The following is a 57671-nucleotide window of genomic DNA, read 5'->3' as shown; positions in this document are numbered from 1 at the left end:
GGGCGGACGTTTCATGTCCTCCATGACACTCCGCGGACACCCGGTGCGGGCCCTGCGACTCCTTACGAAACGCGGACGCCGGGGCCGCCGGACGGCTGTCGGCCGCTCACCGCTGCGACGCTGGGTGGTGTGATCACCCCTCCCCCCGCCGGGCCCTGCACGCCCCGTTCCCGCATCGTCCTGGTCGGAGTCCTCCTGGCGGCCCTCACCGCCACCCTGGTGCTCACCATCGGCTACGACGGCTACTACGACGACCCGGCCGGCCTGTCCTGGTGGTACGCGGCATCCTGGCTGCTCTTCGCAGCCGCCGTAGGGGCTCTGCGCAACGTACCGGTGCGCCGGGCCGCCGTCCTCGTCCTCGTGGGTTCGGCCGCAGTGGCGGCGACGGGCCTCGTCTCCCCACCGCGCACCAGCACCGACGCCTACCGCTACGCCTGGGACGGCCGGGTGCAGGCCGCCGGGATCTCTCCGTACGACCACGCACCGCAGGACACCGCGCTGGCCGGTCTCCGGGACAGCTGGCTCTTCCCCACCGGCACGGCCTGCGGGGGCCCCGACCGCGCACCTGTCCCCTCACCCAGCGCCGTCCCGCACTGCACCCTCCTCAACCGCCCCGGCGTGCACACCATTTACCCCCCGGTCGCCGAGGCGTACTTCTACGGTGTCGAGCAGGCGTCGCCGGACGGCGCCCGGTTGAAGGTCTTCCAGATCGCCGGAGCGGCACTCTCCGTCGCCGTGACCGGAGCTCTCCTGCTGGTCCTGACGCGGCTGCGGCGCGGCGATCCACGATGGGTCGCGTACTGGGCCTGGTGTCCGGCCGTACCCATCGAGGCGGTGAACAACGCCCATGTCGACGTACTGGGCGTGCTGTTCACCGTCGCCGGACTCGGTCTCCTGGCGGCCGGGCGCCGGCTCTCCGGCAGCGCGCTGGTGGGCGCGGCGATCGCCACCAAGCTCATGCCCGCGGTGGTCCTGCCCGGCGCGCTCTCCGGGGTCCGCCGCGTGCGCGACGCCGCCACGGTGCTGGTGCCCGCCGCCGCCGTCACCGCGCTCTCCTACCTCCCGTACGCCCTCGCCTCCCACTCCTCCGTCTTCGGCTATCTGAGCGGCTACGTCGAGGAGGAGGGCTACGAGGACGCGGCAGCGCGCAACCGCTACGCGCTGCTCCGGCTGTTCCTGCCCGAGGCATGGATCGTCCCGGTCCTGGTCGTCGTCCTGGCCCTCGTGACCGGGTACGTGCTCCGGCGCGGCGATCCCGAACGCCCCTGGAGCGGCGCCCTGTTGGTCACCGGGACCGCGTTCCTCCTGCTCACCCCGGGCTACTCGTGGTACGCACTGCTCCTGATCGCCCTGGTGGCCCTCGACGGCCGCTGGGAATGGCTGGGCGTCGCCGTGGCGGGCGCGACCAGGTACGTCACCGGCCGCGCTTTCGACACCCCGGACGATGTCGGGACCACCGCGTACGCGATCGCCGCGGGCGCCGTGCTCATCGGCTGGGCGTGGCGGCGGCGGACGGCCACCCGGGCAGCCCGACTCGCCACCGCCGTCCCGCCCGACGCCGGAGCCGGTGGACCGGACGCGGGCGCGACCGCCTGACCCCTGTGCGTCTCCCTGGATCAGAGGGTGTCCGGCTGGATCAGAGGGTGTCCGGCTGGGTTCCGGACCAGCCCAGGGGGTACAGGGAAACGCTGTCCGTGGCGGCCGGTTCGCCCCCGGCCTCGGCGAACGCGGTCAGCGCTTCGATCAGGGCGGCTCGCTGTTCCGGTGCGAGCCGCTCGACGATGGTGGTGATTTCACCGCGGCGCCGGGCCGTGACGTCCTCCACCAACTGCCGCCCCGCGTCGGTGAGGCCGAGGAGCGTCTCGCGCCGGTTCTCCGGGTTGATCCGGCGGTCCGCGAGCCCTGCCGTGATGAGCCGGTCCAGCATGCGCATCGCGGTCGAGGGGTTGACCCCGAGCAACTCGGCGAGGACGACGAGTTTGGCGGTCCCGTGCGTCGAAAGGGCGACCAGCAACCGGAATTGGGCAAGGGTGACGCGGTCCTCGACCGCGGCGAGGGAGCGGGCCGAGACGGCTACCAGCAGACGGGACGAGGTCAGTACCGCGCGTGCCACGGCGTCGACGTCGACGCCGGGCGTGCCTGGCGCGGGCTGAGCGTCCTCGGTCATGGTTCCTTCTTCTACCGCGCGGCGTCCGGGCCCCGTTCGGGGCGGGCCCGCTGTGCTGTGCACGGTAGCGGAGCGGCAGTACGGCAGCGCCGTCATGCACCGGCAGCCGGCCCGGCGTCGAGCCGAGCGCCGGGCCGATCTGCGCGCTCCTTCGCGGGCCCTACCCCCGGTCCGCCACGGCTGCCGGCGAACGCTGTCCGCCCGTCGGCGGTCGCGGTCCGGCCGCCGGCTGGATCTGCCGGAACAGTGCCGGTGCGGCGGCGAGGCATGCCACGGCGGCGCCGGCCACCCACAGGGCGGGGGCGTAGACGGTCAGTGAGGCGACCGCCCAGGCCATCAGGGCCGGGGTGAAGCCCGCGAAGAGCGTCGCGGCGAGGTTGTAGCTCAGGGCCACGCCCGTGGAGCGCACCGCGACGGGGAAGAGCCGGGTCAGCGTGGACGGTGCGACACCGGCGAACGCGGCGACACCCGCACACAGCAGGCAGTGGACGAGGAGCAGGACGGGGAGAGCCGGTTGTGCGTGCAGCCATGCCAGCAGCGGGAACGGCAGCACGAGCAGGGCCAGCGCGCCGGCCACGATCACTCGTTGCGCACCCGCCCTGTCAGCGGCGCGTCCCGCGACCAGGCACCCCACGACGAGGACCGCATTGCCCACCAGGGAGGCGAGGAACGACTGCTGTGTGGTGAAGCCGAGTCCGGCCGCGTCGCTCTCGTAGTACGTGGGCGCGTAGATGACCAGGGTGTACACGCACACGGTCCACAGCACGGAGAACAGGAATCCGGTGACGACCCGTCCCCGGTACACGGTGAGCAACTGGACGAGGGGACCGCGCCCGGGGCTCTCCGCGGGCTTCGCGGGCTGGACCTTCTCGAATTCCTCGGTCTCCGGCAGATGCCGGCGGATGTACACGCCGACCGGAATGATGAGCAGGCCGAGGGCGAAGGGAATGCGCCAGGCCCAGGCGCTCATCGCTGATTCGGAGACGAAGGTCGTGAGGGTGACACCCACGGCGGCAGCCGCGAGATTGCAGATTCCCATGGATGCCTGGAGCCAGGCTGCGTACCGGGCCCTTCTGTCGGGTGGCGCGTGTTCCACCAGGAAGGCCGTGGCGCCGCCGATCTCGCCGCCCGCCGAGAATCCCTGCAGCAGCCGGCCGGCGAGCAGCAGGACCGGTGCGCCGATACCGATGACGGTCACCGGCGGTGCTACGACGAGCAGGAGTGTTCCCACGGCCATGGTGCTGAGGGAGAGCATCATCGCGGCCTTGCGGCCCTTGCGGTCGCCGTACAGTCCCATGACGACGGCCCCCAGCGGGCGGGCCACGAATCCCGTGCCGAAGACGACGAACGTGCTGATGAGCGCCGCCCCCGGGTCGTCGTCCCGGAAGAAGTTGTCGGAGATGTAGCCGGCGAAGAACGCGAAGACCGTGAAGTCGTACCACTCCATCGCGTTGCCGAAGGATGCCGCGACGACCGCGCGCCGGGCGACCCCGTTCGTGGCCGGTGCCGCCGCGCCGCTACTCACTGCGCACGACCGGGCGCTGGTCCAAGGCGGTCAGCGTGGCGGCGAGGACGTGCGCGCCCTGCTCGATGTCGGCGGGCGCGGTGAACTCCTCGGGGCAGTGGCTGAGCCCGCCCTCGGACGGCACGAAGATCATGCCCATGGGGCCGAGCCGGGCCAGGTGCGCGGCGTCGTGGCCCGCCCCGGACGGGACGGCCTGCCAGGACAGGCCGAGCCGGTCGGCCGACTGCCCGATGACGTCCTGCAACAACGCGTCCGTGGGCACCGGGTCCTGGTCGGTGAGGTACTCGACGTCGAACTCGACGCCCCGCTTCGCGGCTTCCCCGGCGACCTCGTCGACGATCTGCCGGCGCGCTCCCTGGAGCCAACTGCCGTCCACGCTGCGGATCTCCGCCCAGAGCCGCGCCCGGTCCGTGATGACGCCCATCGATTCGGGGCCCGACTCGATGCAGCCGGGTGTGGCCACCCCGTGCACCGGCGCTCCGCATCCGGCGCGTTCCACCGCGAGGACCGCCGCCGCAGCGGAGACCAGTGCGTCGTGCCGGTCCGCCATCCTGGTGGTTCCCGCGTGACCGGCCCGGCCCGCGAAGCGCATCAGGAGGCGGTCGATCCCGGCGATGGCGGTGACCACGCCGATGCTCGTGCCGGACGTTTCCAGGAGTGCGCCCTGCTCGACGTGCAGTTCCACGTAGGCGTGCACGTCGCCGGGGCTCCAGGCCTGGCGCAGCGCGGCCTGCGGGTCGAGTCCGAACCTCTCGATCGCGTCGCCGAGCCGGGTCCCCGTGCTGTCCACCCGGTCCAGGTGCTCGGGCCGCAGCACTCCGGCGACCGCGCGGGAGCCCAGGCACGAGATGCCGAAGTCGTTGGCCTCCTCGCCGAGGAAGTCCACGACCAGCAGGTCGTGTTCCAGCGTCACGCCTGTCTCACGGAACCGCTGGGCCACCTCGATTCCGGTCAGGACGCCGACGATGCCGTCGAACCTGCCGCCCTGGGCGACCGTGTCGGTGTGCGATCCGGTGACCAGCGCGGGGCCGCGCCCCCGGCGGCCGGGCAGCCGCCCGACGATGTTGCCGGCCGGGTCCACGACGGGGTCGAGCCCCGCGTCGGCCATCTGCCGGCGTATCCACTCGCGCGAGGCGCGGTACGGCTCGGAGAACACCTCACGGCTCCAGCCGGGGCGCGTGGAGTCGTGGAACTCCGCGAGCGAGGCGAGGCGCTCGGAGAGCCGTTCGGCTTGGGGCGTCAGGGCGTCCAGATCGATACTCATTACCTATCCTTCCGGCAGATACCGGACAGACCTGGCCGTGATCCGGCCAGGGTGAAGGGGGACTTCGTACGTCGGTGGTGCCTCCGGCGGCGACGGCACGGGGACCGCGGAATCCTCCGCGTCCGGTGCCGTGGCGCTCAGAGGTCCTCTCGGGTGCTCTCCTCGTCGGGCGACAGCCACACCTGGGACGCCGCCCGGGGCATGCTGAGCGTGATGTCCTCGACCGCGTCCCGCAACAGGCCCAACGGCCGGGTGACATCGGCGAGTTCGGCGTGCCGCCCCACCAGGGACACCGCGCAGAGGCACGAGCCTGCGACGAGAACGGGCATGCCGACGGCGCTCACGCCCGGGGTGAGCCAGCCGTGCGTCACATGGTGGCCGTCCCTGCGCGCTCCGGCGAGTTCGCGGCGCAGGGCCGCGGCGTCCGGGGTCGCCGCGGTGAACCGTTGCAGCCGCCCCCGCAGGACCTGACGGCGTACCGTCTCGGGCGCCGTCGCCAGCAGCGGGGTGGCGCTGGCCCCCGAGTACAGCGCCAGGACCTGACCCGGCCGCAGCGCCACCGTGCCTGATCCGCTGCGGCGGGTGTCCAGGCAGAGCGCGGCGGTGTGCGCCCGCACGGTCAGCGCCACATCGAGACCGCTGCGCCGCATCAGCCGGGTGAGCACCGGGCGCGCGAGGTCCACCAGGTGCCCGGTCCGGTCGATCGAACGGTCGGCGAGGCGGTCGGTGGGCAGCAGCGCGCCGTCGACCTCGGCGAGGTACCCGGCCTCCTTGAGCAGCCGTACGTAGCGGTAGGCCGACGACGACGGGATGCCGACGGCCGCGATGACCTCCGACACGTCGGCCTGGCCCCGGTCCTGGACGAACTCCAGGATCCGCAGCCCCCGGGTCAGGGAGGACAGTTCGCCCACGGTGGGCCGTTCGATGGTCATGCTCACCTCCGATGCACCTGCTCGCCGCGGCCGGGGGCGCCGGTCAGTCCCTTGCCCGCGTCCCAGACGACGGTGCCACGGCTGAGCGTCAGCGTGACACGGGCGCCGGGCGCGTACGCGTCGTAGGGGGTCCAGCCTGCGCGGGAGTGCAGGGCCGAGCCGTCGATCCGCCAGGTGTCGTCCGGGGTGAGCACCATGATGTCCGCGTCGTGGCCCGGGGCCAGCCTGCCCTTGCGGTGCCCGATGCCGTACCGGTCGGCGGGGTTGCTGGTCAGCGCGGCCACCGCCCGCGAGAACTCCGGCCCGACGCCGAAGCGGCGCAGGCAGGAGCCCAGGGTCGTCGCCACGAGGGTCTCGGTGCCCGGCACCCCCGAGTGGTTGTCCAGGATCCGCTCGTGGTCCTTGAACGCGGTGGGCCACGGGGCGTGATCGGAGGTGACGGCCGTGGCCAGACCCGTGCTGACGGCCTGCCACATGGCGTCGCGGTTCGCCCCGTCGCGCAGCGGAGGGTTGATCTTCAGCCGGCCGCGCGCGCCGCGCATGTCGTCCTCGGTGAAGGTCAGGTAGTGCGGGCACGTCTCGAAGGTGATGTCCACCCCCTGCTGCTGGTACCAGCGCACCAGCTCGGCCGACCGGCCCAGGGACAGATGGCACAGGTGCAGCGCGTTGCCCTGGTGGGCGGCGACCTCCATCGCGGTGAGCACACCGAGCGTCTCCGACACGGGCGGACGGGTCGCGGCGTGCACGGCCGGATCGGTCGACGTACGGTGCCGCTCGTCGGCCAGCAGCGCCTTGATGATCTCGTTGTTCTCCGCGTGTACGCACAGGGTCGAGCCCACGGCGCCGACGGCCTTCATCACGTCCAGCAGCTCGGCGTCGTCGATGCGCGGGAACCGGAACGGGTCGGTGTCGAAGAGCGACACCTTGAACCCCACCACTCCCGCGGCGGCCAGCGCCTCGGCCTCCCGCCACCCTCCGCCGGGCGCGAGGGTACCGAGCAGCGCGACGTCGACGACGGCCTCGTCGGCGACCTTCTCCCGCTTGGCCCCGAGCCGGTCGACCCGGTTGACGGGGCCCGCCTCGTCGAAGGGCATCTCCACGATCGTGGTCACACCTCCGGCGGCGGCGGCCGAGGTCGAGGCCCGCAGCCCCTCACCCGCGTGCGAGTAGGAATGCACGTGGGCGTCCACCGCGCCCGGCAGCACGAAGGCGTCCCCGACGTCGATCCGCCGAGCGGCGGAGGGTTCCGCGGCCGTCCCGGTTCCGACGCCGGCAATGACTCCGCCCGCGACGGCGACCCACCCACGCTCGAATTTCCCGTCCGCGACCGGCACGACCCCGGTAAGGACGATGTCGGCGCGTTCGTGACCCTGTGCCTTTTCCATGGGGTGCAAGGTAGACATCCTGATGGCCGGAGCAGAACACCATTCCCGCGGATCGGGAATCGCATGCGGGACGGCCCTTTCCGAACGCCGTGGCACCCCCCTGACCTGCCTTGCGTGACCTCGATGACTCATGCAGTATGGCGTGCCACCAGCGGTGGGACATCGCTCCCGTACGCCTTACGAATTGCCATTTCCCGGGAATGCGAGCACAGATGAACATGGGCGATCAGTCAATGCGGGAATTCCTCGGCGAGTTGGAACGCCGTGGTGAACTCGTCGATATCGACCGCCCCGTCGACCCTCGCTTCGAACTCGCCAGTGTGCTCGCGCTGTTCGATCGCGGGCCCGCCGTGCGGCTGAACGATGTCGTGGGTTCGGCGCTTCCCGTGGTCGGCAACGTCCTGTCGAGCCGCGCCCGTATCGCCGCCGCGCTGGGCGTGCCGGTCGCGGACGTCCTCGACACGCTGTCGGCCGCGGTCGCCTCCCGGCGCAAGCCCGAGGTGGTGGATGCCGCCCGGTGCCAGGAACGGCGGTTCGCCGCCGACGAGGTATGGGAGCGCGTCCTCGCGCCGACCTATTTCACCGAGGACTCCGGCGGGTACCTGACAGCGGGAATGATCGTCGCCCATGACCCGCGCACCGGCCACCGCAACGCCTCCTACGCCCGGATCAAACCGCTGGGCCCGACGACCGGGTTCGTCGGGATCGCCCCGAACCACCATCTGACCGCGCTCGCCCGCTCCACCGCGGGTGACGGCCTTCCCGTGGCCGTCACCCTGGGCACCCATCCCGCGATCCAGATGGCGGCCTGCTTCTATCTCGGCCTCGGCGACGACGAGTTGGAGCACGCGGCACATCTGCTGGGCGCTCCGGTCAAGGTGGTGCGCGCCACGACGAGCGAGGTGCTCGTGCCCGCCGACGCCGAAGTCGTCATCGAGGGCCTGCTGCACGCGGACCGCCCGGTGCACGAAGGGCTGGTCAGCGAGTACCACGGCATGTACGAGGACTACGGCGACGGGGTGACGCTGGAAGTCACCGCGCTCACCACACGCGCCGACCCTTCGGTCCAGGTGATCCTGCCGGGGCTCGCCGCCGAACACGCCTTCCTCGCCGCGCTGCCGATCGCCGCCGGACTGCGGCATGCGCTGCGCGTGGCCGGCTGCGGGGACACGGATGTCGCGGTGACGCTGTCCGGGGGCGGCCGGGTCGATGTGGTCGTCGCGCTCGCCGCGCACCAGGGCCGCCAGGCCAAGCGCGCGATCTTCGCCTGTTTCGCCTCCGTCAGCATGGTGAAACAGGTGACCGTCGTGGACTCCGACATCGACATCTGGGACGCCGAACACGTCCACTGGGCACGGACCAGCCGGATGCGCTGGGAGCGGGACCTCGTCCTCGTCCCCGACGTCCCGGCCGACCGGAACGTGCCGATGCAGCAGGGCGGCACCGTGACGAAGGTCGGCATGGACGCCACGGCCAAGCCCGGCGACCGCACGCCGGGACACACACTCGCCGTGCCTCCGCGGGAGACCGTGGACCGGGTGCGCCGCTGGCTCAGGAGCGACGGGCTGGAGGCCCGCATGGCCCCGACTCCGGTGCTGTGGAGCCTGCTCGACACCGAGGAGGAACCGCCGGCGGATCTCGGCCGCCGTCAGGACGCGTGATCCGGCCCGCCCTGCGGGCGGCAGCAACGTCGAGGACCGGGCCGGCGCGCCGCCACGGCCCGCGAGAACGGGCCCCGGTCGAGCGTCGGCCGCCCCGGACCTCAGTCGGCGATACCGGTCCGGGCGACCACACGGTCGATACGGCACCGCACGAGGATGGACGACCCGTTCCGCGAGGGAGTCCTGACCATCGCCCGAGCGACCTCGAAGGCCGAACTCAGCTGGCTCGAACGGACGTTGAAGGACCTGACCAGCGCGGCCCCGGCGGCTCCCACCCACTGACGCCCTCCACCCGCATCTGGCCGGAATCGCGCGTTCCGCGGCTGAATCGCCCCAGGTCCGGTAACAAAGACAACAATTAAACAATTATTCGGGATCCTCGCCGCGCGCTCCACGTCTCAGTTCATGGACACAGTCGTCCCACAGGACGAATTCTGAACAAGGAGCCCGCACCATGCGCAGATCACTGTTGCCGAAGAAGCGCCAGGCCGAGGCCGACGGCCGCCGGCGCCTCATCGACTATCCGCGCCGGGGCAGAGCGGGCCTGCGGCGGTGGCTGCCGTCGTGGCGGCTGCAGTTGGGGACCTTCCTGCTGTGCGCGGGCAGCCTGGCCGTGCTGTTCGCCGTCGTGTACGCGCGCATCGACATCCCGGACGAGAACGCGGCGGCCCGCCAGGAGGCCAACGTCTACTACTGGGCGGACGGCAGCCAGATGGTGGCCACGGGTGCGGTGGACCGGCAGCTCGTGCCGCTGGCGAAAATACCCCTGTCCGTACAGCACTCGGTGGTGGCGGCGGAGAACGCGAGCTTCTACAGCGATGCCGGGGTCTCGGTCACCGGCCAGGCGCGTGCGGTCGTCAACATGGTCAAGGGGCAGGACACCCAGGGCGGCTCGACGATCACCCAGCAGTACGTGAAGAACACCTACCTGTCGCGGCAGCAGACCTACACCCGCAAGTTCAAGGAATTCTTCATCGCGCTGAAGCTGAGCCGCCACAAATCCAAGGACGACATCCTGCAGGGGTATCTCAACACCAGCTGGTTCGGGCGCGGGGCGTACGGCATCCAGGCCGCCGCAGGCGCGTACTACGGCGTCCCCGCCAAGGATCTCGACCCCAGCCAGGCCGCGATGCTGGCGGCGCTGCTGAAGGGCTCGGAACAGTTCGATCCCACGCTCAGCGCGGCGAACCACAAGCGCGCCGTCGCGCGGTGGGGCTGGATCCTGGACCGGCAGGTCACGTTGGGCATGATGAGCCCGGCCGAGCGCGCCACGTACCGGACCTTCCCGGAGCCCAAGCGGGAGTCCCGGTCGACCAGCATGTCCGGCCAGACCGGCTACCTCGTCGGCGTGGCCAACGGCTACCTCAAGAAACGCATCGGTCTCGACGACAAGGCCCTCGCACTCGGCGGCTACCAGATCCACACCACGTTCGAGAAGGACAAGGTGGAGCGGTTGCGGCAGGCCGTCGAGGAGGTCACCGGCCACGGCCTGGCCCCCAAAAAACGTGCCGCCGACCGTTACGTAGAGGTGGGTGCGGCCTCCGTCCGGCCCGAGGACGGGGCCATCGTCGCCCTCTACGGTGGCGCCGACGCCACCCAGCACTTCACCGACAACGCCGACACCACCGGAGTCCCGGTCGGCTCGGCGTTCAAGCCCTTCGCCCTCGCCGCCTACTACCAGGGCATGCTGGCCGGCGGGCCGCACACCCTCCGCGTCTACCCGGCGATTCCCGACCCGAAGACCCTGGAGCACGCCCTGGTGACCTCGGCCCACGCGCCGTTCGTCCAGCTCGGCAAGTCCATAGGATGGAAGCAGGTCAGGGACACGGCCGTACAGACCGGGTTGCTCCGGAGCAGCATGGCTCCGCTGGAACAGACCTTCCCCACCGGCACCTCGACGCCCAGCGCCATCCGCATGGCCGACGCCTACGCGACCTTCGCCAACTACGGGACGCAGAGCGACCCGTACTCGGTGACCCGGGTCCTCAAGGGCCGGAAGACCCTCGACGGCCTCGACCGTCCCCGCTCCCGCCGCGTCCTCCAGCCGAAGACGGTGGCCGTCGTCAACCAGACACTCCAGGACGTGGCCCGCACCACCGGCGCCAAGAGCGTCGTCCCCGACGTGGCGTCCATCGCCACCGGCACGAGCGACCGCACCAAGTCGGCCTGGTTCGTCGGCTACACCAAGGAGCTGTCCACCGCCGTCACGCTCTTCCGCAACAAGCCCGGCCGGCCTCAACTCCTGCCCCTCCAGGGCGTGGGCGGCGCCGACTCCGAGCGGGGCAACGTCTTCCCGCCGCGGATCTGGGCCCGGTTCATGGGCGGCTCCGCCCACTTCACCCTGAACCGCACCGGGCACGGCGAGCGGGAACGGCCCGGCCGTCCCGGACCCACCGGATAGGCACCCGCAGCCGCACCCGTACCCGTACCCGTACCCCGCATCAAGGTTCGGTCCGGTGTTTGCCATGAGCATCCCAAGGATTCATCCCCAGGCAAAGCGTTCGATATCAATGAACGCCCGCTCTTGCTCTGCGCACGCCCCCCGGATGGGATCACGGCAACCGCTCCGCCCGGCTCCGCTCCATACAAGGAGAAGTCATGCGCATAGCCAGACCCCGGTCTCGCGCCGGAATCAGAACGGCCGGGGCCACCGCCCTCGTTGCCGCCGCGATGACAGTCGCCCCCCTGAGCAGCACCACCGTGTCCGCGCACGCGGCACCGCAGACCAGGGCGGTCCCGGCGGTAGCAGGTCACCGGCTGGTCAGCGGGGTGAGCAGCCCGCTGCCCATCGAGCAGTGCCAGGCGCAGTGGAAGATCGCCTGCTACAGCCCGGTCCAGTACCGCCAGGCGTACGACCTCGACGCGCTGTACAAGTCCGGCGTCACCGGCAAGGGCCGCACGATCGTCATCGTCGACTCGTTCGGCTCGCCGACCATCCAGCACGACCTGGACGTCTACAGCGGGCAGTTCGGGATGAAGAGCACCCAGGTGCAGGTCAAGAAGTGGGGCCACGTCCCCGCGTTCGACCCGACGAACGCCGACATGACCGGCTGGGCCGGCGAGACGACGCTCGACGTGGAGATGGCCCACGCCGTCGCCCCCGACGCCAAGATCGTGCTCGTCGAGACCGGGGTCGCGGAGACCGAGGGCGTCACCGGTCTGCCGGAGATGATGTCCGCCGAGAAGGACCTCATCGACCACGGCGTCGGCGATGTGATCACGCAGAGCTTCGGCGCCACGGAGAACACCTTCCCCGGCTTCGACAAGGGCGACTTCTCCAGCATCGGCAAGCTGCGTTACGCGTTCGAGGACGCGGCCGCGCACGGCGTGACCGTCCTGGCCTCGTCCGGTGACGGCGGCGCCACCGACAGCACGGCGGACGGCAACGGCTACTACACCGAGCGCGTCAACTCCTGGCCCTCGTCCGACCCGTTGGTGACGTCGATCGGCGGCACCCAGCTGCACCTGGACGACAAGGGCGACCGCACCTCGCCGGACAGTGTGTACAACGACTACGGCGCGGGTGGCGGCGGCCAGTCGCACGTCTTCACCCGCCCCGCGTACCAGAACGGCGTGAAGAACGTCGTCGGCGCCCGCCGCGGCACCCCGGACATCTCGATGGCCGCCGCGGTCGACGGCGGTGCCTGGGTGTACTCCAGCTACGACCCGACGGCCGTCGGCTGGGACGTCTACGGCGGAACGAGCGAGGCCAGCCCCCTGTTCTCGGGCATCATCGCCCTCGCCGACCAGGCCGCGGGCCACCGGGTGGGAGACATCCACAAGGCGCTGTACACCCTGGTCCACCGCAAGTCGTCCGGCATCGTGGACGTCAACGACGGCACGGACAACAGCTATGCGGGGGTGACCGGTTACCCCGCCGTCAACGGCTACGACATGGCCACCGGCGTCGGCACGATCGACGCGGCCCGCTTCGTCCGGTCCCTCGCCCACGCGAGCCACCGCGGCTGACCACCGCACCGCGCCGGATCCCGGCGCACCTCTCCCCACAGCCGTACGGGCTCCGCACAGCCGGGCCCGTACGGCTGTGCGGCGTCGGCTCGCACCCGCGCCGCACGAGAGGCCTGATCACGCGCAAGGCCGGATCGCGCGCAAGGCCGGGCCACGCGCATGGCCGGGCCACGCGCAAGGCCGCATCGCACGCCCATGCCGCATCGCACGCCCATGCCGGATCGCACGCACATGCCGGATCGCGCGCACATGCCGGAGAAATGTGCCGGAGAACAGCGGTTCGCGGGTCCCTGATCAGCCCTTCGGTAGGTCTTTGCACCGTTCCGCACCAAACATGAGCCCCGTCCGCTCTGCGTCGGTGAGGTGCGTCTCCCCGGGGCGCCGGCCCCGTCACCGTGGCCTAGGGTGGGCGGCTGCGAACCGCTGCTTCCCCCGCTGACGCTCGCGACTTCGCCCCCCTCACCTGGGCGGGAACGGTCCGGGAGCGTCCGACCCGTCCGATTGCGATCTGCTCTTGATAAGACCCAACGGCTTCCGGCCAGGCCTATGAAGATCCCCCGGCCTGGATTCCGCGCGTCGTCCTCCCCCCAGGTCCCGGCGGAAGAAGCGGAAGAACACGCCGCCTGGACCGCACCGGTGCAGGAGCCCCCGGCCCCACCGGCGTTCGACGAACCCGCCGAAGTGGAGCCCCCTTCCGAGCTGCTGACCCCCGAAGAGATCCAGCTGATCCGCGCCAGTGTCGCGGCCGTCGCACCGCTGGCGGGGGACGTGACGGTGTACTTCTACACCATCCTGTTCACCCGCTACCCGCAGGTCAGAGACCTGTTCCCGGCCAATATGGACGTACAGCGGGACCGGCTGCTGCGTGGTCTGCTGCGGATCGTGGACCTGGTCGACGATCCCGGGAACCTGGTGCACTTCTGCACCCGGCTGGGCCGTGACCACCGCAAGTTCGGCGCCCTGCGCGACCACTACCCCGCGGTCGGCGCCTGCCTTCTCGACTCCCTGGCCCGGTACGCGGGCGCCGCCTGGAGCGACGCGACAGCCGCCGCCTGGACGCGCGCGTACACCGCCGTCGCCGACGTGATGGCCCAGGCCGCCGAGGACGACGCACAACTGCGCCCGGCCGTCTGGTCGGCCGAGATCGTCCGCCATGTGCCCCTGGGGTACGGCATCGCCGAGATCACCGTGCGCACCCACGGCCACTACCCGTACGCGGCCGGCCAGTACGTGAGCATGGAGACGCCCTGGCAGCCCAGGTCCTGGCGCTACTACTCGCCCTGTCACGCCCCGCGGCCCGACTCCTCCCTCACCTTTCACGTCCGGGCCGTGGACGGCGGACTCGTCAGCCCCGCGCTGGTCCACCACGCCCGGCCCGGCGACATCGTCCACCTGGGGCCGCCGCAGGGCGACATGATCCTGGACCCTGGGGCCACTCACGACCTGGTGCTGGTGGCCGGCGGAACCGGTCTGGCCCCCATCCGCGCCCTGGTGGAACAGGCCGCCATCAACGGCACCGAACGCTACGTGTCCGTGTTCGTCGGTGCCCGCACCGGCGAGGAACTGTACGGCCTCGACGACATGCTCAGGATGGCCCAGCGCCACCACTGGCTGTCGGTCCGTGCGGCCGTGTCCCACCAGCGCATCCCCGGACGCGAGGGCATGCTCCCCGACGTGCTGCGGGAGTTCGGCCCCTGGTACCAGCACGAGGCGTTCCTCTCCGGCCCGGTCCCCATGGTGACGGCGGCCGTCCAGGTCCTGCTGGACCAGGGGGTGCCCGCGGCTCGTATCCACTACGACCCGCTGGAGGGTGTTCCGGCCCTGGAATCCACCCCGCTCCCCGTACCACCCGACGAAAGGCGCCCGATACCGTGAACACCCCGCACCACGACGGCTCCCACTCGTTCGGCGAGCGTCGTCTGCAGCAGCAACTCGGCACCACCGCACGCGCCGACGACTTCTACGACCGGCAGGTACGCGCCGAACTCACCCCGCAGATGCGCGAGTTCATCGCCCGACAGCCCATGGTCTTCCTCTCCACGGCCGACGCCCGGGGCAACTGCGACACCAGTTTCCGCGCCGGACCGCCCGGTTTCGTGCAGACGCTGGACGAACGCACCCTCATCTACCCGGAATACCGCGGGAACGGTGTCCTGGCCAGCGCCGGCAACATCTCCGAGAACCCTCATATCGGCCTGCTGTTCATGGACTTCAGCGACGACCACGTCGGACTCCACGTCAACGGGGCCGCCCGGCTGCGCGCCGCCGAGGACCAGCAGCCCGGCCTCGACCTGCTGTCCGCGCCCGCCGCGGCCGGTCGCACTCCGCAGATGTGGATCCACATCACCGTCCACGAGGCCTACATCCACTGCTCCAAGCACATCCCCCACCTGGTGCCGGCGCCCCGCGACCGCAACTCGGCCCGCAACCGGCCCAAGGACGCGGAGTACTTCACGGAGACCGCCCGTCAGGCCGTGGGCCCGGCAGGCCGGTGAGGCGGTGACCCGCTGACGTACCTACCACGCACGACCGGGCCGTACGACCGGTGGCGCATCACCTCGGTCCTCCGGTACCGGTGCGCGGTACCGGAGGATGAGGTGCCGTCACGGCCCCCGCTCATAACTTCGGTGGCATGACCATTCTCATTGCCGACCCCGACGTGGTCGCCGTGCCCGTCGTGGACGAGGGCGAAGCGCTGGTGGACCTGGCCGGGCTCGGCCTCGCCTGTACGGCCGGGCGGGACCGGCGGAGCCGACAGGTGCGTTCCGGTGTCGCCGCCCGCCTGGTGGCCGCACAGGCCGCGCTGCCCGACGGGCTGCGCCTGCTCGTGGTGGAGGGGGCGCGTTCGGCGCAGGCCCAGGCGGAGACCGTCGCGGCCTACACCCGGCAGCTGCGCATCGACTTCCCCGGGGAGGCCGAGGAGGAGATACAGCGGCTCAGCACCCGGTACGTCGCACCCGTCGCGTACGCACCGCACGTCGCCGGGGCCGCGGTGGACCTCACCCTGGCCGATGCCGTCGGGCGCCCGCTGTGGATGGGCACCGAGGTCGACGCCACCCCGGAACAGAGCGACGGGGCCTGCGCCTTCGCGTCGGAGGGCATCGACGCCGAGGCGCGCGCCCGCCGCGACGTGATGGCAGCGGCGCTGTCGGGGGCCGGTCTGGTGAACTACCCCACCGAGTGGTGGCACTGGAGCTACGGCGACCGCTACTGGGCCTTGACGACCGGCGCCCCGTACGCCCTCTACGGCCCGGTCGAGAGAACGTCGTGACGCTGCGCGAGGAGCAGCGGCGGGCCCTGCTCACCGTGGACCTGGCCGCCGTCACCGCCAACACGGGCGTGTTCCGCGCCCGTACCCGGGCCGAGTTGATGGCCGTGGTCAAGGCGGACGGCTTCGGTCACGGCGCTGTCGACGTGGCGCACAGCGCGCTGGCCGGTGGCGCCTCCCGGCTCGGGGTGACCTCGATCGACGAGGCCCTCGAACTGCGGGCGGCGGGCCTCACCGCGCCGGTGCTGAGCTGGCTGAATCCGGTGGACGCCGACTGGGAGGCCGCGCTGCGCGCCGACGTCGAACTCGCCGTGCCCGGCGCCGGACACCTGGCGCGGATCACGGCCGCGGCGCGGGCCTCGGGGCGGTGCGCCGCGGTACATCTGCACGCCGATGTCGGCATGGCACGGGACGGCGCCGAACCGGCCGCCTGGGAGCCGTTGTGCGCCGCGGCCCGGGAGGCGGAGCGGCAGGGCGTCGTCGATGTCGTCGGCGTCATGGGGCACTTGGGCTGCGCAGACTCCCCGGAGGACACGCACAACCGCGCGGGACGCCTGCGCTTCCTCGACGCGGTGTCCGCCGCCCGGCGGCAGGGGCTCCACCCCCGGCACCGCCATCTCGCCGCCACGGCAGCCACGTTGACCGACCCGTCGAGCCATTTCGACCTGTGCCGGATCGGCGCCGGGCTCATCGGGATCGACCCGTCGGGCAGCGCCAGGCTGCGCCCCGCGCTGACGCTGACCGCGCCGGTCGTGAGCGTCCGCGACGTACCGGCCGGCACCCCGGTGGGCTACGGGCACACCCACACCACCGCGTACCGGACCCGGCTCGCGCTGATCCCGGCCGGTTACGCCGACGGCGTCCCGCGCTCGGTCGCCGGGCGCGCGTGGGTGCAGGTGCGCGGCCGGCGCTGCCCGGTCGTGGGCCGGGTGTCGATGGACCAGACCGTCGTGGACGTCGGCGCGGATCCGGTGGCGCCCGGCGAGGTCGTCACCCTGTTCGGCCCCGGCCTCGACGGCGAGCCCACGGCCGCCGACTGGGCGCGGTGGGCGGGGACCATCGAGCACGAGATCGTCACCGGCATCGGCTCCCGGGTCGGGCGGCGCGTCGCGCTCGGCACCCGGCCGCAGGCCGTGCCGGTCTGCGCGTGAACAGCCGGAGCGACGCGTGACCAGCCGGAGCGAACAGAGCACGCAGAACACACCGAGCGTTCAGAACACGCAGAGCGCCCAGAACACACAGAGCGTTCAGAACACGCAGAGCAGGAAGCAGAGGAACACGACCGTGCCCGAGACGGCGAACGGCCCCCTGGCCAACCACCAGTCCGCAGCGAACGGACCCGCAGCGGCGGATGCGGGCGTACGGGCGCGCACCGCCCCCGCCCCGCGGACCCGCGTCGCCGTCATCGGCGGCGGGCGCAACTGCGAGCACGAGGTCGGGCTCGCCACGGCCGCTTCGGTCGTCGCGTCGCTCGACCCGGACACCTTCGAGGCCGTACAGCTGACCATCGGCCGGGACGGCAGCTGGTCGGGCCCCGACGGCAAGGCCTTCCCCGCCGGTCTCGGCGAGGCGCTGGCGACGATCGCGGACTGCGACGTCGTGTTCCCCGCCGTGCACGGCCCGTTCGGCGAGGACGGCACGCTCGCCGCGCTGTGCGAGCTGGCGTGCGTCCCCTACGTGGGCTCCCCGGTCGGCGCCGGAGCGCTGGCCATGGACAAGTGGGCCACCAAGCTCGTCGCCGAGGCCCTGGGGCTGCGCACCGCGCGGGCCGTCCTGGTCACCTCTGCGGCCGACCCGGTCACGTCGGCCATGCCGGTCGTGGTCAAACCGGTCAGCGCCGGATCGAGCCACGGGGTCACCCGGGTCGACGACCCCGCCCAGCTGGCGGAGGCGGTCTCCCGGGCGCTCCGGCTGGACAGCCGGGTGCTGGTGGAGGAGTTCGTCGAGGGCCGCGAGATCGACATCGCGGTGCTCGACGCGGGGAACGGCGGCCGGACGGTCGGTCCGCCGCTGGAGATCGTCGTCGGGTCCGGGGCGCTCTTCGACACCGACAGCAAGTACGACGGCACGGCCGACTTCCGGCTGCCCGCCCTGATCTCGGAGACCGAGCGGGCGCGCCTCGAATCGGCGTCGCTCGCCCTGTTCGACGCACTCGGCTGCGCCGGGGTCGCCCGCTTCGACTTCTTCCTCGGCAGCGACGGCGAACTCGTACTCAACGAGGTGAACACCATGCCCGGCATGACCGCGGAGTCCCAGGTGCCCCGGATGTTCTCCTCCGTCGGGCTGCCCTACCCCGAGCTGCTGAACGTGCTGGTCAACGGCGCGCTGCACCGTCACGGGCGCGAGCGCCGGGCGGGATGAGAGTCCGGAATCCGGTGCGCGGGGGCCTCACCGGGGTCCGGGGCGCCTCGAAAGGCACGACGGTATCGTGGCGAAACGCCCCGGACGCCGCCACCGTCCGTACCCGGCGGGGCCACGCTCCCCCGTACCGCATCGGAGGCCCCGACATGGCCACGCACGCACCGGTCTCCGCCCGGCCGCCGGAACCCACGCACACACCGGTCTCCGCCCGGCCGCCGGCACCCACGCACACACCGGTCTCCGCCCGGCCGACCGCCGCCAGGTCCTGTCCGGCAGAGCCGGGCGACGCGGCGGTCCGACCGTGAGGGCGATGGATTTCCGCGGTCCCGCCCGGCCCGTCTGGCTCGATCTCGCGCCGGGAGCCGCCGTGGCCGCGCTCGGGCTCGCCGCCACCGTCACGTCCCACGGAGACACGGCCGGTTTCCCCAGCAAGGCGGTCGTCGCGCTCGGCATGGGCGCCGCCGTCGCCCTCTACCGGATCGGACCGGCCTGGGCGCTCGCGCTCGTCTGGCTGACCGCCGGTGTGCAGGTGGCCAACCGCTCGGACGTCGCACTGGTGCAGCTCGGTGCCGTGGTGGTGGCGTACGGCATCGCCCGGCACGGACGGACCGGCACGGTGTGGGCGGGCGGGATCTCCATCCCGGTGGGCGCCGTCTGCGCCGTCGTCTACGTCCACGTGAGCGGCCCGGTCGGAGTCGAGTTCAACCTGTCGCCGTTCACCTGGTACGCGCCCTCGCTGGGCTCGATCGACAGATACCTGTCGGTGATGGCGCCGCTGACCGTTCCGTACATGATCGGCCTGCTGCTGCGGGTCGACGCCCGCTACCGCACCTCACTGGCCAGCAGGGAGCAGGCCGAGGCCCAGGCGCTGCGGGCCGAGGAGATCGCGGAACTGCGGGCCCAGCAGACCCGCCTGGCCCACGACGTGCACGATGTGGTCGGGCACTCGCTGACCGTCATCCTGGCGCAGGCCGACTCCGCGCAGTCCCTCGGCGACGAGGACGTGGCCCGCATCCGGGAAGCCATGGCGACGATCTCGGCGACCGCGCGGCGCTCGCTGGGGGACGTACGGCACGTGCTGTCGGCGGAGCCGGGAGCGCCCTCGCAGTCGAGCAGCACCATGGAGAGTCTGATCGAAGGGGTCAGGGGCGGTGGCCACGACATACGCAGCGACGTCCAGGGGGCGTCCCGGCCGCTGCCCCCCGAACTCGACACCGTCGCCTGCCGGGTGCTCCAGGAGATGCTCACGAACGCGCTCAAGCACGGCAGCAGTTCGGCGCCCATCACCGTGCTGCGCGCCTGGGGGTCGGACGAGCTGCGGATCGAGGTCGGCAACGCCGTCGCCGGCCGCCCCGCCCGGTCCATGGCGGGCATCGGCCTGACGGGAATGCGGCGCCGCCTCGAAGCCGTCGGCGGGCGGCTGCGGACACTGCGCAAGGACGACGGAAACGGCGGAATGGTGTTCACCGTGACCGCACGGATGCCCGTGGGGCAACGGGGAGGAAGCACATGACGCAGCCCATCCGGGTACTGCTCGTCGACGACCAGGAACTCTTCAGGTCCGGCGTCGCCATCAGCATCGACACCCAGCCCGACCTGGAGGTCGTCGGAGAGGCCGGGAACGGTGCCCAGGCCGTACGGATGGTCGAGGAGACCCGGCCCGACGTCGTCCTCATGGACATCCGGATGCCCGAGATGGACGGCGTCGAGGCGACCCGGCTCATCTGCGCGCCCGAGGCCGCGGCCCGCCGCTCCCGGCCGGTGCGGGTCATCGTGCTGACCACCTTCAACCTGGACGACCGGGCCGCCACCGCGATCCGCCACGGCGCGAGCGGGTTCCTGCTGAAGGACGCCACCCCCGACTTCCTGCGGGCCGCCGTCCGTACGGTGCACGCCGGGAACGCGGTCCTGCTCCCCGACGACCTCCAGACCCTGCTGGACGGCGGGCTCGGCCGCCGCCGTCCGCTGCCCGCCGAGTACGGCACGCTGACCGAGAAAGAACGCGAGATCCTCGAAGCGGTCGCCCGGGGGCTGAGCAACGCCGAGATCGCCGAGGAGGTCTTCCTCAGCGAGTCGACGGTGAAGACCCATGTCGGGGGCATCCTGCGCAAGCTGCGCCTGCGCGACCGCGTGCAGGTCGTGGTCTTCGCGCACGACCACGGGCTGCGCAGGAGCTGATCCGCCGGCGCCGGCCGCGGCTGACCGCCCGTCCCGCAGACGCTGACGCACCCGCACCCGCACCCGCACCCGCACCACCCTGCGGCCAGGCTGCCTCACTGCGTCACTGCGTCACTGCCTCGCTGCCTCAGTGCCTCAGTGCCTCAGTGCCTCAGTGCCTCAGTGCCTCACGGGGAGATTTATCGTCGCACACCGAATAGTTCGGTTACCGATGTAACCTGAAGACATGAACCACTGTCCCGCGCAGGCGACGGCATGACCTCCCGGACGCGATTCCGCCCGGCGCACGCCCCCGCCTGGCCCGCCGTCCTGGTACGGGAACGGGCGCGGCCCGAGCGGATCCGCAACCGCCCGGGTGCCTGGTGGCTCGCGGTGATCACGGTCTGTTTCGGCGCGTTCATGGGGCAGCTGGACGCCAGCATCGTCACCCTCACCTACACCAGCCTGAGCAGGCAGTTCGACGCCTCGCTGGCGGCCGTCGAGTGGGTCTCGCTGGCCTATCTGCTGACGCTCGTCGCCCTGCTCGTACCGGTCGGGCGGCTCTCCGACGCCCACGGCCGCAAGCTGTTCTACCTCTACGGCTTCGTGGTCTTCACCGCCGCGTCGGCCGCCTGCGGGCTGGCGCCGTCGCTGGGTGTACTCGTCGCGTTCCGGGTGGTGCAGGCCGCGGGCGCGGCCATGATGCAGGCCAACAGCGTGGCCCTGGTGGCGGGCAGCGCACCGCGGGCGAAGATGCGGACCGCGCTGGGCGTGCAGGCCGCCGCGCAGGCGCTCGGCCTCGCGCTGGGTCCGACGGTGGGCGGGCTGCTGGTCTCGACGCTGGGCTGGCGCTGGGTCTTCGGCATCAACGTGCCCATCGGGGTGATCGCCCTGGTCGCGGGCCACTACCTGCTGCCGCGCACCCGCAACCGCCGACGGACCGCCGGGTTCGACTGGCCCGGTCTCGCGCTGCTGGGCACCTCCACGACCGCGCTGCTGCTGGGCATCTCCGCGGCTTCGGGCCTGCCGGTTCCGGGCTGGGCGGTGGTGGCGCTGTTCGTGGTGGCCGCGGCGACGGGCTGGGGTTTCGTACGGCGACAGCGCCGGGCCGCGACACCCCTGCTGGATCTGGAGCTGCTCCGGGTACGGGCCGTCTCGTCCGGCCTGCTGGGCGCGTTGTGCGGGTACCTGGTGCTGTTCGGCCCGCTGGCGCTGGTCCCGATCGTGCTGACCGCGTCCGGCTCGTCGGAGGTGACCGCCGGGGCCGTACTGACGGCGCTGCCCGCCGGGTTCGCCCTGGCGGCGACCGGCGCCGACCGGGTCCTGCCCGGCGCCGTCACCAACCGGGGCCGCTGCACCCTGGGGGCCCTGGTGTGCACGGCGGCGCTGGCCGCGATGCTCGTACTCCCGCTGACCGTGGGCGTGCTGGTGCCGCTGCTCGCCCTGCTCGGGCTGGGCCTCGGCACCTTCACCCCGGCCAACAACACCCTGATCATGGGCGCGATACCGGCCAGTTCCTCCGGCACCGGAGGCGGTCTGGTCAACATGGCCCGCGGCCTGGGCACCGCACTGGGTGTCGCCCTGGTCGCTCTCGCCCTGCATCTCGCCCCGTCGGGCGGTCACCTGAGCGGGCCGCGCTGGGCCGTACTCGTCCTGCTGGCCGCGTCCGCAGCCGCGGTGCTCGCCGCCCGGCTCGGCCCCGGCCCCGGGAACGGCCGCGGGGACGGCCCCGGGAACGGCCGCGGGGACGGCCCCGGGAACGGCCGCGGGGACGGCCCCGGGGACGGCCGCGGGGACGGTGACGCCTCCGCGTCACGGTGACGGACCGCGTACGGCCGACGCCTGTCCCGTCTCACGCAGCGTTGTCGTTGTCTACAGGTGACCTTGTTGGATTCGCAGCTGGTCTCACGCTCCGTTGCCGCCTCCAGTCGACGAGAAGTCTGGCGTCTCAGATGACGTTGCCGCTAAGGCAGCTTTGTCTCTGTGGATGTTGTCGTTGATCTTGCGGTGTCTCACGTTCCGTTCCCCCTCAAGAGCGGTTTGAGCCCGCTTCGGGCTCTGACAGCCGCTTGCCTGTGGCTTCCTCGGATCAGTACGGATACGTCTCGTTGCAGTGGGTGGGCTGATGGATGTCGTAGTGGCCGAGCCGGCTGAGTTCGACGTCGCGTACGTCGATGAGGGCCTGGTACGTCGTCGCGAATCGCTCGCGGCGTGCTGGACATTGGGCTTCGAGAAGCTGCGGCCGGTTCGGCCGGAGCCATTGCGCCAACTGCGGCAACGAACTGAAGGCCCGAAATTCGAGGACGCGGTTCTGCTCAACCGCATGCAGATCACGCAACTGGAGGCTCGAACAGCACCAGCGCGCACTCAGCGATCCCTCGTCCTCCATGCAAAAGGTGGAGTGCCCGGCATGCGGCGTCACCTGGACGAGCGGCAACGACCGACGTCAAGACGCTCGCTACTGCTCAGCCCGCTGTCGGCAAGCCGCTTACCGCCAGCGCACGGCGCTCCACGACGACTACTGAGGGGTCCGACACCTACAGCATCCTCACCCTGAAGACTTCAGCACCGGCGGCGGTTGAGCACGCCGATGAGAGTGGCCAGGTCAGCGGCGCCCGCCGGGTCGTCCGCGTAGCGGATTGTTTGGAGAGGGCCGACCTCCGAAAGGACTATGTCCTCGCAGGCCAGGACGTGGACCAAGGTCAGCAGGGCCGAGCGGGCATTGCCGTCGGTGAAAGGATGGAAGAACGCCACGTCGAGGTACACGCGGGCCGCGCGGGCCGCCAGCGGGAGACCCTGGTCGGTCGCCTCGCGCAGGTAGGCGGCGAAGTCAGCCTGGGTCCGTGAGGTCAGGCCGTAGCGCTCGCGGCCGGCCTTCGCATAGGCGTCCGCCGCACGGAATGGCGCCTCCACCCCGCCGAGGACCTCGCGCTGCCAGCTGGCCAGGAGGGCGAAATCCAGCGGGGCGCGGCGTGCGGCATCGGCGCAGGCCAGAGTGTGGGCGGCGAGCAGGCGCTCGGCGCGGACGGCGTCGCGCTGGCGGACTGGCCCTTCGCACCACGCCCGGAACCCATCGCGCACAGTCAACCCCCGCCGCAGGGCGGGTGCTTGCTGCCAGTCGGTCTCGCGGCGCACGCGCAGCCAGGTCGAAAGGCTGTCAGTAGCGGTCATGGAGATCCTCCAGGGCCGCCCGCTCACGCTGGTCCCGATAGGGGGCATGGCCGGTCAGGCCGACGGCGAGGTCCTCGCCGACAGATTCGATCAGCGTCCGTCCAGGGGCGACCCAGCTCTTGAACCGGCCGCCGATCGCACTCTCCACCGCCTGCTCAGCCTCGGCCTGCCCCATGCCGGTGGTGGTGAGGAACCAGCGCAGGACCCGCGCGGCCTGCCCGTGCCAACCGCCTTCGGCTCCCGAGTCCAGCGCGAGTGTCACGAGCCGGACGCAGGCCCGCTCCAGATGCCAGCTGCGATCCTCGGGAGAGGCTTCTGGTGGCGGCGCCAGCTCCGCGAAGCGCTGAGCCATCCTCTCCAACCACTCCCGCCACTCCAACAGCGCGGCCACGACGCTTGCCGCGGTCTCATCGGGGGTCGTCACCGAGCTTGCCCCGGTGACCCAGCTGCCAATGGGCCCGCCGTACCGGTAGCACCAGTTCCATCCCTGAGCCCAGTTCCCGTACCGCTCCCTGATGATCGCGTCCACCTGGCTTGCACACCAGTACTCGCCCTCCCAGTGGCCCCTCATGCCGGAGAGCACGGGTGGCACCCACTCGCGCACCAGCGCGCGAAGACGGGCTTCCTCGTCGTCGTCCCAGGTGAACGGGTGACGGTCCGGGTCGAGACCCTCCCAGTGGTGCATGCCCTGATCAGGGGCTCGGGGCACGAGGTTCTCGGGGAAGGGCAAGGTGTCTCGGTTGTACGTCAGTGCTGGCCGCTCTTCCGTCCGCTGTGATGGGCTCATCAGTCTCGGCTCACAGACCCCGAGTTGGCGAACGATTTTCCGAGCCGGAACCAGCCCAGTACCCGACAACACGCCGAGAGTCGCAGCAACCGACAACGTCAACTGAGACACACGCCGCGAAGTACATCTGAGAGGCAACGGCATCTGAGACTTCCACCTGAACCCATCTCACATGCCGTTGCATCCGCGCAGGTCACGGCCTTGCTCATGAGCAAGATCGAATGAGACGGGACAACGCCGTCAGACAGGCGGCACGACCGGACGAACTGCCGGACCGGCTGCTGGACCGGCTGCCGGACCGACTTCCCGCCGGGCATAGGCGGGCCGCCCGGTGAGCAGCCGCTGGACCAGGAAGCCGGCCGCGAGCGTCAGCGCCCCGGCCACGGCGTCCGCGACGAAGTGGTTGGCCGTGGCGAGGATGACGGTGAACGTCGCCAGCGGATACACGACACCGAGGACCCTGACCCACGCGCGGCGGGCCAGGAAGGCCAGCGCGACACCGGACCAGGCGGACCAGATGATGTGCACCGAGGGCATCGCGGCGTACTGGTTGGAGAGCGACGCCACATCACCGGAGGCCCAGGACCCCCAGGTGTGGTGCTTGACCACGGTGTCGATGAACCCCTGCCCGGCGAGGAAGCGCGGCGGTGCCAGCGCGAAGAACACGAACCCGGCGAGGGCGAACAGCGTGGCCGCGTACAGCGCGGTGCGTGCGGAGCGGTAGTGGCCGGGGTGGCGGACGTAGAGCCAGACCAGGACACCGATGGTCACGATGAAGTGCAGCGTGGCGTAGTAGTAGTTCATCCCCACGATCAGCCACGTGACGTGATCGGCCGCGTGGTTGACCGTGCGTTCGATGTCGATGTGCAGCAGGCGCTCGGTGTCGAAGATCTCGTGCGCCCGGTGCAGCGCGGCCCCGCGGTGCGTGGGCACCGCGTTGCGGGAGAGGGTGTACGCCCAGTAGCCGATCGCGGTGAAGGCCAGCTCCAGCCAGAGGAGGGGGCGACCCGACGGGCGCAGCCGGGCGGGCAGCAGCGGTCCCAGCCGCCGTCCCGCACGGCCCGCGGTCGCCGCTGTCGTGCTGATCGTCACCGTTCCTCCGCCCCCTCGGCCCCGGCCCCGGCCGCATCGCTGCCCTCCGGGGATCCGTCCGAGGGTCCGCCCCCAGACCCGTCCGCAGACCCGTCGGTCCCTTCCCGGGATTCCCCCGAAGGCCCCTCCGAGCCGTCCGACGGCCTGTCCGAACCACCCGACGGCCTGTCCGAACCGTCCGGGGATCCGTCCGGGGATCCGTCCGGGGATCCGTCCGGGGATCCGTCCGGGGATCCGTCCGGGGATCCGTCCGGCTGCGCGCGCCTGGTGGCGTACAGATAGATCAGCGCGCCGACGAACAGCCCGGCCGACACCCAGTCGTTGAGCCGCAGCCCCAGGAAGTGGTTGGCGTGGTCGACGCGCAGCGCCTCGATCCAGGCACGGCCCGCCGTGTACGCGAGGACGTACGTGGCGAACAGCCGCCCCCGGCGCACCCGGTAGCGCCGGTCCAGCCAGAGCAGCAGCGCCATCACGCCCAGGTCCCACAGCGACTCGTACAGGAACGTCGGATGGTAGAACGCCACGTCGGGGCTGCCCGCCGGGCGGTGGGCCGGGTCGATGAGCAGCTTCCACGGCAGGTTGGTGGGGCTGCCGAACAGCTCCTGGTTGAAGTAGTTGCCCCACCGGCCCATCGCCTGGGCCAGTACGAGACCGGGGGCAGCGGCGTCCGCGAAGTCCGCCAGCCTCACACCGCGTCTGCGGCAGCCGATCCAGGCGCCGACCGCTCCCAGCGCGACGGCGCCCGGGATGCCGAGCCCGCCGTCCCACACGTACAGCGCCCTGATGGGCTGCTTCCCGGCGGTGAAGTACAGCTCCGGGTCGGTGATCACGTGGTAGAGCCGCCCGCCGACCAGGCCGAAGGGCACGGCCCACAGCGCGATGTCGGCGATGTCGTCGCGATTGCCGCCGCGCGCCTCCCAGCGCCGGCCGGTCAGCCACACCGCGGCGAAGATGCCCGCGATGATGCACAGCGCGTACGCGCGGATCGGCACCGGCCCGAGGTGCCAGACCCCTTGGGACGGACTGGGAATGTACGCCAACATCATGAGGTCACCACTCACACGGTGCGATTCCGGCGACGGCTCCCGGAAGGACCTGCCCGACATTACATCGGACACCGAAGCATTAGGGACGGTGTCCGGTAACTACGCCACCCCCGTACGAGGCGGACGGCATCCGGCACGACACCACCCCCTACGAGGCAGAACGGTGTCCCGGCACGACACCACCCCCTACGAGGCAGAACGGTATCCGGCACGACGCCACCCCCGCCCGCACACCGGCCCGTCTAATCTGACCCCATGCCGCCGCAGCCCCGCAGCCAAGCCTCCGGCCCCACTCCCGGGGACGACGTCCCGGACGCCCGCCTCCTGACCGAGGCCGTCACCCGGCTACGACGCGCGCTCCGGGCCTCGATCCGCACCGACTACCCCTGGGAAACCCTCCCCATGGCGCAGGTCGAGCTTCTCCAGGTCCTCGCCGAGCACTCCCCGACCCGGATCAGCGACGTCGCGGCCCGGCAGCGCCTGGCCAACAGCACGGTCAGCGGTCTCGTCGGACAGATGATCACCAGTGGGCTGGTCGCCCGCGCGGTGGACCCCGAGGACCGCCGCGCCTCCGTCGTCACCCTGACCACCGCGGGCCGCGACCAGCTGAAAGCCTGGACCGACGCCCACGAGCGCCGCCTGGCAACGGCCCTCGCGACCCTGGACGGCCCGGACCGCGCGGCGGTCGGGGCGGCACTGCCCGCGCTGCTGCGCATCGCCGAGCAGCTGGACGACAGCGGCACCTGACCGCCGCCCGTCCCTGCGCTCCTCGCACCGACCGCCGGTACCGGCCCGGTGGTCCTTTGCCGCACACTGATAGTTCAGACGGACAAGGGACTGGTGGCGAGGGTGCAGACGTACGGGACTGCTACGGACAACGAGAGCGGCCCGGCTCGGGCGGAGTCGGCGGCTCCGGGGTCGACGGCTTCAGAGGCGACGGCTTCGGAGACGACGGCGGCTCCAGGAACAGCAGGGGCCCCCGCGGCTGCCGCTCCGGGTACGCCTGCGGGGGAGGCCGCCCGTCGGCGTACCTTCGCCGTGATCAGCCACCCCGACGCGGGAAAGTCGACCCTCACCGAGGCCCTGGCCCTGCACGCGCACGCCATCACCGAGGCGGGCGCGGTGCACGGCAAATCGGGCCGGCGGGCCGTCGCGTCCGACTGGATGGAGATGGAGAAGGCCCGAGGTATCTCGGTGACCTCGGCGGTGCTCCAGTTCGACCACCGCGGCCGGGTGCTCAATCTTCTCGACACCCCGGGCCACGCGGACTTCTCCGAGGACACCTACCGGGTGCTGGCGGCGGTGGACTGCGCGGTCATGCTCATCGACGCCGCCAAGGGCCTGGAGGAGCAGACCCGCAAGCTCTTCGACGTCTGCCGCCACCGCAGGATCCCGGTGATCACCTTCGTCAACAAGTGGGACCGCCCCGGCCGGGAGGCCCTGGAGCTGCTGGACGAGATCCAGCGCGAGTTCGGGCTGCGTCCGACGCCGGTCATCTGGCCGGTCGGCACCGCCGGTGACATGCGCGGCCTGGTCGACGCCCGCGAGCCGGACCGGATGCTGCGCTACACCCGTACCCCCGGCGGCGCCCACCAGGCCGTCGAGGAGATGATCCCGGCGGAGCGGGCCGCGGCCGAGGAGGGCGAGTACTGGGAGCAGGCCTCCGAGGAACTGCAGCTCCTCCAGCTGGAAGGTGCCGAGTTCGACCGGGACTCGTTCCTGGCCGGCACGTCCACCCCGGTCTTCTTCGGCGCCGCGGTCTCCAACATCGGCGTACGACTGCTGCTCGACGCCCTCGTCGACCTCGCCCCGGCCCCGGGCGCCCGCGAGCTGGAGGGCGGCGGCACCCGCCCGGTCGACGCGCCCTTCTCCGGGCTCGTCTTCAAGGTCCAGGCGAACATGGACCCCTCCCACCGGGACCGGATCGCGTTCCTGCGCGTGTGCTCGGGCACCTTCGAACGCGGCGAGACCGTCACCCGCGCCGCCACCGGCAAACCGTTCGCGACCAAGTACGCGCACAGCATCTTCGGCCAGGACCGCTCCATGGTCGACACCGCGTACCCCGGCGACGTGGTCGGCCTGGGCAACGCGGCGGCGCTCCGCGTGGGCGACACCCTGTACGACGGCCCGTCCGCCCAGTTCCCCCCGATGCCGACCTTCGCCCCCGAGCACTTCGCGGTCGTACGCCCGGTCGACATCAGCCGCTCCAAGCAGTTCCGGCGCGGTATCGCACAGCTGGACGAGGAGGGCGTGGTCCAGGTCCTGACCTCGGACATGCGCGGCGAGCAGTCACCGGTACTGGCCGCGGTGGGCCCCATGCAGTTCGACGTGGTGACCCACCGCATGGCCAACGAGTTCTCCTCCCCGGTGCGCCTGGAGTTCCTCCCGTACCACCTGGCCCGCTCCACGGACGCCGCCGGCGGCGAAGCCCTGAACGGCGCCCGCCTGGTCCAGGGCGAGGCCCTGACCCGAGTCCGCGACAAGGAGGTCCTGGCCCTGTTCCCGGACCGCTGGCAGGCGAACTCCTTCGTACGGGCCTTCCCGAACGCCCGGCTGGAACACCTGCTGGCGGCACACGACTGAGGGAGCGGGGACCTGGGGGTCGCGGCCGGGGGCCGCGACTCCGTGGAGACCCTGACCTGAAGCGATCGGCTCTGCTCGGCACTTCGAAGCTGGTTGGATGGGCGGCAGGCGCGGGACAACCGGGAGGGCGGCGCCTTATGCCGGTAATGCGAAAAGTGGGCGAATCTTTAGAAGTAAGCAAAAACGCCCACGCCGCTGAGTAACGTCGCAGGTCACGCCCTGTGGTCCCCGCGCGTGCGGGGTTGGTCCCGACGAGAGAGAGATGGAGGCTGCGCCGGGGGAGTGGTCCCCGCGCGTGCGGGGTTGGTCCCTAGACCCCTTTTTCTAAACCCCTTAGAGACTCCTGGTCCCCGCGCGTGCGGGGTTGGTCCCCTTCAGCGCGAAGGACTGCCCCATGCCGACTGCTGGTCCCCGCGCGTGCGGGGTTGGTCCCAGCACGCATAGCCGTAACAGTGGACGGCCTGACTGGTCCCCGCGCGTGCGGGGTTGGTCCCCTCGACCAGCTGGGCGGAGAGCAAGCGATCCGCTGGTCCCCGCGCGTGCGGGGTTGGTCCCGGGCGTGGCGGGGTTCGAGCTGGGCACCGGGGCTGGTCCCCGCGCGTGCGGGGTTGGTCCCGAGCACGTGGAGGATCTGCGCCGGGCGATGCTCTGGTCCCCGCGCGTGCGGGGTTGGTCCCGGCGCTCACGGCTTCCTGGGCGGCTACGACGGCTGGTCCCCGCGCGTGCGGGGTTGGTCCCGCTGCGCGTCCCTTGCCCATCGCGCAGCGATGCTGGTCCCCGCGCGTGCGGGGTTGGTCCCCCTGCCGACTGGCTTTGCCCCTCCGATCCGTTCTGGTCCCCGCGCGTGCGGGGTTGGTCCCGTGGTGTCGAGAACAACGCGGGCGCCGGCTGTCTGGTCCCCGCGCGTGCGGGGTTGGTCCCTGAGTTTCGGATACTCGTCCAGGACGACGATGCTGGTCCCCGCGCGTGCGGGGTTGGTCCCCATGCACTGAACGTCACCACGATGGGGGAACTCTGGTCCCCGCGCGTGCGGGGTTGGTCCCTCCGGCCCGAGTCGCGACTTCCGCGATCTGATCTGGTCCCCGCGCGTGCGGGGTTGGTCCCGGGAGGTCAACGCCAACGAGGTACGGGCAGAGCTGGTCCCCGCGCGTGCGGGGTTGGTCCCCAGGAGTCGGATCCGTCCAGGGTCCCGGCCATCTGGTCCCCGCGCGTGCGGGGTTGGTCCCGCGTCCCGGCGCATCAGGATCGTCGGCGGGTGGCCGGGGGTGGTCCCCGCGCGTGCGGGGTTGGTCCCAGGATCAACAGTGGTGACGATGTTCAGAAGCTGTGGTCCCCGCGCGTGCGGGGTTGGTCCCCGGAAGCGTCCTGGCCGGGTTCGGACCGAGCGGTGGTCCCCGCGCGTGCGGGGTTGGTCCCACGGCCATGGGGCACCGTAAGGCGCCTTACGGGTGGTCCCCGCGCGTGCGGGGTTGGTCCCGCGAAGTCGAGCCCCGCCGTGCTCGGGGTGAAGTGGTCCCCGCGCGTGCGGGGTTGTTCCCAGCCGCAGATCAGACACGAGTCGTCCGCTCCCCTGGTCCCTGCGCGCGCAGGGTTCTCCCCATCCAGCGCTGCTCCTGCAAAGTGTCGGCTGCTACCCGCGCAGCCAGGCTGACTTCCAGGTGTGGACATAAGAAGACGCCCCGCCAGGACCATCCGCGACGTATCCGAGCCCTTCGGGCGGCGGGCGGCGGGCGGCGGGCGGCGGGCGGCGGGCGGCGGGCGGCGGGCGGCGGGCGGCGGGCGGCGGGCGGCGGGCGGCGGGCGGCGGGCGGCGGGCGGCGGGCGGCGGGCGGCGGGCCTGGATACTCGGCCACCAGTACCGAGTGCCGGGTCCTGTTGTGGACATCTCCGGACCCCGTCACTGACCAAGAAAGTCCAAAGCGATGCCCCGCCAGAACACCGACGACGCCCCCGTCGCCAGGTCCTGGTGGAGCACCACCGTCAGCAGTCCCAGCAAGCCATACTCACGCGAGGACAACACCCCGTACCCGCAGGCCAACGCACGCGTCACCGGCCGACCTGCCCGGGACTCCGCAGCCCTCTGCTTCCTCAGTCCGCGCAGTACGCGTCCCCCGCCGGCCGAACCCCCGTGGTGAAGAAGTCCGTCACCGCGCGGTCCCCGCAGGCGTTTCCGTTGCCCAGGTACGAGCCGTGGCCGCCGTGGTCGACCGAGACCAGGCGGGCCCTGGCGCCGAAGGCCTCGCGCATCTTCAGGGCGCCGGTGTACGGGGTCGCCGGGTCGCGGAGGTTCTGGATCATCAGGACGTTCGAGGGGCCGTGGTCCGTGATCCTGGTGGGCGCATCCGTCGGGGCGTCCTTCCAGAAGGCGCACGGGGTGATGTTCGCCGTCATCCCGGCCGTGAGCGGGTGTTGGGCGCGGTCCGTGGCCACCGTCTTCTGGTACGAAGCGACCGACCCCGGCCAGCTCACGTCGTTGCAGATCACCCCGATCATCACCGCCGCGTCCTCGTCCGACAGCGGCTGGGTGAGGTCGGGGGTCAGGTCCGGGGTGCGGGCCGGGTCCTGGGCCGCCTGGACGAGGCCGGCCAGTCGAGTAAAGGAACTGTCGTCGTAGAGCGCGTTCTGGAGCGCCTGGCGCAGCATATTGCCGGTCAGGCGGACGTCCGGCGTGCTCGACTGCTTCGGTTCACGGTCCAGGGTCCGGGCCAGGGAGAGGATCAACGGCCTTACCTCGGAGGCGTGTTGAGCCAGCCGGAGGTGATCCTCGTCCCTGGCCGGGTCGGCCGCCCAGGCCGCGAAATCGGGCATACGGTCCTCCGCGCCGACCGCCATGTTCGCCAGCCAGCCCCGCTCCACGCGCGAGGGGTCGGGGTCGCCGCTGCTGTCCAGCACCCAACGGTCCGTGTGCTCCGGGAACTTCTGGGCGTACACCGCCGCCACGTACGTCCCGTACGACACACCCCACGCCGACAGTTTCTGCTCGCCCAGCGCCTGGCGGAAGCGGTCGATGTCGCGGGCCTCGTTCACGGTGGTGAGGCTGCGGAGTACGGCGCCCCCGTTGCGGTCGCAGGCCTCGGCGGTACGCCGGGAGCGGGCGACGTTCTCCGTGATGTCGCCGTTCGGCGCGGGCCAGGAGCGGAGGGTGGTCAGCAGCCGGTCGCCCGCGTCGAGGCCGCAGCTCGCCTTCGTACTGCCGCCCACCCCGCGTGGGTCCAGGCTGACGATGTCGTACGCACCCGCCAACTGCCCCCGCAGCGCTGCCCCCTTCTGCGTCAGCCGCTGCACCCCGGACGAGCCTGGGCCGCCGGGGATCACCAGCAGGGTGCCCCGGCGCGCTGCCGGGTGGTCGCTGCGCAGGCGGGACACGGCGAGGTCGATCTGCGGGCCGTCCGGGTGGCGGTAGTCGAGGGGTACGGGCAATTGCGCGCACTCCTGGTCGGCGGGACCGCCGGGCTGGGCGCAGGGGTGCCAGGCGAGGGCGGAGACCGGGGCGGCGGTGCCTGCGCGGGCCACCGGGAGGGCGTCGGCGGCGCCGGTGGTCGCGGTGGCTGTCGTGGTCAGGGTGGTGGTGACGGCTACGGCGGAGAGCGCCAGGACGAGTCCCTTGCGGGTGTAAGTAGGCATGGGACAAGGGTGGTTGGAGAGAGAGCCGGTACCCATCCGACTGACTGGACGATCGACGTTCGGGTTAACCCCCTTACTTACGCGATGAGTTCACGCGTACGGCAGCCGACGCGGGCCGCACGACACCTGCGCTCCCCTCACACCCCTGCCCCCTCCCCGAAGCACTCCTGGGCGCGGCTCGTCACCAGGTCCATGAAGGCGGTGACGACCGGCGTGCGGCTGCGGGACGTCACCCGGGTCAGGCCCACCGTGCGGCTCGCGCCCGGATCGTCGAGCGGGAGGTCGACCAGGCCGGGCACCGGTACCGGGGACGGGGGGAGGACCGCGACGCCGAGGCCCGCCGCGACGAAGCCCCGGATCGTCGCGATCTCGGCCCCCTCGAACGCGACCCGGGGCGGGAACCCGGCCGCCGCGCACAGGCCGTTGACCAGGCGGCGCAGACCGTATCCCGATGTCGCCATCACGAAGTCCTCGTGCTCCGCCTCCGCCAGCCGGACCCGTGCGCGGCCCGCGAGGCGGTGGTCCGCCGGGACGACCAACCGCAGGGGTTCGCGGGCGACGGGCAGGGTGGTGATGCCGGGTTCGTCGGGCAGCGGTGAGGTCAGGCAGAAGTCGACCTCACCGCTGCGCAGCCGGTCCAGGAGGCCCTGGGCGTTGTCCTGGACGAGCTGGAAGCGGACCTGGGGGTGGCGGGTACGGAACCAGCTGACCAGCAGGGGCACCGGCGCGGAGCCCAGCGCGGGGAGGAAACCGAGGGCGACCGTGCCCGGCATGTCGGTGGCCAGGCGCAGTTCCTCGCAGCCCGTGGCGATCTCCTCCAGGCCCCGCTGCACCCGGGTGAGGAAGGCCCGGCCCTGACGGGTCAGCCGCAGCCCACGGCCCTCCCGGTCGAAGAGGGGCGTCCCGACCGCCGCTTCCAGCCGGGCGACGCTGCGGCTGACGGTCGACTGCGGGGTGCCCAGTTCGGCCGCCGCCGCCGAGAGATGCTCCAGCCGGGCCACCGTGGCGAAGCGCACCAGGTCGGGACTCATCCCCAGCAGCGGCTCCAGGGACGGGGACGCGGGACGCCGGTCGTCCACACGCGAATCAGCCACGCGTGAGTCAGCTACACGCGAGCCGTCCACAAGCGAGGCATCCATGTGCGAATCGTCCACGCGTGAGCCGTCCACGCGTGAGCCGTCCACGCGTGAGCCGTCCACGTGCGAGTCGCCCGCACGCAAGTGGTCCGGGTTCGGTCGTTCCATATATGGAATGTATCCGGTCGATCCATGCATTGGACGCATCATCAACGCCCGGCCTACCGTCGGCAGGTGACTGACTCGGCCATATCGCCTGCCGCACACATGCGGGGGACACCCGGATTCCGCCGGGCCACCGGAGCGCTCTTCGCCGCCGGCATGACCACCTTCATGACGCTGTACTGCGTCCAGGCGCTGCTGCCCGCCCTGTCCTCCGGCTTCCATCTGTCCCCCGCCGCCTCGTCACTGACGATCTCGGTCTCCACGGCCGCCATGGCCGTCGCCGTGGTGCCGCTCACCGCGCTCTCCGACGCCTGGAGCAGGACGGGGATGATGAGTCTGGCGCTCGGCGCCGCCGCACTGCTGGGGATCGCGGCGGCGTTCGCGCCCAACTACCCGGTACTGCTGGTGTTCCGGGTCCTCCAGGGGCTCGCGCTCGCCGGGCTCCAGGCCACGGCGATGTCGTACCTCGCCGAGGAGGTCCACCGCGAGTCGCTGGGCCAGGCCATGGGGCTCTACGTGGCGGGCAACGGCATCGGCGGCATGGCGGGCAGGCTCGTCGCCGACGGTGTCCTCGACCTGACCGGCAGCTGGCGGTGGGCGATCGGGGCGGTCGGGGTGGTGGCCGCGGTGTGCGCCGTCGTCTTCCACCTGTCGATACCGGCCTCCGTGCGCTTCGTCCGCCGGGAGGCCCGGCCGCGCGCCCTGGCCTCCGCCATCGGCCGGGCCCTGCCGGACACCGCACTGCTCAGGCTCTACCTGATCGGCTTCGTGGCGATGGCGGGCTTCGTCACCGTCTACAACTATCTGGGCTTCCGGCTGATCGCGGAGCCGTTCGACCTGTCCCAGACGACGGCCGGGCTGCTCTTCGTCGCGTACGTCGCCGGATCGTTCTCCTCCGCCGCGGCCGGCCGCCTGGTGGACCGGTACGGGCGCCCGCGGGTGCTGGTGCCCGCGCTGCTCGTCGCCCTGGCGGGGCTGGCGGTGATGCTCGTACCGAGCCTCGGCGCCGTCATCCCCGGACTGGTGATCTTCACGGTGGGCTTCTTCGCGGCCCACGCGGTGGCCAGCGGCTGGGTGGGCGGCCGGTCCACCGTGCTGGGGGTGCAGGGGGCCGCCGTGTACCTCTTCTTCTACTACATCGGCAGCGCCGTCGGCGGCTCGGTCGGCGGGATCGCCTACTCCTCGGGGGAGTGGGGCGGGCTCACCCTGTACTGCGCCTGCCTGCTGGCGATCGCGCTGATCAGCGCGGTGACGCTGAGCCGGGTACGCGCCGCGTCCCGCCCGTCGCCCGTGGCTGCACCCGCGGATGCGGATGCGGGTACAACCGCGGTCACGGGCACGGACGGTACGGCGGGCGGTGCGGCCCCCGCGGTCACTCCACCCGGCGACGCGCCCGGCGCCGTTCGGTGAAGCGCCGCCGGTAGCCGCCGGTGAGCAGCAGGAACGAGGCGGCGACGATGGTCACCGCCTGCGCGATCACGGCCAGCCACTTGTCGTGGAACCAGACCGGCTCGTACATGTTCGGGATGGGCCCGAGCTTGCCGACGTTCACATAGCGGTAGACGAGCAGCAGCGCGAGCCCCCCGGCGGCCACCAGCCAGGCGAAGGCATCGGAGATCCAGCGGTGCCAGACCAGGACGAGCAGGGCCGCCAGCGCGGCCAGCCCGGCCTCGATGCGGAAGAGGTCGCCCTGGCTGATGCTCGCCGAGATGGGGTCGTAGCGGTCGGCGAGCTTGGCATGCACATAGGCGTCCACGGCGAGCCCGGCGGCAGCCAGCAGCCGGGCCAGAGCCCGCAGGAAGCGGTGTACGGGGCGGACGGGGTCCGCCGCTGGGGAGGGGGTCGTTACGTAGGGATCGGAGGGCATAGCTGTCCATTCCCGGCACGGGTGAGCACGGCACGACGGAACACGGCACGAGGGAGCGCGGCACGAAGGAACACGGCCCCGCTGATCAGCGGACCGTGAGGGAACCCTTCATGTACTGGTGGATGGTGCACATGTACGGGTAACTGCCCGCTTTCGACGGCGCGGTGAAGGTGACCGTCTTCCCGGCCGCGATGGTGCCGGTGTCGAAGACCTTCTTGCCGGTCGCGGTCACGGTGTGCGGGGTCGAGTCCTTGTTGGTCACGGTGATCTTCGCGCCCGGCGCGACCGTCAGGGCGGCGGGATGGAACGCGAAGTTCTGGATCGTGATCGTCGTCCCCGAGCCGCTCGCCGCCGAGGACGACGAGGACGGTCCGGTGGACGAGTTGCTGGAGGAATTCGAGCTGCTGCCGCTCGAACAGCTGGTGACGGCGGTCAGCATGCACAGCGTCACGACGGCGACAGCGGCGCGGGGCCTGCGCGGTCTGCGCGTCCTGCGGGAACGGAAGAGCATCGGGTCTCCGGTGGTCTCGGGGCAGCCCGGCCCCGGCCGGGCGCGTGGGGCACACCCGGCCGGGGCGAGCGCGTCAGACGGTCAGCAGAGCGGTACTGGCAGCCTTGTTGGTGCTGATGAAGGTGTCGGGCACCGGGTACTGGCCCAGCACGTAGTGCAGGATCGCCGCGTGCATGGCCTCGACCGGGGCGATGGTCGCGGCTGTGTTGATCCCGCCCGAGCTCTTGACGTTGTACGTGGCGAACACGTACGTCTCGGTGGCCGTGTCCTCCAGCGTGAGGGCCAGTTGCGCCACCTGCGTGACGTTCTTGACCTGGCCCAGCGCCTTGGTGATCTCGGGCTGGTTGGACAGGGGCACCCCGGTGATCTTGGGCTTGCCCGCGGAGGAGAGCACCCCGTTCCACGCGTTGGCGTGGTCCTGGTGCTGGGCCATCGCGGTCGTGATGAACGTCGAGATCGCCGGCGGCACCGTGCCGAGCTTGCCCGCCTTGGCGGCCGAGAGAGCCGCCTTGTACGCGGCCACGGCCTGGTTCTCCAGGGCCACCGCCAGCGCGACGACCTTCAGGTCACCGGTGTACTTGCTCGCCCCGCCCGACGCGGACGCGGACGCCGAGGCGGAGGCGGACATCGACGGCGACATCCCCGCCGACGGCGAACCGGACGCGCTGCCACCCGTCGGCACCGAATTGGTCTTGCCCCCGCACGCGGCCAGCGCCAGCATGGCCGCCGACGCACCGGCGCCCGTCAGGAAGCGGCGGCGCGCCACATGCACGCGCTGCACCTGCACCTGCTCCTGCTGCTCGGGGCCCGGCTCCGCGCTCCTGAGATCGCGCATCTCGACGGCGAGGTCACGGGCGGAAGCGGCCATCGCGGGGAGCGTCTGCCGGTGGGCCTCGTCCATCCCCTGCGTGAGACGGGACAGCTCGCCCTCGCTGATCGGCAGCTCCCAGCCGCCCTTGCTGCTGCTCATTTGACGGCCCCTTCACTGACCGGCGAGGCGTTCTTCGTGGGGTAGAAGGCGTCGGGGAAGCCCACGCTGCCGATGGAGGCGGGGAGCTTCGCGACATCGGTGGGAATCGCGATGAGGCTGGTGTCGCCGTCGGCCAGCAGGGCCTGCACGGCCAGCAGCGTGGCCCGGTGCTGGGCCTCCACCGGGGCGACCGAGGCGAAGAGCTGACGCAGGTTCGTCTCGTTGACCTGCCCGACGTTCTTCGTGTAGGTCTGCGCGGCCACGTCCTCCAGCGAGATGGCCAGCTTCACCACGTCCGCCGACGTCTTGAGCGTGGGAAGCGTCTGCTTGACGACTGCGGCGTACTTCGGGTCCGTGCCCGTCTGCTCCTTGCCACCGGCCTTCGTCGCCGCCGCGTTGAACGCCTGGGCGTGCGCGGTGTGCTGCGCCGCGGTCTTGGTGATGAAGGCCAGCACCGCCTTGTTACCGGTCCTGATGAACGGCAGCCCGGCGGCCGTGTGGTAGACGCTCACCGCCAGGTTCTCCAGCGACGCGGCCGTCTGCAGCGCCATGATGTCGGTGCTGGAGGCGGCGGCTGCCCGTCCGGCGCCCAGCAGGCTCGCCGCACCCACGGCGCCCAGCAGAGTGCCACGGCGCTGCCACCAGTGGCGGGTCGTCGACTCGGAGGATTCGGCGAAGTCCGCCAGAGCGGCGTTCGTCACCCGGAGCGCGTCGCTGTTCAAATCCTGCGACTGCTCGGTCAGCTCCTTCAACAACCCGGTGTCGATGTGATCGGTACCCATCGCGTCCCATCTCCTTCCCCGCGCCGGACAGCACGGGTGTCGGATCGAGCCTTCAGCAGGGGGTGCGCCGGACGCCCGCGCTGTGGGCCCGAATGACACAAGCCGTACCCGAACGAATGAGCGTCGGTTACTCCACGCCTGTGCCCTCGGGCCCGTTCAGTACGTCCGGCCCGTTCGGCGCGTCCGGCGCGGTTCGAACGGAAGGCCCGATCCGAGCGGAAGGCCCGATCCGAAGGGAAGGCCCCGGCTCAGCCGGACAGGCTGCGGTCGGCGAGGAAACGCAGGTACTCGTCGATGTCCAGCGGATTGCCGTCGGAGCGCGGACGCGTCTCGGCCACGCCACGCACCGGCCGGTCGGTGCCCGGACGGGACCACATCACGCCTTCGCCCTGCGTCAGTCCGGGCAGCGACCGGGTGAACTTCTGCCGCAGCCGCGCCGGGATCTCCGCCGTGACCAGCCACGGCGTCCCGTCACCGGTCCCGGCAGCCGCCGCCTCCGTGAAGCCGGTGATCTCCGCCCCGAGCGAGACGAGCCGCGCGACCACGGCGTTGAGCGCGTCCTCCGGGACCTCGGCCTCCAGCGTCTGGAACGGCTCGAAGACCCGGGTGCCCGCGCTCTTGAGCGCCCGCATCAGGACCAGCGGGGTGAGGCCGCGGAAGTGCGCGGCGACCGTGAGCGGGGAGTTGTAGCCGGTACGGGTCACGGTGACCACGCAGTCGGTCACCTCCCAGCCGTACAGGCCCTGTTGCAGGGTGCGCCGGACGGATTCCTCGATGGCGCGGTGGTAGGCGCGGGGCAGCGCGCCCCACTCGACGTCCCGGGTGAAGGTGATCCCCGTACCGGGTGGGGCGGGCTCGACCCGCAGGCCCACCGTCGCCCAGAAGCCGGTGGGACCGCCCCGGTCGTACCCCAGGAGCGCCTCCCCCGTACCGACGGGACGCTCGACGTACACCGGGCGGATCGGCTCGAACTCCACCTGGACCCCGTGGTCGCGCTCCAGCCGGGCCGCGATGACCTCCTGCTGGACCGCGCCGTAGAGCAGCACCGAGGTCGCGCCGCCGGCCGTCGTGCGGGTCCGGATCAGCGGGTCCTCGTCCGCGAGTTCGAGGAGCGCCGCGTGCAGCCGCGCCTGCTGCCCGGGGTGGCACGGGCGGACCACCGTCTCCAGGCTCGGCGGGGCGAAGTGGAACGGCTCCGACGTTCCGTCGGATGCGCCCAGCCGGTCCCCGACCCGGATGCCGGACAGACCGCGGATCCTGCCGATGCTGCCCGCGGTCAGCCGCCGGTCCGCGGGGCGCACCGGCCCGTCCCCGGGAACGCCGACGACCTCCAGGCCGGTGATCCGGCCGGTGAACTCGGTTGTCCCGCCGCCCGGTTCACGCTGCCGGTAGCTGACGCGCCGCCGCTCCCGTACCTCGCCGGAGAACAGCCGCAGATACGCGACCTTCTCCCCGGCAGGGGTCCGCTCGACCGCGAAGACCGTGCCGCGCGGGTCCGAAGCGCCCTCGTCCGGGCGCGGCACGGGCAGCAGCGTCCTGATGCCGTCGGTGAGGGCGGCGACGCCCTGGCCGGTCAGCGCCGACCCGAAGAAGACCGGGTGCACCAGGCCCGCGGCGCACTGTCCGGCCAGCAGGGCGTGGACCTCGTACGCGGACGGCAGCTCACCCGCCACCAGCCGGGCCAGCAGCGCGTCGTCGTTCTCGGCGAGCGTCCCGGCCGTCGCGGCGCGGAACTCCGGCTCCTCCAGCGACCGTACGGTGCTGCGCCCGTCCGGGGTCCCCAGGTCGCGCACCGTGCTCATCGGGACGATGTGCGGCGCGAGCCGGCGCCGGATGTCGTCCAGCAGGCTGTCGTGGCGCGCGCCGTTGCGGTCGATCTTGTTGACGAAGATCAGCGTCGGCAGCCGCAGCCTCTGCAGCGACCTCAGCAGGACCCGGGTCTGGGCCTGTACGCCTTCCACGGCGGACAGCACCAGAACGGCGCCGTCGAGTACCGCCAGCGCGCGCTCCACCTCGGCGATGAAGTCCGGGTGGCCGGGGGTGTCGACGAGGTTGATCTGCAGATCTCCGACGGTGAAGGGCGCCACCGCGGAGCGGATCGTGATGCCCCGTTCGCGTTCGATGTCGCCGGTGTCCGTCTGCGTACTGCCCGCGTCGACGCTGCCCAGCTCGGAGATGGCTCCGTTGTCGAGCAGCAGTCGCTCGGTGAGGCTGGTCTTACCGGCGTCGATGTGGGCGAGCACGCCCATGTTCAGTGTTGCCTCGGGCACAGAAGTCCTCGGTGGTGGGAGAAGAGAGACACGACCTGGTGGCTTCGTTGCACTGGCGCATTCCGTGTCTCCCGTTCACCTGTTGTCCGAGGACTCTGCTGTCCGAAGACCCGGCTGTCCGAGGACCCCGTTGTCCGAAGACCCCGTTGTCCGAGGGGCCCGTTGTCCGAGGATCCGTACTCCTGCGGGACCTGAGCCCCACCGGCCCGGCGACGTTACAGGGCACGCCCCGGCCCGGCGACCGCTTTTCCCGCCCGCGCCGGGTACCGAGGTGCCTCGAACGCGGCGCTAGCGTGGCGGGATGGCCACCTCCGACGCGGCGGATCGCCCGCCGTCCGCCGACGACACGGGGTTCCCCGCCCACCGGGCACCCCGCTGCTCCGATCTCGGCGAACTGGACGCGCAGTTGATCCGGTGCCGGGCGTGTCCCCGGCTGGTGGCCTGGCGGGAGCAGGTGGCGGTGGAGAAGCGGGCCGCCTACGCGGACCAGGCGTACTGGGGGCGGCCGGTCCCCGGCTTCGGCCCCCGGGACGCGGCACTGGCCGTCGTCGGACTGGCGCCCGCCGCGCACGGCGGCAACCGGACCGGACGGATGTTCACCGGGGACCCCGCAGGTGACTTCCTCGTCAAGGCGCTGCACACCGTCGGCCTCGCCTCGCAGCCGACCTCCACCGCCGTCGGCGACGGGCTCACCCTGCGCGGTGTCCGGCTGGCCTCCCCGGTGCACTGCGCGCCGCCGGGGAACAGGCCCACCCCGGCGGAACGCGACACCTGCCGCCCGTGGCTGGCTGCCGAACTGGGGCTGCTGGGTCCGGGGCTGCGCGCGGTGGTCGTCCTGGGCGGCTTCGGCTGGCAGGCACTGCTGCCCGTACTCGCCGACGCGGGCCGTCAACTGCCCGTGCCCCGGCCGAAGTTCGGCCACGGCAGCCGGGTGGTGCTCCCCGGTACGGGGGACCGCGCGGAGCTGAGCCTCTTCGGCTGCTACCACCCCAGCCGGCGCAATGTGCACACCGGACGGCTGACGATGCCGATGCTGGAAGAGGTGTTCCGTACGGCTGCGGCTGCCGCGGGTCTGTGACGGGGGGCCCGGTGAACGTGGGCCCGGTGAGCGGGGATCCGGTGGACGCAGGCCCGGTGGACGGGCCCCGGCGGCCGTGACCCGACCGCGGCTGGGGCCGCCCGCACCGGCGGTGGCACACTGGCGCGGTCCGCCGAAGGAGCAGCCCCATGACGACGACGTTGCACACCCTGCGCCGCGCGGTGCGACGGCCGCATCCCCGCCCGGTCGATCTCAGCCACCCCGCCCGTTCCCCGCTCGGCAGCGCCGTCGTCAACTGCGTGGTCTACCGGGACGGCGTACGGCAGCCCGGTGACGGCCCCGCCGGTGAAGCGGTGCGCCAGGTCCGCGAGGCGGGCAGCGGCTTCGTCTGGATCGGGCTGCACGAACCGCTCCCGTCGGAACTGGCCGAACTCGGCCGTCTCCTCGGGCTGCATCCGCTCACCGTGGAGGACGCGCTGCGCCCGCACCCACGGCCGAAGCTCGACGTGTACGGCTCCACGCTCACCGCCGTGTTCAAGACCGTCTGCTACGTCGAGCACCAGGAGCTGACCACCACCAGCGAGATCGTCGACACCGGTGAGCTGGTCGTCTTCACCGGCACCGACTTCGTCCTCACCGTCAGGCGCGGCGGCTGCGGTTCGCTCGGCCCGCTGCGCGAGCACCTGGAGGCGTCCCCCGAGCAGCTGGCCAAGGGCCCGGCGGCCGTCCTGCACGCGATGGCCGACCATGTCGTCGAGGAGTACGCCCACGTCGCCGACGCCGTGCGGGACGACATCGACGCCGTCGAGTCCACGGTCTTCTCGCAGCAGGCGGCGCGCGGCGACGCGGGCCGGATCTACCAGCTCAAGCGGGAGCTCCTGGAGTTCCGGCGGGCCGTCGCACCGCTGGACCGGCCGCTCCAGCAGCTGATCGCCCGCCCCGAGGGGCTGATCAGCCAGGACATCCGGACGTACTTCCGCGATGTGGCGGGCCGGCTCGCCAGGATCACCGAGCAGATCACCGCCTACGACGGGCTGCTCGACTCGATATTCCAGGCACACCTGGCGCAGGTGGGCGTCGCCCAGAACGAGGACATGCGGAAGATCTCTGCGTGGGCCTCGATAGCCGCCGTACCGACCATGGTGTGCGGGTTCTACGGCATGAACTTCGAGGACATGCCGGGACTGCACTGGCGGTACGGCTATCCGCTGGCCCTCGTCGGGATGGTGGCCGTCTGCCTGCTCATGCGGCGCGGCTTCCGGCGCAACGGCTGGCTGTAGGCCCGGTCCGGTGCCGGGCCCGAAGCGCCGTACCCCGATCCGGTGCCGGGCCCGAAGCGCCGTACCCCGATCCGGCGGCTACCCGGCGCTGCCCGCGTGGTGGATCTCGTGGCTCCACGCCTGGTACAGCGGGTTCCCCGGCCCCGGCGGACGCAGTTCGCCGAACCGGGTCCAGCCCCAGTTCCGCAGCACCCCGCGGACCGGATCGTTCGCCGATTCCACCAGGGCCGTCATCAGCGCGGACCGCGAGCGGACCAGTAGCTGGTCGACGAGCCGGGTGGCGACCCGCTGCCGCCGGTACGGCGGCAGCACCATCAGCTCGGCGAGGACGAAGACCTGCCCGGAGGCGGTCAGTTCCTCCACGTCCACCGGGAGCCCGCCCAGGAATCCGTTCCAGATGGCGCCCTCGCGCTCCAGGACGTAGCCGTACGCACACCCCGCGAGGGACGGCCCGTCGGCCACCATCATGTCGAAGCCGGGGCGCTGCATGTCCTCGGCGAACCGCTCCAGGAACTGCTGCCGGTCGTGGAACTCCTCGCCGGGCGCCTGCCGGTACGCCTCGACGTAGGTGTCGGCGACGGCCTCCCGCTGCTGCTCGGCCTGCCACCTGGTCAGGCGTCGCATGTAGACCTGCGTCATGTGATCCTCCCCACTCCTGCGGTCATGGTCTCAGCGCGCGGCGACCAAGGAAACGGATCGTGCAGGATCCGGCCTCGCCGGACGGGCCGACGGCCAGCTCCGACAGGGCGCCGTCGGGCCCGGCCGGACGGAAATGGCCGAATGGCGCCGCCCGGAGTGCGGGCGCCCGGCCCTTGGCTTCCCCTGGAGAGGTGACGGACGACGCCCGGGTCTCACTCGACGGGCCGCGGACCGGGGCGACGCCGACGGGACGGGCTCCGCTGCGGCCCCGGCGACGCCTGCGCTCGTTCTTCGCCGTCCTGCTGATCGTGCTCGCCGCGGTCCTCGCCCCGGTGTCCACCGCCGCCGTCTGGGCCCGCGACGTGGTGGGCGACCGGGACCACTACGTGGCGACGATGCGGCCGCTGGCCGCCGACCCCGCCGTCCGGGCGGCCGTCACCGACCGGGTCGCCGATGCCGTCATGGAGTACGTCAGCGTCAAGGCGCTACTCGGTACGGTCGACCCGGACGACCGGTCGGCGCTGGATCCGGCCATCGGCGCGCTGGACGGGCCGGTCGCCGCCGGGCTCAGGAACCTGGTGCACAGCGCGGTGGGGAGCTTCGTGTCCGGACCCGCCTTCGCGACGATCTGGACCCAGCTCAACCGGGAGGCGCACGTCGCCGCCGAGAAGGCCCTGACCAGTGACCGGGGCACCGCGGTGACCGTGGATCTGGCGCCGGTCGCCGAAGCGGCCAAGCGGCAGCTGCTCGACGACGGGCTGTCCGTCGCGTCGAAGATCCCCACGGTGCACGCCCGGCTCACGCTCGTGGACTCCGAGGCCGTCGGCCGGGCCCGCACCGGCTTCCGGCTGCTGCGGACCGTCGGGCCCTGGCTGCCGGTGGCGACCGTGCTGTCCGCCGCGGGCGGGGTGCTCCTCGCGGTCCGCAGACGGCGCGCCCTGATCACCCTCGCCCTGCTGATCGCGGGCGGCGCCCTGCTGCTCGGCCTGGGTCTCGTGGTCTTCCGCAGCCAGTACCTGGACCGCCTCACCTCCGGCATCCCGCACCCGGCCGCCGCGGCGGTCTTCAACGCGCTGACGGCCTTCCTGCGCATCGCGGTACGGATGATCGCCGTCACCGGCGCCGTGGTCGCCCTCACCGCCTGGCTGGGCGGCACCGGCCGGGTCGCCACCCGGGTGCGGTCCGGCTGGCGGGGCGGCATCGGCGCCCTGCGCGAGGCGATGGGGCTGCGTACCGGGCGGGCCGGGCTCCGGGTGCTGCGCGCCAGGAGCTGGCTGAACGGGACCGTGGTGGCCATCGCGCTCGCGGCCTACCTGGTGTGGGACCGCCCCACCCTCACGGTGGTGGCCGGTATCGCCCTGCTCACGCTGATCGCGCTGGCGGCCGTGGAACTGCTCGCCGACGACGGGGTCCCGGATGCGGGTACCGGCGCTACTTCGGAGCGTGCTCGCCCCGATAGAAGAGCAGCCAGATGAAACCGCCGGCCGTCAGTCCTCGTGCGTGTAGAAGACGTAGAACGTCGCGAGCAGCGCCCCCGCGCCGAACCCCGCGCCGATGAACGACGACAGCAGCACGCTGTGCCCGGTCATCGAGTAGAGGAAGCCCATCGCGCCGCCGACGAGCAGCCCGTACCCCGCCGCGCGGAGCTCCCGGGGGAGCGCGTGCTGGATGCGGCCGAAGCCGAAGCACAGCGCGGCGAGGACGACGCCCGAGACCACGCTGAGTACCAGCTGGGCGGTGCTGAGCCCGTGTCCGGAGCTCAGGATGAACGCCGAGTAGAGGCCGTAGACGACGCCGAGGACGACCGGCACCGCCACGGCCGCCGTCGAGAGGTGCCCGTGCCGGTGGGCCGGGACGCGCTTGTGAGCCGGCCTGCGCGCCGGGAACGCCGCTGGTGTGGCCATGGCAGTTTCCTTCCACTCGCCCTCACTCCAGCGCACACCCGCGGGCGCCTCCCGGCAAGTCGTAACCCGAACGGAGTAACGCACCGGGGTGCGGGCCGGACCCGGGGGTGGAAGGGAGACGGGCCGCACAGGAACGGGGGATACGGCCGGTCGCGACCGGAGGCGGGGCCCGCCCCTCGCCGGTAGCGGAGTCGACAGACCGTACAAATGTGAACGTATCTCCGCATGATGAGGGCAGCGTTTCCCCCGAAGGAGGAGTGCCCACCATGAGTCACCAGACCGCAGAACCGCACCACAGCACCACCCCGCACAGCGGGTGGGCCGCCGGCGGCACCATGTTCGCCGGTGTCCTGATGCTGGTGGAGGGGGTGACCGACATCCTCCAGGGCATCGTCGCCATCGCCAAGGACAGCGTCTACACGCACGTCAACAACTACACGTACGCCTTCAGCCTCACTTCCTGGGGCTGGATCCACCTGATCCTCGGCATCCTGGTCGCGCTGACCGGTCTCGGCATCCTCGCCGGGGTGACCGCCGCACGGGCCGCGGGCATCGTGCTGGCCTCGCTGAATGTCATCCTGCAGTTCATGTTCCTGCCGTACCAGCCGCTCTGGGCGCTGACCGGCATCGCGATCGGCCTCTTCGTGATCTGGTCGCTGGCCTTCGGCGACCGGACGGGCCGGGCGCACCACACGTACTGACGAACCGTTCGTTCCGACGAACCGTTCGTTCCGACGAACCGTTCGTTCCGACGAACCGTTCGTTCCGACGAGCCGTTCGTTCCGGCCGGACAGGTCTGCGGGCAGGCCTGCCCGGCCGGACAGGTCTGCGGGCAGGGGGTGTCCGGCCGGGCGCCGTACCGGGGGACGTACGTTGTCGACCATGGCTGACCTGGGCGTGTGCCGGTATGAGTGAGAACCGACAGCAGTCCCTGCTGTCCCCTCCCGAGTGGCTGATCCGGGGGCTGCGCCCGCAGTCCGCACCGATCCCCCGGGCGGCCGTCGCCCGCGCGAGCCTCGCGCTCGCCACGCCGATGGCCGTCGGTTTCGCGGCCGGCGAGCCCGTGTACGGGGCGCTGGTGGCCATGGGCGCCCTGTCGGGCGTCATCGGCGACACCGCCGACGCGTACCGGATGCGGGTCTTCAACATCGCCGTCCCGCAGTGCTTCGGGGCGATCGGCGTCATGCTCGGCACGCTGGTGTACGGCGACGGCTGGACCGCCGTCGCCGTGCTCACCCTGATCGCGCTGATCTCCGGGATGATCTCCACGATCGGTGCCGTGGCCTCCGTGTCCGGGTTGCTGCTCCTGCTCAACGCCGTGGTCGGCGCGGGACTCCCGATGCCGGGCCCCTGGTGGAAGTCCCCGCTGCTGCTCACCATCGGCGGGCTGTTCGTCCTGGCGCTGGCGCTGGTCGGCTGGCCCTGGCGGGCACGGGCACCCGAGCGGGCCGCGGTCGCCGCGACCTACCGCACGGCCGCCGAACTGCTGGCCGCCGCGGGCACCCCCGCGTACGACGTCCGGCGCCAGGCCGTCACCGGCTCGCTGAACGCCTCCTACGACCTGATCCTCGCCCGCCGCGCCCACTACCACGGCCGCAGCACCTCGATGGTGCGGCTGCTCGCCCAGCTCAACGTGCTCGTCCCGCTGATCGAAGCGGCAGCCGCGGCCCATCTGCACGGCCGGTCCTCGCGCCGCCCGGAAATCGCCGCCGCCGTACGGGACCTGGCGGATGTCGTCGCCTCGGGCCGGTCCGGCGCCGTACCCGATCTCGTACTCCCCGAACCGCAGGGCCCCGCCGACCGCGCCATGAACGCGGCGCTGCGCCACGCCTCGGCCGTCGTCGACCACCCCGAGCCCGAACACAGCGCCGAGGACCCGCTGGGCCGTCCCGCCGCGCTCGGCGTACGGGCCCGCCGGGCCGCGCTCACCGTCCTGCTCTCGCCCGCCTCCTGGCGCTACGGCCTGCGGCTCGCGCTCTGCATCGGCCTCGCCCAGTCACTGGTCTCGGTGGTGTCGGTCCCGCGCTCGTACTGGGTCGCGCTGACCGTCACCTTCGTGCTCAAGCCCGACTTCGGCTCGGTCTTCTCCCGCGCGGTCCTGCGGGCGCTCGGCACCGCGGCCGGGCTGGTCACCGCCGCCCTGGTCCTCGGCGTCGTGCCGCGCGGCTGGTGGGACGTGCCGGTGATGGTGGTGCTCGCGGCCCTGATCCCGGCGTTCTCCGCGAAGGGGTACGCCTTCCAGACCGCGGCCATCACCCCGGTGATCCTGCTGATCTCCGACCAGCTGAACCACCTGGGCTTCCACCTGGTCCTGCCCCGGCTGCTCGACAGCCTCATCGGCTGCGGGATCGCGCTGGTGGCGGGCTATCTGCTCTGGCCGGAGAGCTGGCACACCCGGATCGGCGACCGGCTCGCGGAGGCGGTCGAGGAGAGCGCGCGCTATGTCGAGTGCGCGTTCGGCGGCGCCGCGGGCGACAACCCGGCCGACCACGCCGCGCGGGCCCGGATGCGACGCCGTCTCTACCGGGACCTGTCGGTCGTACGGACGGAGTTCCAGCGGGCCCTGACCGAACCGCCGCCGACCGGGCGGCGGGCCGCCGCCTGGTGGCCGCTGGTCGTCGCGGCCGAGCGGATCGTCGACGCGACGACGGCGGCGCGGGTACGGGTCACCCACGGGGCGACGCCTCCGGCACCCGACGAAGTCGGGGCGGTGACACGGGAGTTGCGGGAACTGGCCCAGGGGCTGCGCTCCAGCGCCACCCTGGAGCGCGTCGCGGCCCGGATCAAGGGCGACGACAACGGCGTACTGGCGCCGCTGCGCCAGGAGGTCACCGCGGCACGGGAGATCGCCTCACCCCAGCGGTGACGAACAACAGCGGTGACGAACGACAGCGGTGACGAACAGGGGCGGTGACGAACAGGGCGTCCTGGCGGGGCAGGGCGGGGCAGAGCAGGGACGAACGGAGCGGCCGGACGGGCCCGGACATGCGGGTGCCGGGCCGGGCAGTGCCCGGCCCGGCCCATCACCGCCCCGTACCACCCCGACGAAGGTCACCCGCGCCCGGCGTCCTCAGGTGACGCCGGGCGCGGGGGTGGGGGCCCGACGCCGGGGAGGCGGCGTCAGGAAACCTTGGAAGCCTTGGCCAGCGCCTTGGCGAAGCCGTTCGCCCACAGGGCGTTGACCTGGGCACGCTCCTGCGCGTCCGGCTGCCGGTTGGTGCAGGACGGGCCGGGGCCGCCGCCGGACATCAGCTCGCTGCACGGGCCGTCGTACGTGTCGGGCAGGCCGAGCACGTGTCCCGTCTCGTGCGCGGTGACCCGGACGGAGTCGTACTGCTGGTTCTGGGCGTAGTCCAGGAAGACGTACCCGCTGCCGTGCCCGTCCGTCGAGGCGTACGAACCGGACGGGTCACTGCCCTCGCGGTAGCTGAAGTCCGCGTTGGAGCCCGCCTGGAGCTTGACGTTGGAGACGGCCGCGTTCCAGATCTGCGTGCTCGCGGCTATCTGGCTCTGGAAGGTCGGCGCACCCGAGGCGTCGTAGACGACGGTGACGGTCTTCAGATTCGGGTGGGCGGCCTGCTTCTTCGCGACCGACTTCATGACGGCCTCGAAGAAGGCCTTGTTGCCCGCTTCCTGCTGGGCGCCGACGTAGTGGGCAGCGGTGGTGGCAGCCTGCTGTGCGGAGGACGCCGTGGGGGTGGCGGCCTGCACGGGAGCTGCGGTGCCGAGGGCGGCGGCGATACCGAGGCCCAGGATGGCGGAGAGCGCCGTATTACGGTGCTTCATGTGGGGGGCTCCTACTCGTCCGGTGTGGGGGTGAACGGGTGGTACCGCAGAGTGTGCTGCGCGAGCGGGCCCCGGGGATGATGGCAACTGGCGATAACTTGGGCCTATCGGTGGGGATTTGATGGTCTGGTGCGGCCCGTGACACGCGCTTACGCTCTGGGTTCATGGACCTTGAGGTGCGGCATCTTCGCGCACTGTGCGCCATCGCCGACAGCGGCAGCCTGCACAAGGCGGCCCGCGAGCTGGGCATGAGCCAGCCCTCGCTCACGACCCAGCTCCGCCGGATCGAGAACTCGCTCGGCGGCCAGCTCTTCTCCCGCGAGCGCACCGGCTGCCGTCCCACCCCGCTCGGGCGCACCGTCCTCAGCCGGGCCCGGCCGCTGATCGAGGAGATGCGGTCCCTGGTGACCGACGCGAAGTCCGCCGCCGCGCGGGCGGCCGGACCCCGGCTGCGGATCGGCGCGACGGCGAACCGCGCCATCCCCGGCTGGCTGCGCCGCCTGCGGACCCGGCTGCCCGGCACCGAGACCTCCCTCCACATGGACGTGTCGGCCAACGCCCTGCTGCGGCTGGTGGCCTCCGGGCAGCTGGACGTGGCGTTCGTGCACGAGGTCGAGGGGTGTCCGCTGCGGGTCCCGGACGGCCTGGAGATCCGCGTACTCGTCGAACGCGAACCGCAGTTCGTGACCCTGGCGGCGGACCACCCGGCGGCGGCGGACCCGGTGGTGAAGCTCGCGGACCTCGCGGCCGACCAGTGGATGGTCGATCCGACGGTGGACGGGGAGTGGGACGGGATGCGCCGGATGCTGCGCGCGGCCGGCCTCAACCCCCGGGTGCTGCACGGGGATTACCTCACGGCGTTCTCCCTGGTCGCGTCCGGCGAGGTCGTCACGGTCTGCCAGCCGACGACCAGCCCCAGACCGGACACGGTGATAAGACCGCTGCACGGCGATCCGCTGGGGGTACGCCTGCTGCTCGCGGCGCGGACCGGGGCAGCCGGGACGGACCTGGCGGAACTGGACGTGGTGTACGGGGAGCTGGCGGGGGCGTACGGGGAACTGGTCCAGGTCGGCTGACCCGGCCCCGGTGCCGGTGCCGCCCGCGGGCAGCCCGCCGTCACGGAGCGTGAGGGCCGTTCCCGTGGGAGCCACAGGAGAGTCCGGGTGGAAATTCACCCCCGCGCGCACCGCGTACGATCCGCTGCCATGGGCTCCGAACTTGTCGTGGATCTGCGCACTCTGCCGCTCGCCACGCTCGACGACTTCTGGGACGCGGTGACGGCGCCGTGCGGCCTGCCCGACTGGTTCGGCCGGAACCTGGATGCCTGGTGGGACACGGTGGAGACCCGCGGCGTCTCGGAAGTCGTGGACGCACACGGGCTGCTGGTCGTACGGGCCAGGGAAGCCGGTCTCTTCGCACCGGGTCATCCGGACGGCGTACGGCTGTCCTCCCTGTTCGCCGACGCGACGCGCGCACGGCTCGACCTGGAGCCCTGACCGGGGAACGGGCCCTACCCTCCCCAAGATCGCCGAAAGCGGTCGCTAACCTTACGTGTCCGCCCTGGCCAGGGATCAGCTCCCGCCGGCGCGGACTTTGTCTCGCACTCGACTCATTGCGAAAGGTCTCGCCCATGGGCATTCGGAGCTTGCTGCGCAAGGTGTTTGGACGCGACCGCGCGGAGTACGACGAGTCGTCGGCTGCTCCTTCCGTGCCGTCGCAGGGCGAGAAGCCGGCGGCGGAGACCGCGTCGGTGACGACGCCCGCGTCCGCCTCTGTCCTGACGTCGACCGGGAACGCGTCGACGGAGAAGGCCGGTGGCGACAAGGAGGGCACGGGCACCGATACGAGTACGGGTACCGCGTCCGCGACCGTACCGGCACAGGCCGACAAGTCCGCCTCCGCCGAAACGCCGAAGCCGAGGCGGAAGTCCACCCCCGGCATCGCGGCCGACCTGGTGGCGGAGGCCTTCGACAACCCGAAGCCGCGACCGGCGGAGCCGACGGTTCCGGCCCAGGCCGGTTCTCCCGAGGACGCGGTCGCCGTACCGGAGAAGTCCGTACCGGAGAAGGATGTTGAGGCGGAGACCGGGACAGAGGCCGCTGAGCCTGCGGCAGTTGCCGCCGAGGTGACCGCTGGGGCTGCCCCGGACGACGCGGAGCCGGAGCCCGAGGTCGTCGACGCGGAGGTCGAGGCCGGGGCGGAGGCCGAGGCCGGGGCGGAGGCCGAGGCCGGGGCGGCGCCTGAGGTCGAGGCCGAGCCCGTCGCGGACGAAGCGGAGACTGCTGAGCCGGTTGCGGCCGAGGCGGCGCCGGTTGCGGCGGTCACGGATGCGCCCGAGCCGGTCACCGCCGTGGCCGAGCCGGTCGAGGCCGAAGCGGAAGCGGAGGCGGAAGCGGAGGCGGAGGCGGAAGCGGAGGCGGAAGCGGAGGCGGAAGCGGAGGCGGAAGCGGAGGCCACGGTCGAAGCGGAGGCCGAGGTCGAAGCCGAACCCGCGCCCGAGCCCACGCCCGCCGTCGAGGCACAGCCCGAGCCGGCCGAGGCCGAGGCCGAGGCCACGGTCGAAGCGGAGGCCGAAGCGGAAGCCCAGGTCGAGCCCGAGACCGAGACCGAGGCCGAAGCCGCACCGGTTGCCGTCGAGCCCGCACCTGCGGCTGCTGCCGACCCCGAGCCCGTAACCACCGAGCAGGAGCAGGAGCAGAAGCCGGAGTCGGAACCGACCGCCGCCGGGACCGCCCCCGACGCCCCCAGCACCCCCGCCGACCTCAGCACCCGCGCCCCCCAGCTCGTCGCCGCGTACCAGGCCGCCGGGGCCGAGATCGAGAAGGCCGGGCTCAGTGGGGTGCGGGCCGTCGTCTACCTCGTGCTCGACCGGTCCGGCTCCATGCGTCCGTACTACAAGGACGGCAGCGCGCAGGCCCTCGGCGAGCAGACCCTCGCCCTCGCCGCGCACCTCGACGAGCGGGCCACCGTCCCCGTCGTGTTCTTCTCGACCGACATCGACGGCACGGGCGAGCTGACCCTCGACTCGTACGAGGGCCGCGTCGACGAGCTGCACGCGGGCCTCGGGCGGCTCGGGCGCACCAGCTACCACCGGGCCGTCGAGGAGGTCGTCGCGCTGCACGAGAAGTCCGCCGACCCCACCGCCCCCGCGCTGGTGATCTTCCAGACGGACGGCGCCCCCGACGTCAAGTCGGTGGCCAAGCAGGCCATCGCCGACGTCGCGGACAAGCCGATCTTCTGGCAGTTCGTGGCGTTCGGCGCGCACGAGTCCAAGGCCTTCGACTTCCTGCGGAAGCTCGACGTGCCGCACGCCGCGTTCTTCCACGCGGGTCCCACCCCCCGCGAGCTGACCGACGCGGAGCTGTACGCGGGGCTGCTCGCCGGGTACCCGGCAGGGCAGTAACAGGCGCAGCAGCCGAACCACGACCGGCGCACGACGGGCAGGGGCCGCGAGGAACACTCCTCGCGGCCCCTGCCCGTTCCCAGCGCCACCCTCGTCCCCGGTCCCCGGTCCCCGAAAGCCAGGTGAGGGCAGTGCCCGCGGGCACGTAGGATTTCGACCATGGCGGCCACTGGATCCGAGAAGCAGGGGACGAGCGAAGGCGTGCAGGCCTTCTACGTATCGACCCCCATTTACTACGTCAACGACGCTCCTCACCTGGGCCACGCCTACACGACCGTTGCAGGGGACGTGCTCACGCGCTGGCACCGCCAGCGCGGCGAGAAGGTGTGGTACCTCACCGGCACGGACGAGCACGGTCAGAAGATCATGCGCACGGCCGAGGCGAACGACGTCACGCCCCAGGAGTGGTGCGACAAGCTCGTCGAGGAAGCATGGAAGCCCCTCTGGGAGCATCTGAACATCGCGAACGACGACTTCATCCGGACGACGGAGAAGCGGCACACGGACCGTGTGCAGGAGTTCGTGCAGGACCTGTTCGACAAGGACGAGATCTACAAGGGCGGGTACGAAGGCCCGTACTGCGTGGGCTGCGAGGAGTACAAGCTCCCCGGCGACCTGATCGAGGGTGAGCCCGACTTCCCCGGTCAGAAGCTGTGCCCGATCCACAAGAAGCCGGTGGAGATCCTCAAGGAGGAGAACTACTTCTTCAAGCTGGGCGCGTACGGCCCGAAGCTGCTGGAGTTCTACGAGGCCAACCCCGGCTTCATCCAGCCCGAGTCGGCCCGCAACGAGGTCGTGAACTTCGTGAAGCAGGGTCTCCAGGACCTGTCGATCTCGCGCTCGACCTTCGACTGGGGCGTCCCGGTGCCGTGGGACGACAAGCACGTCATCTACGTCTGGGTGGACGCGCTCCTGAACTACGCCACGGCCGTCGGCTACGGCGCCAACCAGCAGAAGTTCGACGAGACCTTCCCGGCGAACGTGCACCTGGTCGGCAAGGACATCCTCCGCTTCCACGCGGTGATCTGGCCCGCGATGCTGATGGCGCAGGGCCTGCCGGTACCCGGCCGGATCGCGGCGAACGGCTGGCTGATGGTCGGCGGCGAGAAGATGTCGAAGTCGAACCTGACCGGCATCAAGCCGCAGGACCTGACCTCGCACTTCGGCGTGGACGCGTACCGCTGGTACTTCCTGCGGGCGATCGCCTTCGGCAGCGACGGTTCGTTCTCCTGGGAGGACTTCACCGCCCGCTACACCTCCGAGCTGGCCAACGACTACGGCAACCTGGCCTCCCGGGTGGCCGCGATGGTCGGCAAGTACTACGGCGGGACGCTGCCCGCCGCGGAGGCGCCGGGCGCGGCCGAGCAGGCCGTCCAGGACGGGCTCGCGAAGGCGGTCACCGAGGCCGACCGGCTGATCGGTGAGGAGCTGGACTTCCAGGGCGGCATCCTGGCGATCTTCGACTTCGTGAAGCAGGTCAACGGCTACATCACGGAGCAGGAGCCGTGGAAGGTGGCCAAGGACGAGTCCGCGGAGGGCAAGGCGCGTCTCGCGACGATCCTGTACACGGCCGCCGAGTCGCTGCGCGGTGTCGCGGTCCTGCTGAACGCGGTGATGCCGGTGACCTCGGAGAGCCTGTGGGAATCGCTGGGCGCCGAAGCGGGCCTCGGCGCGCTCGCCGGGCAGCGCGTCCAGGACGCGGGCACCTGGGGGCAACTCCCGGCCGGTGCGACGGTCACGAAGGGCGCGGTGCTGTTCCCCCGCCTGGAGGAGAAGCCCGCGTAGGGCACGGCTTCCGTCACGACGGGAAGGGGCTCAGGACCGGTCGGTCCTGAGCCCCTTCCCGTACGTCGTTTCGCTCCGCCCGGGTCAGCGCCCCAGCATGGACACGTCCCCCATCACCACGACCGGCTTCTTCGCCGGGTCGAGCCAGCCGAGCAGTTCCTTCATCCGTCCCTCCGGCAGGGAGACACAGCCGTGCGTCGGGCCGCCGTGGTCGACGTGGAACCAGACGCCGCCGCCCTTGTTCGCGCCCATCGGCCGGGCCCCGTCGAGCGGGGACCTGCCGGGCACATGGTTGTAGTTGATCGCCACCACGTAGTCGAACGCCCCGGCCAGCGGCTCCCCGTCGAAGCCCGTACCGGCGGCGATGAACGACCCCTCCCTGTCGTACGGGAGCCGGGTGCCGGGGTCGGCCTTGCGGCCCCCCGCGTCCGTCAGACCGAAGACACCGTAGGGCGAGTGGAGATCACCCGCGTGGTGGTCGGCCGTCCAGCCGCGCAGCGCGTTGTGCGCGGTCCAGGGATCGGTCACCGGCTGCCAGCCCTTGACGGGGTCCCGGGTGTAGAGGACGACCGTGGAACTGCCGGAGTCCGGTGCGTCACCGGTGACGACCACCACCTGCCGGGCCGTTCCCGGAATCTGCTTGCGGGTCCTGGGGCCCAGGGCGGGGATCTCCTCGACCTGTACGGGCTTCGCCGCCCTGGCGAGCTCCGGCCGGGGCGCGGGCGGCCCGGCGTGACCGACACCCTCCCCGGCGGCACGGGCCTTGTCCTCCACCGCTCCGGATTGCCCCGCACACCCGGAGAGCAGCAGCCCGCCGGTGACCAGCGCAGCCGCCGCGAGCGAGTATCCGTGGAGTCTGCGGAGTCGGTTCGGTCGGTGGAGTCCGCGAAAAGACATGTACGGGCCTTTCATTTCATGGCGGGTTCACGCCGGGCCGGCCGGGCCGGATCAGATCGGACGAGATCGGACCGGACCGGGCCCGCCGGGGCGTGCCGGGTCTGTCGGGTCAGCCCGAGGAGTCAGCCGGGGGTGCCGTGCGGAGTCGGCGCGACGAAACGGGCGTCGGCCAGAGCCTGCCGCACGTCCGGCACCAACCGTGGGACGTCGCCCCGCGCACACGGGCCCGCCACGGTCACCGGACCGCCGCCGGATACGCCGATCGGCCCCCCGTGCTGCTGCGCGGGTGGCCGATCAGATGTCCCGTGCACCGGGAAAGAGTGCCGTAGCCGCTCACCGGTTCCTGCTGCCGGCCGGCGTGGGGAGCGGGAAAGGGGCGCGTACGGGGCGCACGACGGCGGCCCCGGAGAGATTGTCCTGCCCTCGGTGGCTACACGCCGACGAGGTGGACGGCGGTCCCGCAGAGCTTGCGCATGCCGCCGATGTCCGAGGTCAGCAGGGCCACCGGACCGGCCTGGCGGAGCGCGACTTCCGCGACCATGGCATCAATGGCGTACTTGTGGCCGTGCAACGAGGCCTTCTTGAGGAGCGCCGCCGCGGCGCGCGAGGCCTGCTCGGTGAGTGGCTCGATCCTGATACGGGAGAGCAGCCAGTTCAGCCTGGCGGTGTTCACCTTGGCATGGGTGACCTCGATGATCGTGGCGGCGCTGATGACGAAATCGGCATTCCCCTGCCGGAACACCTTGACCAGACCCGTGATCCGCCGGTCTTCGGCAATCCATCCCGAAAGCCCCTCGCTGTCGAGAACGACCACCCGGAAACCGTGCTCGGTCACGCGGCTGCCGCCCCGTCCCCCGCCGAGGAACTGCCGTAGATCTCGGCGCGTGCCTGGGCCAGTTCCTCCTCGGTGAACGCACCGTGTTCACGCTCGTAGCGATCCAGTTCCTGGTCGATCAGCTCGCCGCGGAGCCGACGTGCGACTGCCTCCGCGACATAACCGGAAACGTTCTCCGTGATCTGCTTGAGCGCTTCCACCTGCGCGGTAGGAAGCGTGATGGTCACTCTCGACGTGTCACCCGTACAACGAGCGTACTGCGATGCACTACCCCCCTGCGGCTCCATGGAGGAAAGGCCCCCGATCGAGCGATCGGAGGCCTTTCGGCAGCAGCAGCGGACCCATTCCTCCCGGGGGAGAACGAGCGGCGAAGAGTTACGGGGCGGAAGGCGACGCGGTCGGCGGCCCTCCCCCGGCATCGGTGCCGTCGTGGGTCTGGCTCCGGTCCACGCCCATCGTCAGTTCGGCCCGCACTCCGCGGGCGATGTGGCCCTTCCTGTACGACAGGTGCAGCAGACCGCCCGTGGCGCCGCTCCCGTCGTAGAGGCTGTCCTCGGTGAGCGTGGTCCGCTGCGTGGTGTTGGTGGCGTACGGGGCGACGGCGGCGGAGGCCAGCACCGCCTTCTCGTCGAAGTAGAACTGCCCGGTGTGGCACGTGTGGCCGCCCTCGTACCCGGCCTCCGTCAACTTCCCGCCGACGTGCACCTTCGTGTGGACGTGCACGGCCCGGCCCTGGTACCAGCCGGGGAAGACCGTCCTGAACTCGACGTAGCCGTGCTGGTCGGTCAGCCAGGTGCCGCGCAGGTACCGCTTGTCGTCGGTGGGCTCCACGTGGCCGCCGCCACCGCCACCGCCACCGCCACCGGGACCACCGGACGGAGGTGCGCCGGTGGGGGCGCCGCTGGGCGGGGGACCCGTGGGTGGGGTGCCGCCGCCCTGGCTGGCGGACTCGTAACCGGAGTAGATCCCCAGCGCGTCGCAGTGCCAGATGTCGACGGCGGCCTTCCGCAGCGGCGTGCAGGTGTCGGCGTCGATCACCTGGAGACGGAGGGTCATGGGGATGCCCTCACGGTCCTCGGTGATGTTCCGGCGGATCTTGTCCGCGTCGATGTAGTAGGGACCCTCGATGGCCTCCGAGGTGAGCCGGTAGCACTCCTCGGAACCGGAACCGGAATGGGAGCCGGAAGCGGAGCCGGAGCCGGAAGAGGAGGTGGAACCTGAACTGCCCCTGCCCGGCGTCCCGTGCGACTCGTCGGCCGACGCGGTGGCCGCCACCGTACCCCCGATCCCGACCGCCGCCGCAGCTGCTCCGGCCGCGACGATCAACCGGCGCCGGGTCATGTCCTTGTTGTCAGTGGGTTCCTGAGGATCAGTCATGGGCGGGACCTTAGGCAGCCCGCCTGTCACCGGCCTGGGAAGAAGCTGTGTGTTGCTGTGGGTTGCTGTGGGTTGCTGCGAACGTGCGACGGG

Annotated in this window: 49 protein-coding genes, 1 pseudogene and 1 CRISPR repeat array (1 of these 51 running past the window's edge); of the genes and pseudogenes, 25 read left to right on the top strand and 25 right to left on the bottom strand. The window is 71.8% G+C overall.

The window, feature by feature from the left end:
* Nucleotides 1-24, bottom strand: the 5' portion of a protein-coding gene (locus NBY69_RS20560; RefSeq protein WP_374211305.1) for a molybdopterin-dependent oxidoreductase. The gene continues 1170 nt to the left of window position 1, outside the view; only the first 24 of its 1194 coding nucleotides appear in the window; its start codon is at nt 22-24; its stop codon lies off the left edge, out of view.
* 105 nt (nt 25-129) lie between these two features.
* Between NBY69_RS20560 and NBY69_RS20555 the strand changes: the two genes are divergently transcribed.
* Nucleotides 130-1596: a glycosyltransferase 87 family protein gene (locus NBY69_RS20555; protein ID WP_250302509.1), complete on the top strand. Its 1467-nt coding sequence runs from the start codon at nt 130-132 to the stop codon at nt 1594-1596.
* A 40-nt stretch (nt 1597-1636) separates the two neighbouring features.
* Here the strand turns inward: NBY69_RS20555 and NBY69_RS20550 are convergent, their stop codons facing one another.
* From NBY69_RS20550 to NBY69_RS20530, 5 genes are all read right to left on the bottom strand, one after another.
* Complete coding sequence (locus NBY69_RS20550; protein ID WP_250302508.1) at nt 1637-2167, bottom strand: MarR family winged helix-turn-helix transcriptional regulator; 531 nt, start codon at nt 2165-2167, stop codon at nt 1637-1639.
* Nucleotides 2168-2327: 160 nt separating this feature from the next.
* Entirely contained in the window at nt 2328-3692 is a 1365-nt protein-coding gene (locus NBY69_RS20545) for an MFS transporter (RefSeq protein ID WP_250302507.1), read from the bottom strand.
* Nucleotides 3685-4956: a M20 family metallo-hydrolase gene (locus NBY69_RS20540; protein ID WP_250302506.1), complete on the bottom strand. Its 1272-nt coding sequence runs from the start codon at nt 4954-4956 to the stop codon at nt 3685-3687. The genes NBY69_RS20545 and NBY69_RS20540 overlap by 8 nt, the downstream gene beginning before the upstream one ends.
* Before the next feature lie 137 nt (nt 4957-5093).
* A complete protein-coding gene (locus NBY69_RS20535; protein WP_250302505.1) occupies nt 5094-5888 on the bottom strand; it encodes an IclR family transcriptional regulator in 795 nt (264 codons plus the stop codon).
* Nucleotides 5889-5890: 2 nt separating this feature from the next.
* Nucleotides 5891-7273: a dihydroorotase family protein gene (locus tag NBY69_RS20530; RefSeq protein ID WP_250302504.1), complete on the bottom strand. Its 1383-nt coding sequence runs from the start codon at nt 7271-7273 to the stop codon at nt 5891-5893.
* A 218-nt stretch (nt 7274-7491) separates the two neighbouring features.
* On the opposite strand from NBY69_RS20530, the gene NBY69_RS20525 reads away from it, so the two are divergent.
* The 12 genes and pseudogenes from NBY69_RS20525 to NBY69_RS20470 all read left to right on the top strand — a co-directional run bounded on the left by NBY69_RS20525 (nt 7492) and on the right by NBY69_RS20470 (nt 22510).
* Nucleotides 7492-8934 carry a UbiD family decarboxylase gene (locus NBY69_RS20525; protein WP_250302503.1) on the top strand — a complete coding sequence of 481 codons (1443 nt, stop codon included), beginning with the start codon at nt 7492-7494 and terminating at the stop codon, nt 8932-8934.
* A 156-nt stretch (nt 8935-9090) separates the two neighbouring features.
* A pseudogene (locus NBY69_RS20520) lies at nt 9091-9216 on the top strand (PadR family transcriptional regulator); the annotation flags it as partial.
* Between the two features lie 172 nt (nt 9217-9388).
* The gene (locus NBY69_RS20515) at nt 9389-11335 is read left to right on the top strand and encodes a transglycosylase domain-containing protein (protein ID WP_250302502.1); all 1947 of its coding nucleotides are present in this window, start codon (nt 9389-9391) and stop codon (nt 11333-11335) included.
* Nucleotides 11336-11532: 197 nt separating this feature from the next.
* Nucleotides 11533-12903, top strand: a complete 1371-nt coding sequence (locus tag NBY69_RS20510; protein WP_250302501.1) for a S8 family serine peptidase — start codon at nt 11533-11535, stop codon at nt 12901-12903.
* 636 nt (nt 12904-13539) lie between these two features.
* Nucleotides 13540-14778 (top strand): globin domain-containing protein, encoded by a 1239-nt coding sequence (locus NBY69_RS20505; protein WP_250302500.1) that lies wholly within the window; start codon nt 13540-13542, stop codon nt 14776-14778.
* Nucleotides 14775-15398, top strand: coding sequence for a pyridoxamine 5'-phosphate oxidase family protein (locus tag NBY69_RS20500; protein ID WP_250302499.1), 624 nt, complete (start codon nt 14775-14777; stop codon nt 15396-15398). The genes NBY69_RS20505 and NBY69_RS20500 overlap by 4 nt, the downstream gene beginning before the upstream one ends.
* Nucleotides 15399-15535: 137 nt before the next feature.
* Nucleotides 15536-16174 (top strand): M15 family metallopeptidase, encoded by a 639-nt coding sequence (locus NBY69_RS20495; RefSeq protein ID WP_250302498.1) that lies wholly within the window; start codon nt 15536-15538, stop codon nt 16172-16174.
* Entirely contained in the window at nt 16171-17322 is a 1152-nt protein-coding gene (alr, locus tag NBY69_RS20490) for an alanine racemase (protein WP_250302497.1), read from the top strand. Before NBY69_RS20495 ends, alr begins: the two co-directional genes overlap by 4 nt.
* Nucleotides 17323-17455: 133 nt before the next feature.
* Nucleotides 17456-18532: a D-alanine--D-alanine ligase family protein gene (locus tag NBY69_RS20485; RefSeq protein WP_250302496.1), complete on the top strand. Its 1077-nt coding sequence runs from the start codon at nt 17456-17458 to the stop codon at nt 18530-18532.
* 310 nt (nt 18533-18842) lie between these two features.
* Nucleotides 18843-20045 (top strand): sensor histidine kinase, encoded by a 1203-nt coding sequence (locus NBY69_RS20480; RefSeq protein ID WP_250302495.1) that lies wholly within the window; start codon nt 18843-18845, stop codon nt 20043-20045.
* Nucleotides 20042-20710: a response regulator transcription factor gene (locus NBY69_RS20475; RefSeq protein ID WP_250302494.1), complete on the top strand. Its 669-nt coding sequence runs from the start codon at nt 20042-20044 to the stop codon at nt 20708-20710. The genes NBY69_RS20480 and NBY69_RS20475 overlap by 4 nt, the downstream gene beginning before the upstream one ends.
* A gap of 255 nt (nt 20711-20965) precedes the next feature.
* Nucleotides 20966-22510 carry an MFS transporter gene (locus NBY69_RS20470; protein WP_250302493.1) on the top strand — a complete coding sequence of 515 codons (1545 nt, stop codon included), beginning with the start codon at nt 20966-20968 and terminating at the stop codon, nt 22508-22510.
* Between the two features lie 268 nt (nt 22511-22778).
* Here NBY69_RS20470 and NBY69_RS20465 read toward each other — a convergent pair whose 3' ends face one another.
* The 5 genes from NBY69_RS20465 to lgt all read right to left on the bottom strand — a co-directional run bounded on the left by NBY69_RS20465 (nt 22779) and on the right by lgt (nt 26785).
* Nucleotides 22779-23078, bottom strand: a complete 300-nt coding sequence (locus NBY69_RS20465; protein ID WP_250302492.1) for a hypothetical protein — start codon at nt 23076-23078, stop codon at nt 22779-22781.
* 173 nt (nt 23079-23251) lie between these two features.
* Complete coding sequence (locus NBY69_RS20460; RefSeq protein WP_250302491.1) at nt 23252-23860, bottom strand: Fic family protein; 609 nt, start codon at nt 23858-23860, stop codon at nt 23252-23254.
* Entirely contained in the window at nt 23847-24545 is a 699-nt protein-coding gene (locus NBY69_RS20455) for a hypothetical protein (protein ID WP_250302490.1), read from the bottom strand. Before NBY69_RS20455 ends, NBY69_RS20460 begins: the two co-directional genes overlap by 14 nt.
* Before the next feature lie 342 nt (nt 24546-24887).
* Nucleotides 24888-25733 carry a phosphatase PAP2 family protein gene (locus tag NBY69_RS20450; protein WP_374211310.1) on the bottom strand — a complete coding sequence of 282 codons (846 nt, stop codon included), beginning with the start codon at nt 25731-25733 and terminating at the stop codon, nt 24888-24890.
* A gap of 2 nt (nt 25734-25735) precedes the next feature.
* Nucleotides 25736-26785, bottom strand: a complete 1050-nt coding sequence (gene lgt / locus NBY69_RS20445) for a prolipoprotein diacylglyceryl transferase (protein WP_250302488.1) — start codon at nt 26783-26785, stop codon at nt 25736-25738.
* A 255-nt stretch (nt 26786-27040) separates the two neighbouring features.
* On the opposite strand from lgt, the gene NBY69_RS20440 reads away from it, so the two are divergent.
* Complete coding sequence (locus tag NBY69_RS20440) at nt 27041-27532, top strand: MarR family winged helix-turn-helix transcriptional regulator (protein ID WP_250302487.1); 492 nt, start codon at nt 27041-27043, stop codon at nt 27530-27532.
* 48 nt (nt 27533-27580) lie between these two features.
* Nucleotides 27581-29368, top strand: a complete 1788-nt coding sequence (locus tag NBY69_RS20435; RefSeq protein ID WP_308409492.1) for a peptide chain release factor 3 — start codon at nt 27581-27583, stop codon at nt 29366-29368.
* Nucleotides 29369-29590: 222 nt separating this feature from the next.
* Nucleotides 29591-30967: direct repeats of the CRISPR family, unit length 28 nt; unit sequence TGGTCCCCGCGCGTGCGGGGTTGGTCCC.
* Between the two features lie 489 nt (nt 30968-31456).
* On the opposite strand, the gene NBY69_RS20430 is transcribed toward NBY69_RS20435, so the two are convergent.
* Nucleotides 31457-32992, bottom strand: coding sequence for an alpha/beta hydrolase (locus tag NBY69_RS20430; protein WP_250302485.1), 1536 nt, complete (start codon nt 32990-32992; stop codon nt 31457-31459).
* Between the two features lie 137 nt (nt 32993-33129).
* Nucleotides 33130-34086 carry a LysR family transcriptional regulator gene (locus tag NBY69_RS20425; protein ID WP_250302484.1) on the bottom strand — a complete coding sequence of 319 codons (957 nt, stop codon included), beginning with the start codon at nt 34084-34086 and terminating at the stop codon, nt 33130-33132.
* Between the two features lie 216 nt (nt 34087-34302).
* Between NBY69_RS20425 and NBY69_RS20420 the strand changes: the two genes are divergently transcribed.
* Nucleotides 34303-35643 (top strand): MFS transporter, encoded by a 1341-nt coding sequence (locus NBY69_RS20420; protein ID WP_250302483.1) that lies wholly within the window; start codon nt 34303-34305, stop codon nt 35641-35643.
* On the opposite strand, the gene NBY69_RS20415 is transcribed toward NBY69_RS20420, so the two are convergent.
* The 5 genes from NBY69_RS20415 to NBY69_RS20395 form a co-directional block, all read right to left on the bottom strand.
* Nucleotides 35606-36100, bottom strand: a complete 495-nt coding sequence (locus NBY69_RS20415) for a hypothetical protein (protein ID WP_250302482.1) — start codon at nt 36098-36100, stop codon at nt 35606-35608. The two genes, NBY69_RS20420 and NBY69_RS20415, sit on opposite strands and share 38 nt — an antisense overlap.
* A gap of 85 nt (nt 36101-36185) precedes the next feature.
* A complete protein-coding gene (locus NBY69_RS20410) occupies nt 36186-36611 on the bottom strand; it encodes a cupredoxin domain-containing protein (protein ID WP_250302481.1) in 426 nt (141 codons plus the stop codon).
* A 73-nt stretch (nt 36612-36684) separates the two neighbouring features.
* Nucleotides 36685-37581 carry a ferritin-like domain-containing protein gene (locus NBY69_RS20405; RefSeq protein WP_250302480.1) on the bottom strand — a complete coding sequence of 299 codons (897 nt, stop codon included), beginning with the start codon at nt 37579-37581 and terminating at the stop codon, nt 36685-36687.
* Entirely contained in the window at nt 37578-38363 is a 786-nt protein-coding gene (locus NBY69_RS20400) for a ferritin-like domain-containing protein (RefSeq protein WP_250302479.1), read from the bottom strand. The genes NBY69_RS20405 and NBY69_RS20400 overlap by 4 nt, the downstream gene beginning before the upstream one ends.
* Before the next feature lie 248 nt (nt 38364-38611).
* Nucleotides 38612-40612, bottom strand: coding sequence for a translation factor GTPase family protein (locus NBY69_RS20395; RefSeq protein ID WP_250302619.1), 2001 nt, complete (start codon nt 40610-40612; stop codon nt 38612-38614).
* A 322-nt stretch (nt 40613-40934) separates the two neighbouring features.
* Here NBY69_RS20395 and NBY69_RS20390 point away from each other — a divergent pair, with 322 nt between their 5' ends.
* Both NBY69_RS20390 and NBY69_RS20385 read left to right on the top strand, forming a co-directional pair.
* Nucleotides 40935-41711 (top strand): uracil-DNA glycosylase, encoded by a 777-nt coding sequence (locus tag NBY69_RS20390; RefSeq protein ID WP_250302478.1) that lies wholly within the window; start codon nt 40935-40937, stop codon nt 41709-41711.
* Between the two features lie 149 nt (nt 41712-41860).
* Entirely contained in the window at nt 41861-42952 is a 1092-nt protein-coding gene (locus tag NBY69_RS20385; protein WP_250302477.1) for a magnesium and cobalt transport protein CorA, read from the top strand.
* A 78-nt stretch (nt 42953-43030) separates the two neighbouring features.
* Here the strand turns inward: NBY69_RS20385 and NBY69_RS20380 are convergent, their stop codons facing one another.
* Complete coding sequence (locus NBY69_RS20380; RefSeq protein WP_250302476.1) at nt 43031-43591, bottom strand: GNAT family N-acetyltransferase; 561 nt, start codon at nt 43589-43591, stop codon at nt 43031-43033.
* Between the two features lie 191 nt (nt 43592-43782).
* On the opposite strand from NBY69_RS20380, the gene NBY69_RS20375 reads away from it, so the two are divergent.
* Entirely contained in the window at nt 43783-45066 is a 1284-nt protein-coding gene (locus NBY69_RS20375; protein ID WP_250302475.1) for a hypothetical protein, read from the top strand.
* A 12-nt stretch (nt 45067-45078) separates the two neighbouring features.
* Here the strand turns inward: NBY69_RS20375 and NBY69_RS20370 are convergent, their stop codons facing one another.
* Nucleotides 45079-45495: a hypothetical protein gene (locus tag NBY69_RS20370; RefSeq protein ID WP_250302474.1), complete on the bottom strand. Its 417-nt coding sequence runs from the start codon at nt 45493-45495 to the stop codon at nt 45079-45081.
* 266 nt (nt 45496-45761) lie between these two features.
* Here NBY69_RS20370 and NBY69_RS20365 point away from each other — a divergent pair, with 266 nt between their 5' ends.
* Together NBY69_RS20365 and NBY69_RS20360 are read left to right on the top strand one after the other, a co-directional pair.
* Nucleotides 45762-46196 carry a hypothetical protein gene (locus NBY69_RS20365; protein ID WP_250302473.1) on the top strand — a complete coding sequence of 145 codons (435 nt, stop codon included), beginning with the start codon at nt 45762-45764 and terminating at the stop codon, nt 46194-46196.
* A 206-nt stretch (nt 46197-46402) separates the two neighbouring features.
* Nucleotides 46403-48361, top strand: a complete 1959-nt coding sequence (locus NBY69_RS20360; protein WP_250302472.1) for an FUSC family protein — start codon at nt 46403-46405, stop codon at nt 48359-48361.
* A gap of 254 nt (nt 48362-48615) precedes the next feature.
* Here NBY69_RS20360 and snpA read toward each other — a convergent pair whose 3' ends face one another.
* Nucleotides 48616-49281, bottom strand: a complete 666-nt coding sequence (gene snpA / locus NBY69_RS20355) for a snapalysin (protein WP_250302471.1) — start codon at nt 49279-49281, stop codon at nt 48616-48618.
* Nucleotides 49282-49445: 164 nt separating this feature from the next.
* Here snpA and NBY69_RS20350 point away from each other — a divergent pair, with 164 nt between their 5' ends.
* The 4 genes from NBY69_RS20350 to metG all read left to right on the top strand — a co-directional run bounded on the left by NBY69_RS20350 (nt 49446) and on the right by metG (nt 54469).
* Nucleotides 49446-50357, top strand: coding sequence for a LysR family transcriptional regulator (locus tag NBY69_RS20350; RefSeq protein WP_250302470.1), 912 nt, complete (start codon nt 49446-49448; stop codon nt 50355-50357).
* A gap of 129 nt (nt 50358-50486) precedes the next feature.
* Complete coding sequence (locus tag NBY69_RS20345; RefSeq protein ID WP_250302469.1) at nt 50487-50777, top strand: barstar family protein; 291 nt, start codon at nt 50487-50489, stop codon at nt 50775-50777.
* A gap of 134 nt (nt 50778-50911) precedes the next feature.
* Entirely contained in the window at nt 50912-52684 is a 1773-nt protein-coding gene (locus NBY69_RS20340) for a VWA domain-containing protein (RefSeq protein ID WP_250302468.1), read from the top strand.
* Between the two features lie 159 nt (nt 52685-52843).
* Complete coding sequence (metG, locus tag NBY69_RS20335; protein WP_250302467.1) at nt 52844-54469, top strand: methionine--tRNA ligase; 1626 nt, start codon at nt 52844-52846, stop codon at nt 54467-54469.
* Between the two features lie 84 nt (nt 54470-54553).
* On the opposite strand, the gene NBY69_RS20330 is transcribed toward metG, so the two are convergent.
* The 4 genes from NBY69_RS20330 to NBY69_RS20315 form a co-directional block, all read right to left on the bottom strand.
* Nucleotides 54554-55366 (bottom strand): L,D-transpeptidase family protein, encoded by an 813-nt coding sequence (locus NBY69_RS20330; RefSeq protein WP_250302466.1) that lies wholly within the window; start codon nt 55364-55366, stop codon nt 54554-54556.
* A gap of 430 nt (nt 55367-55796) precedes the next feature.
* Entirely contained in the window at nt 55797-56201 is a 405-nt protein-coding gene (locus NBY69_RS20325; protein ID WP_250302465.1) for a PIN domain-containing protein, read from the bottom strand.
* Nucleotides 56198-56488, bottom strand: a complete 291-nt coding sequence (locus NBY69_RS20320) for a hypothetical protein (protein ID WP_250302464.1) — start codon at nt 56486-56488, stop codon at nt 56198-56200. The genes NBY69_RS20325 and NBY69_RS20320 overlap by 4 nt, the downstream gene beginning before the upstream one ends.
* An 88-nt stretch (nt 56489-56576) precedes the next feature.
* On the bottom strand, nt 56577-57578 hold the full coding sequence (locus NBY69_RS20315) for an intradiol ring-cleavage dioxygenase (protein WP_250302463.1): 1002 nt from the start codon (nt 57576-57578) through the stop codon (nt 56577-56579).
* Nucleotides 57579-57671 lie beyond the last annotated feature (93 nt).

This window comes from Streptomyces sp. A 4/2 (genome assembly GCF_940670765.1).
GTDB lineage: Bacteria > Actinomycetota > Actinomycetes > Streptomycetales > Streptomycetaceae > Streptomyces.
This window is presented reverse-complemented; position numbering and strand designations above follow the sequence as displayed.

Excerpts from the sequence above, each read along its gene's own strand:
- NBY69_RS20400 (WP_250302479.1), bottom strand. The coding sequence starts at position 38,363 with ATGGGTACCGATCACATCGACACCGGGTTGTTGAAGGAGCTGACCGAG.
- NBY69_RS20390 (WP_250302478.1), top strand. The coding sequence starts at position 40,935 with ATGGCCACCTCCGACGCGGCGGATCGCCCGCCGTCCGCCGACGACACG.
- NBY69_RS20550 (WP_250302508.1), bottom strand. The coding sequence starts at position 2,167 with ATGACCGAGGACGCTCAGCCCGCGCCAGGCACGCCCGGCGTCGACGTC.
- NBY69_RS20440 (WP_250302487.1), top strand. The coding sequence starts at position 27,041 with ATGCCGCCGCAGCCCCGCAGCCAAGCCTCCGGCCCCACTCCCGGGGAC.
- NBY69_RS20480 (WP_250302495.1), top strand. The coding sequence starts at position 18,843 with ATGGATTTCCGCGGTCCCGCCCGGCCCGTCTGGCTCGATCTCGCGCCG.
- NBY69_RS20510 (WP_250302501.1), top strand. The coding sequence starts at position 11,533 with ATGCGCATAGCCAGACCCCGGTCTCGCGCCGGAATCAGAACGGCCGGG.
- NBY69_RS20530 (WP_250302504.1), bottom strand. The coding sequence starts at position 7,273 with ATGGAAAAGGCACAGGGTCACGAACGCGCCGACATCGTCCTTACCGGG.
- NBY69_RS20385 (WP_250302477.1), top strand. The coding sequence starts at position 41,861 with ATGACGACGACGTTGCACACCCTGCGCCGCGCGGTGCGACGGCCGCAT.
- NBY69_RS20350 (WP_250302470.1), top strand. The coding sequence starts at position 49,446 with ATGGACCTTGAGGTGCGGCATCTTCGCGCACTGTGCGCCATCGCCGAC.
- NBY69_RS20475 (WP_250302494.1), top strand. The coding sequence starts at position 20,042 with ATGACGCAGCCCATCCGGGTACTGCTCGTCGACGACCAGGAACTCTTC.
- snpA (WP_250302471.1), bottom strand. The coding sequence starts at position 49,281 with ATGAAGCACCGTAATACGGCGCTCTCCGCCATCCTGGGCCTCGGTATC.
- lgt (WP_250302488.1), bottom strand. The coding sequence starts at position 26,785 with ATGATGTTGGCGTACATTCCCAGTCCGTCCCAAGGGGTCTGGCACCTC.
- NBY69_RS20465 (WP_250302492.1), bottom strand. The coding sequence starts at position 23,078 with ATGGAGGACGAGGGATCGCTGAGTGCGCGCTGGTGCTGTTCGAGCCTC.
- NBY69_RS20470 (WP_250302493.1), top strand. The coding sequence starts at position 20,966 with ATGACCTCCCGGACGCGATTCCGCCCGGCGCACGCCCCCGCCTGGCCC.
- NBY69_RS20405 (WP_250302480.1), bottom strand. The coding sequence starts at position 37,581 with ATGAGCAGCAGCAAGGGCGGCTGGGAGCTGCCGATCAGCGAGGGCGAG.
- NBY69_RS20370 (WP_250302474.1), bottom strand. The coding sequence starts at position 45,495 with ATGGCCACACCAGCGGCGTTCCCGGCGCGCAGGCCGGCTCACAAGCGC.
- NBY69_RS20320 (WP_250302464.1), bottom strand. The coding sequence starts at position 56,488 with ATGGAGCCGCAGGGGGGTAGTGCATCGCAGTACGCTCGTTGTACGGGT.
- NBY69_RS20495 (WP_250302498.1), top strand. The coding sequence starts at position 15,536 with ATGACCATTCTCATTGCCGACCCCGACGTGGTCGCCGTGCCCGTCGTG.
- NBY69_RS20330 (WP_250302466.1), bottom strand. The coding sequence starts at position 55,366 with ATGTCTTTTCGCGGACTCCACCGACCGAACCGACTCCGCAGACTCCAC.
- NBY69_RS20345 (WP_250302469.1), top strand. The coding sequence starts at position 50,487 with ATGGGCTCCGAACTTGTCGTGGATCTGCGCACTCTGCCGCTCGCCACG.
- NBY69_RS20525 (WP_250302503.1), top strand. The coding sequence starts at position 7,492 with ATGGGCGATCAGTCAATGCGGGAATTCCTCGGCGAGTTGGAACGCCGT.
- NBY69_RS20415 (WP_250302482.1), bottom strand. The coding sequence starts at position 36,100 with ATGCCCTCCGATCCCTACGTAACGACCCCCTCCCCAGCGGCGGACCCC.
- NBY69_RS20535 (WP_250302505.1), bottom strand. The coding sequence starts at position 5,888 with ATGACCATCGAACGGCCCACCGTGGGCGAACTGTCCTCCCTGACCCGG.
- NBY69_RS20315 (WP_250302463.1), bottom strand. The coding sequence starts at position 57,578 with ATGACTGATCCTCAGGAACCCACTGACAACAAGGACATGACCCGGCGC.
- NBY69_RS20430 (WP_250302485.1), bottom strand. The coding sequence starts at position 32,992 with ATGCCTACTTACACCCGCAAGGGACTCGTCCTGGCGCTCTCCGCCGTA.
- NBY69_RS20410 (WP_250302481.1), bottom strand. The coding sequence starts at position 36,611 with ATGCTCTTCCGTTCCCGCAGGACGCGCAGACCGCGCAGGCCCCGCGCC.
- NBY69_RS20340 (WP_250302468.1), top strand. The coding sequence starts at position 50,912 with ATGGGCATTCGGAGCTTGCTGCGCAAGGTGTTTGGACGCGACCGCGCG.
- NBY69_RS20515 (WP_250302502.1), top strand. The coding sequence starts at position 9,389 with ATGCGCAGATCACTGTTGCCGAAGAAGCGCCAGGCCGAGGCCGACGGC.
- NBY69_RS20365 (WP_250302473.1), top strand. The coding sequence starts at position 45,762 with ATGAGTCACCAGACCGCAGAACCGCACCACAGCACCACCCCGCACAGC.
- NBY69_RS20540 (WP_250302506.1), bottom strand. The coding sequence starts at position 4,956 with ATGAGTATCGATCTGGACGCCCTGACGCCCCAAGCCGAACGGCTCTCC.
- NBY69_RS20455 (WP_250302490.1), bottom strand. The coding sequence starts at position 24,545 with ATGCACCACTGGGAGGGTCTCGACCCGGACCGTCACCCGTTCACCTGG.
- NBY69_RS20395 (WP_250302619.1), bottom strand. The coding sequence starts at position 40,612 with ATGGGCGTGCTCGCCCACATCGACGCCGGTAAGACCAGCCTCACCGAG.
- metG (WP_250302467.1), top strand. The coding sequence starts at position 52,844 with ATGGCGGCCACTGGATCCGAGAAGCAGGGGACGAGCGAAGGCGTGCAG.
- NBY69_RS20460 (WP_250302491.1), bottom strand. The coding sequence starts at position 23,860 with ATGACCGCTACTGACAGCCTTTCGACCTGGCTGCGCGTGCGCCGCGAG.
- NBY69_RS20380 (WP_250302476.1), bottom strand. The coding sequence starts at position 43,591 with ATGACGCAGGTCTACATGCGACGCCTGACCAGGTGGCAGGCCGAGCAG.
- NBY69_RS20360 (WP_250302472.1), top strand. The coding sequence starts at position 46,403 with ATGAGTGAGAACCGACAGCAGTCCCTGCTGTCCCCTCCCGAGTGGCTG.